61 protein-coding genes, 1 other RNA gene and 1 pseudogene are annotated in these 55160 nt (G+C 54.5%); 29 read left to right on the top strand and 34 right to left on the bottom strand.

Annotated features, from left to right (window positions below; all coding sequences use genetic code 11):
- The first annotated feature begins 126 nt into the window (after positions 1-126).
- Positions 127-597, top strand: a complete 471-nt coding sequence (locus Q0711_RS03625; RefSeq protein ID WP_298615750.1) for a hypothetical protein — start codon at positions 127-129, stop codon at positions 595-597.
- On the opposite strand, the gene ribD is transcribed toward Q0711_RS03625, so the two are convergent.
- Together ribD and Q0711_RS03615 are read right to left on the bottom strand one after the other, a co-directional pair.
- Complete coding sequence (gene ribD, locus Q0711_RS03620) at positions 569-1708, bottom strand: bifunctional diaminohydroxyphosphoribosylaminopyrimidine deaminase/5-amino-6-(5-phosphoribosylamino)uracil reductase RibD (RefSeq protein ID WP_299041611.1); 1140 nt, start codon at positions 1706-1708, stop codon at positions 569-571. The two genes, Q0711_RS03625 and ribD, sit on opposite strands and share 29 nt — an antisense overlap.
- Before the next feature lie 9 nt (positions 1709-1717).
- On the bottom strand, positions 1718-2032 hold the full coding sequence (locus tag Q0711_RS03615) for a DUF6679 family protein (RefSeq protein ID WP_298615754.1): 315 nt from the start codon (positions 2030-2032) through the stop codon (positions 1718-1720).
- A gap of 286 nt (positions 2033-2318) precedes the next feature.
- On the opposite strand from Q0711_RS03615, the gene dnaK reads away from it, so the two are divergent.
- Genes dnaK through Q0711_RS03595 form a run of 4 tightly spaced genes read left to right on the top strand, consistent with a single transcriptional unit; the run spans position 2319 to position 7027 of the window.
- Positions 2319-4343: a molecular chaperone DnaK gene (gene dnaK / locus Q0711_RS03610; RefSeq protein WP_298615757.1), complete on the top strand. Its 2025-nt coding sequence runs from the start codon at positions 2319-2321 to the stop codon at positions 4341-4343.
- A gap of 49 nt (positions 4344-4392) precedes the next feature.
- The gene (locus Q0711_RS03605) at positions 4393-5373 is read left to right on the top strand and encodes a J domain-containing protein (RefSeq protein ID WP_298615759.1); all 981 of its coding nucleotides are present in this window, start codon (positions 4393-4395) and stop codon (positions 5371-5373) included.
- A 9-nt stretch (positions 5374-5382) separates the two neighbouring features.
- Positions 5383-6468, top strand: coding sequence for an acyl-CoA dehydrogenase family protein (locus Q0711_RS03600; RefSeq protein ID WP_298617258.1), 1086 nt, complete (start codon positions 5383-5385; stop codon positions 6466-6468).
- Positions 6458-7027: a DNA-3-methyladenine glycosylase gene (locus Q0711_RS03595; protein WP_298615851.1), complete on the top strand. Its 570-nt coding sequence runs from the start codon at positions 6458-6460 to the stop codon at positions 7025-7027. Before Q0711_RS03600 ends, Q0711_RS03595 begins: the two co-directional genes overlap by 11 nt.
- On the opposite strand, the gene Q0711_RS03590 is transcribed toward Q0711_RS03595, so the two are convergent.
- Both Q0711_RS03590 and Q0711_RS03585 read right to left on the bottom strand, forming a co-directional pair.
- Positions 7018-8709 (bottom strand): SulP family inorganic anion transporter, encoded by a 1692-nt coding sequence (locus Q0711_RS03590; RefSeq protein WP_298615763.1) that lies wholly within the window; start codon positions 8707-8709, stop codon positions 7018-7020. The genes Q0711_RS03595 and Q0711_RS03590 overlap by 10 nt on opposite strands.
- A gap of 292 nt (positions 8710-9001) precedes the next feature.
- Entirely contained in the window at positions 9002-9604 is a 603-nt protein-coding gene (locus tag Q0711_RS03585) for a Uma2 family endonuclease (RefSeq protein ID WP_299041607.1), read from the bottom strand.
- 332 nt (positions 9605-9936) lie between these two features.
- Between Q0711_RS03585 and Q0711_RS03580 the strand changes: the two genes are divergently transcribed.
- Positions 9937-10236 (top strand): DUF6825 family protein, encoded by a 300-nt coding sequence (locus tag Q0711_RS03580; RefSeq protein WP_298615768.1) that lies wholly within the window; start codon positions 9937-9939, stop codon positions 10234-10236.
- Here Q0711_RS03580 and Q0711_RS03575 read toward each other — a convergent pair.
- Genes Q0711_RS03575 through Q0711_RS03565 form a run of 3 tightly spaced genes read right to left on the bottom strand, consistent with a single transcriptional unit; the run spans position 10233 to position 11949 of the window.
- Complete coding sequence (locus Q0711_RS03575; protein WP_298615770.1) at positions 10233-10988, bottom strand: DUF429 domain-containing protein; 756 nt, start codon at positions 10986-10988, stop codon at positions 10233-10235. The genes Q0711_RS03580 and Q0711_RS03575 overlap by 4 nt on opposite strands.
- Positions 10969-11733 (bottom strand): EI24 domain-containing protein, encoded by a 765-nt coding sequence (locus tag Q0711_RS03570; RefSeq protein WP_298615772.1) that lies wholly within the window; start codon positions 11731-11733, stop codon positions 10969-10971. The genes Q0711_RS03575 and Q0711_RS03570 overlap by 20 nt, the downstream gene beginning before the upstream one ends.
- A 39-nt stretch (positions 11734-11772) precedes the next feature.
- Entirely contained in the window at positions 11773-11949 is a 177-nt protein-coding gene (locus tag Q0711_RS03565) for a hypothetical protein (RefSeq protein ID WP_298615774.1), read from the bottom strand.
- Positions 11950-12141: 192 nt separating this feature from the next.
- Here Q0711_RS03565 and Q0711_RS03560 point away from each other — a divergent pair, with 192 nt between their 5' ends.
- The gene (locus tag Q0711_RS03560; protein ID WP_298615776.1) at positions 12142-12573 is read left to right on the top strand and encodes an NfeD family protein; all 432 of its coding nucleotides are present in this window, start codon (positions 12142-12144) and stop codon (positions 12571-12573) included.
- Here the strand turns inward: Q0711_RS03560 and Q0711_RS03555 are convergent.
- From Q0711_RS03555 to Q0711_RS03545, 3 genes are read right to left on the bottom strand one after another with little or no spacing between them, the layout of a single operon-like run.
- Positions 12560-12970 carry a ferredoxin gene (locus tag Q0711_RS03555; protein WP_298615779.1) on the bottom strand — a complete coding sequence of 137 codons (411 nt, stop codon included), beginning with the start codon at positions 12968-12970 and terminating at the stop codon, positions 12560-12562. The genes Q0711_RS03560 and Q0711_RS03555 overlap by 14 nt on opposite strands.
- A gap of 24 nt (positions 12971-12994) precedes the next feature.
- Positions 12995-13381 carry a DUF1257 domain-containing protein gene (locus tag Q0711_RS03550; protein ID WP_298615780.1) on the bottom strand — a complete coding sequence of 129 codons (387 nt, stop codon included), beginning with the start codon at positions 13379-13381 and terminating at the stop codon, positions 12995-12997.
- Between the two features lie 20 nt (positions 13382-13401).
- Positions 13402-13611 carry a DUF2997 domain-containing protein gene (locus Q0711_RS03545; RefSeq protein WP_298615783.1) on the bottom strand — a complete coding sequence of 70 codons (210 nt, stop codon included), beginning with the start codon at positions 13609-13611 and terminating at the stop codon, positions 13402-13404.
- A gap of 363 nt (positions 13612-13974) precedes the next feature.
- Here Q0711_RS03545 and Q0711_RS03540 point away from each other — a divergent pair, with 363 nt between their 5' ends.
- The gene (locus Q0711_RS03540; RefSeq protein WP_149818430.1) at positions 13975-14670 is read left to right on the top strand and encodes a Crp/Fnr family transcriptional regulator; all 696 of its coding nucleotides are present in this window, start codon (positions 13975-13977) and stop codon (positions 14668-14670) included.
- Here Q0711_RS03540 and Q0711_RS03535 read toward each other — a convergent pair.
- From Q0711_RS03535 to Q0711_RS03490, 10 genes are read right to left on the bottom strand one after another with little or no spacing between them, the layout of a single operon-like run.
- Positions 14659-15159, bottom strand: coding sequence for a hypothetical protein (locus tag Q0711_RS03535; RefSeq protein ID WP_298615785.1), 501 nt, complete (start codon positions 15157-15159; stop codon positions 14659-14661). The genes Q0711_RS03540 and Q0711_RS03535 overlap by 12 nt on opposite strands.
- 2 nt (positions 15160-15161) lie before the next feature.
- Positions 15162-15752, bottom strand: coding sequence for an HAD family hydrolase (locus Q0711_RS03530; RefSeq protein ID WP_298615787.1), 591 nt, complete (start codon positions 15750-15752; stop codon positions 15162-15164).
- Positions 15745-16707 (bottom strand): glycosyltransferase family 9 protein, encoded by a 963-nt coding sequence (locus tag Q0711_RS03525; RefSeq protein WP_298615789.1) that lies wholly within the window; start codon positions 16705-16707, stop codon positions 15745-15747. The genes Q0711_RS03530 and Q0711_RS03525 overlap by 8 nt, the downstream gene beginning before the upstream one ends.
- A 13-nt stretch (positions 16708-16720) precedes the next feature.
- Entirely contained in the window at positions 16721-17149 is a 429-nt protein-coding gene (locus tag Q0711_RS03520; protein ID WP_298615791.1) for a hypothetical protein, read from the bottom strand.
- The gene (locus tag Q0711_RS03515) at positions 17146-18396 is read right to left on the bottom strand and encodes a competence/damage-inducible protein A (protein ID WP_366142465.1); all 1251 of its coding nucleotides are present in this window, start codon (positions 18394-18396) and stop codon (positions 17146-17148) included. Before Q0711_RS03515 ends, Q0711_RS03520 begins: the two co-directional genes overlap by 4 nt.
- Positions 18397-18400: 4 nt before the next feature.
- Positions 18401-19447 (bottom strand): MraY family glycosyltransferase, encoded by a 1047-nt coding sequence (locus Q0711_RS03510; RefSeq protein WP_299041603.1) that lies wholly within the window; start codon positions 19445-19447, stop codon positions 18401-18403.
- Between the two features lie 28 nt (positions 19448-19475).
- A complete protein-coding gene (glyA, locus tag Q0711_RS03505) occupies positions 19476-20753 on the bottom strand; it encodes a serine hydroxymethyltransferase (RefSeq protein WP_298615797.1) in 1278 nt (425 codons plus the stop codon).
- Between the two features lie 59 nt (positions 20754-20812).
- Positions 20813-21958 (bottom strand): CO2 hydration protein, encoded by a 1146-nt coding sequence (locus tag Q0711_RS03500; RefSeq protein ID WP_298615799.1) that lies wholly within the window; start codon positions 21956-21958, stop codon positions 20813-20815.
- Entirely contained in the window at positions 21955-23451 is a 1497-nt protein-coding gene (locus tag Q0711_RS03495) for an NADH-quinone oxidoreductase subunit M (protein WP_298615801.1), read from the bottom strand. The genes Q0711_RS03500 and Q0711_RS03495 overlap by 4 nt, the downstream gene beginning before the upstream one ends.
- Positions 23436-25265 carry an NAD(P)H-quinone oxidoreductase subunit F gene (locus Q0711_RS03490; protein WP_298615803.1) on the bottom strand — a complete coding sequence of 610 codons (1830 nt, stop codon included), beginning with the start codon at positions 25263-25265 and terminating at the stop codon, positions 23436-23438. Before Q0711_RS03490 ends, Q0711_RS03495 begins: the two co-directional genes overlap by 16 nt.
- Positions 25266-25364: 99 nt before the next feature.
- Here Q0711_RS03490 and ggt point away from each other — a divergent pair, with 99 nt between their 5' ends.
- The gene (gene ggt / locus Q0711_RS03485; protein WP_298615807.1) at positions 25365-27092 is read left to right on the top strand and encodes a gamma-glutamyltransferase; all 1728 of its coding nucleotides are present in this window, start codon (positions 25365-25367) and stop codon (positions 27090-27092) included.
- Positions 27093-27101: 9 nt separating this feature from the next.
- On the top strand, positions 27102-27686 hold the full coding sequence (locus Q0711_RS03480) for an L-threonylcarbamoyladenylate synthase (RefSeq protein ID WP_298615809.1): 585 nt from the start codon (positions 27102-27104) through the stop codon (positions 27684-27686).
- On the opposite strand, the gene Q0711_RS03475 is transcribed toward Q0711_RS03480, so the two are convergent.
- The 3 genes and pseudogenes from Q0711_RS03475 to Q0711_RS03465 form a co-directional block, all read right to left on the bottom strand.
- Positions 27683-27868 (bottom strand): hypothetical protein, encoded by a 186-nt coding sequence (locus Q0711_RS03475; protein ID WP_298615812.1) that lies wholly within the window; start codon positions 27866-27868, stop codon positions 27683-27685. The two genes, Q0711_RS03480 and Q0711_RS03475, sit on opposite strands and share 4 nt — an antisense overlap.
- Before the next feature lie 366 nt (positions 27869-28234).
- Positions 28235-28683: pseudogene (locus Q0711_RS03470) on the bottom strand (DUF29 domain-containing protein).
- 34 nt (positions 28684-28717) lie between these two features.
- Positions 28718-29521 carry an inositol monophosphatase family protein gene (locus Q0711_RS03465; protein WP_298615822.1) on the bottom strand — a complete coding sequence of 268 codons (804 nt, stop codon included), beginning with the start codon at positions 29519-29521 and terminating at the stop codon, positions 28718-28720.
- 79 nt (positions 29522-29600) lie between these two features.
- On the opposite strand from Q0711_RS03465, the gene proB reads away from it, so the two are divergent.
- The 8 genes from proB to Q0711_RS03425 all read left to right on the top strand — a co-directional run bounded on the left by proB (position 29601) and on the right by Q0711_RS03425 (position 37221).
- Positions 29601-30710 carry a glutamate 5-kinase gene (gene proB / locus Q0711_RS03460; RefSeq protein ID WP_299041600.1) on the top strand — a complete coding sequence of 370 codons (1110 nt, stop codon included), beginning with the start codon at positions 29601-29603 and terminating at the stop codon, positions 30708-30710.
- Positions 30711-30876: 166 nt separating this feature from the next.
- Complete coding sequence (locus Q0711_RS03455) at positions 30877-31884, top strand: GntR family transcriptional regulator (protein ID WP_298615828.1); 1008 nt, start codon at positions 30877-30879, stop codon at positions 31882-31884.
- Positions 31885-32420: 536 nt separating this feature from the next.
- Positions 32421-33173, top strand: a complete 753-nt coding sequence (locus Q0711_RS03450; protein ID WP_298617849.1) for an RNA methyltransferase — start codon at positions 32421-32423, stop codon at positions 33171-33173.
- A gap of 5 nt (positions 33174-33178) precedes the next feature.
- On the top strand, positions 33179-34237 hold the full coding sequence (locus tag Q0711_RS03445) for a serine hydrolase (RefSeq protein WP_299041597.1): 1059 nt from the start codon (positions 33179-33181) through the stop codon (positions 34235-34237).
- Complete coding sequence (locus Q0711_RS03440) at positions 34238-35008, top strand: ABC transporter ATP-binding protein (RefSeq protein WP_298615834.1); 771 nt, start codon at positions 34238-34240, stop codon at positions 35006-35008.
- Complete coding sequence (locus tag Q0711_RS03435; protein ID WP_298615836.1) at positions 34998-35855, top strand: DUF6671 family protein; 858 nt, start codon at positions 34998-35000, stop codon at positions 35853-35855. The genes Q0711_RS03440 and Q0711_RS03435 overlap by 11 nt, the downstream gene beginning before the upstream one ends.
- Before the next feature lie 100 nt (positions 35856-35955).
- Positions 35956-36276 carry a hypothetical protein gene (locus tag Q0711_RS03430; RefSeq protein WP_298615838.1) on the top strand — a complete coding sequence of 107 codons (321 nt, stop codon included), beginning with the start codon at positions 35956-35958 and terminating at the stop codon, positions 36274-36276.
- Between the two features lie 12 nt (positions 36277-36288).
- Positions 36289-37221, top strand: a complete 933-nt coding sequence (locus Q0711_RS03425; protein ID WP_298615840.1) for an NAD(P)H-dependent glycerol-3-phosphate dehydrogenase — start codon at positions 36289-36291, stop codon at positions 37219-37221.
- On the opposite strand, the gene Q0711_RS03420 is transcribed toward Q0711_RS03425, so the two are convergent.
- Both Q0711_RS03420 and Q0711_RS03415 read right to left on the bottom strand, forming a co-directional pair.
- Positions 37199-37729, bottom strand: a complete 531-nt coding sequence (locus Q0711_RS03420) for a DUF4880 domain-containing protein (protein WP_298615843.1) — start codon at positions 37727-37729, stop codon at positions 37199-37201. The genes Q0711_RS03425 and Q0711_RS03420 overlap by 23 nt on opposite strands.
- Positions 37730-37770: 41 nt before the next feature.
- Positions 37771-38436 (bottom strand): sigma-70 family RNA polymerase sigma factor, encoded by a 666-nt coding sequence (locus Q0711_RS03415; protein WP_298615845.1) that lies wholly within the window; start codon positions 38434-38436, stop codon positions 37771-37773.
- A 251-nt stretch (positions 38437-38687) separates the two neighbouring features.
- Between Q0711_RS03415 and Q0711_RS03410 the strand changes: the two genes are divergently transcribed.
- On the top strand, positions 38688-39566 hold the full coding sequence (locus tag Q0711_RS03410) for a phosphatidate cytidylyltransferase (RefSeq protein ID WP_298615853.1): 879 nt from the start codon (positions 38688-38690) through the stop codon (positions 39564-39566).
- Between the two features lie 64 nt (positions 39567-39630).
- Here Q0711_RS03410 and ald read toward each other — a convergent pair whose 3' ends face one another.
- From ald to Q0711_RS03380, 6 genes are all read right to left on the bottom strand, one after another.
- Positions 39631-40722 carry an alanine dehydrogenase gene (gene ald / locus Q0711_RS03405; protein ID WP_298615847.1) on the bottom strand — a complete coding sequence of 364 codons (1092 nt, stop codon included), beginning with the start codon at positions 40720-40722 and terminating at the stop codon, positions 39631-39633.
- 7 nt (positions 40723-40729) lie between these two features.
- Positions 40730-41584, bottom strand: coding sequence for a prephenate dehydratase (gene pheA / locus Q0711_RS03400; RefSeq protein ID WP_298615849.1), 855 nt, complete (start codon positions 41582-41584; stop codon positions 40730-40732).
- Between the two features lie 61 nt (positions 41585-41645).
- Positions 41646-42010: RNase P RNA component class A (rnpB, locus tag Q0711_RS03395), an RNA gene on the bottom strand.
- A gap of 7 nt (positions 42011-42017) precedes the next feature.
- Positions 42018-42248, bottom strand: coding sequence for a hypothetical protein (locus Q0711_RS03390; protein WP_299041591.1), 231 nt, complete (start codon positions 42246-42248; stop codon positions 42018-42020).
- Between the two features lie 44 nt (positions 42249-42292).
- Complete coding sequence (locus Q0711_RS03385) at positions 42293-42766, bottom strand: peroxiredoxin (RefSeq protein WP_298616943.1); 474 nt, start codon at positions 42764-42766, stop codon at positions 42293-42295.
- Between the two features lie 6 nt (positions 42767-42772).
- The gene (locus tag Q0711_RS03380) at positions 42773-43150 is read right to left on the bottom strand and encodes a DUF2996 domain-containing protein (protein ID WP_298616944.1); all 378 of its coding nucleotides are present in this window, start codon (positions 43148-43150) and stop codon (positions 42773-42775) included.
- A gap of 61 nt (positions 43151-43211) precedes the next feature.
- Between Q0711_RS03380 and rimI the strand changes: the two genes are divergently transcribed.
- From rimI to aroC, 6 genes are all read left to right on the top strand, one after another.
- Positions 43212-43757 (top strand): ribosomal protein S18-alanine N-acetyltransferase, encoded by a 546-nt coding sequence (rimI, locus tag Q0711_RS03375; RefSeq protein ID WP_298616945.1) that lies wholly within the window; start codon positions 43212-43214, stop codon positions 43755-43757.
- Between the two features lie 114 nt (positions 43758-43871).
- Positions 43872-45047 carry a transaldolase gene (locus Q0711_RS03370; RefSeq protein WP_298612382.1) on the top strand — a complete coding sequence of 392 codons (1176 nt, stop codon included), beginning with the start codon at positions 43872-43874 and terminating at the stop codon, positions 45045-45047.
- Between the two features lie 90 nt (positions 45048-45137).
- Entirely contained in the window at positions 45138-45581 is a 444-nt protein-coding gene (locus Q0711_RS03365) for a ChuX/HutX family heme-like substrate-binding protein (RefSeq protein WP_298612385.1), read from the top strand.
- A gap of 6 nt (positions 45582-45587) precedes the next feature.
- The gene (locus Q0711_RS03360) at positions 45588-46526 is read left to right on the top strand and encodes a TIGR01777 family oxidoreductase (RefSeq protein ID WP_298612388.1); all 939 of its coding nucleotides are present in this window, start codon (positions 45588-45590) and stop codon (positions 46524-46526) included.
- An 11-nt stretch (positions 46527-46537) separates the two neighbouring features.
- Entirely contained in the window at positions 46538-46876 is a 339-nt protein-coding gene (locus tag Q0711_RS03355; protein ID WP_298612391.1) for an iron-sulfur cluster assembly accessory protein, read from the top strand.
- A 14-nt stretch (positions 46877-46890) separates the two neighbouring features.
- Positions 46891-47982, top strand: coding sequence for a chorismate synthase (gene aroC / locus Q0711_RS03350; protein ID WP_298612394.1), 1092 nt, complete (start codon positions 46891-46893; stop codon positions 47980-47982).
- Here aroC and Q0711_RS03345 read toward each other — a convergent pair.
- Together Q0711_RS03345 and murI are read right to left on the bottom strand one after the other, a co-directional pair.
- Entirely contained in the window at positions 47979-48701 is a 723-nt protein-coding gene (locus Q0711_RS03345; protein WP_298612397.1) for a Bax inhibitor-1 family protein, read from the bottom strand. The genes aroC and Q0711_RS03345 overlap by 4 nt on opposite strands.
- 77 nt (positions 48702-48778) lie before the next feature.
- Positions 48779-49618, bottom strand: a complete 840-nt coding sequence (murI, locus tag Q0711_RS03340; protein ID WP_298616946.1) for a glutamate racemase — start codon at positions 49616-49618, stop codon at positions 48779-48781.
- A gap of 371 nt (positions 49619-49989) precedes the next feature.
- Here murI and alr point away from each other — a divergent pair, with 371 nt between their 5' ends.
- The 4 genes from alr (at position 49990) to rfbC (ending at position 54027) form a co-directional block, all read left to right on the top strand.
- Positions 49990-51141 carry an alanine racemase gene (alr, locus tag Q0711_RS03335; RefSeq protein ID WP_298612403.1) on the top strand — a complete coding sequence of 384 codons (1152 nt, stop codon included), beginning with the start codon at positions 49990-49992 and terminating at the stop codon, positions 51139-51141.
- Between the two features lie 381 nt (positions 51142-51522).
- Positions 51523-52602 (top strand): dTDP-glucose 4,6-dehydratase, encoded by a 1080-nt coding sequence (rfbB, locus tag Q0711_RS03330; protein WP_298612406.1) that lies wholly within the window; start codon positions 51523-51525, stop codon positions 52600-52602.
- On the top strand, positions 52599-53510 hold the full coding sequence (gene rfbA / locus Q0711_RS03325; protein WP_299041587.1) for a glucose-1-phosphate thymidylyltransferase RfbA: 912 nt from the start codon (positions 52599-52601) through the stop codon (positions 53508-53510). The genes rfbB and rfbA overlap by 4 nt, the downstream gene beginning before the upstream one ends.
- Positions 53479-54027 (top strand): dTDP-4-dehydrorhamnose 3,5-epimerase, encoded by a 549-nt coding sequence (gene rfbC, locus Q0711_RS03320; protein WP_298976810.1) that lies wholly within the window; start codon positions 53479-53481, stop codon positions 54025-54027. The genes rfbA and rfbC overlap by 32 nt, the downstream gene beginning before the upstream one ends.
- A 74-nt stretch (positions 54028-54101) precedes the next feature.
- Here the strand turns inward: rfbC and psbD are convergent.
- Positions 54102-55160 (bottom strand): photosystem II D2 protein (photosystem q(a) protein) (psbD, locus tag Q0711_RS03315; RefSeq protein ID WP_298617504.1); only part of this gene is annotated, 1059 nt, incomplete at its 5' end.

Genomic DNA, 55160 nt, shown 5'->3' with positions numbered 1-55160 from the left:
CAAATTGCGTCAAAGTGTCACACACCAATCCCCCCTCTCAGAGACGATCAGCGCAAGCTTGCTTGGTAGAATAAACGAGTTTGTAACGATTTTTGGCGATCGCCATTCTGACGGAGCTTTGTCCCCATGACTTACCACAAGCTGTGGTTTCAACAAACAGCAAGCCACCTCAAAGTCTTGCGTCCTTTTCCTCCTTTTGAGGTTGTCCAAAAATTTATCCGTGAATATCTCCCCAACCTCATTAGCTACATGGATGGCCAAGGATTGGATCTCAGTGATCCACAGCACTGGTGGGAGAGTATTCACATTGACGGCATTTTGGAATTAGAAAATAGCGAGGGGGAAACCCTGCGGGTTGCGGCTGGAATTATTGAGCAGTGGCGCAATGCCGATGCCGCTCTCCGACTCATTACCACCCCCGCAATGGCCAAACTGCGGCGAGAGTCTCTCAATGTTAGCCAGCATTGGCTCTTTTATGTTTCTAGTCGCAAGCCCTATCCGGAGTCGCTGTGGATTGATTTGCTCTATGAGCAAGCGGATATGCCCCCCCCAGAAACGGGCTGCACCATCATTGAAGTGACGGCACCGGAGGCCTAGACGGGAGATAGCCCACCACGAGAACATCCTCGCCGACGGTTTGCCAACTCACGTTCTCTAGGCATAGAGCCTCATTCATTTGCGCTAAGCCTAGATCGGCGACTGGGGTGGGGGCATGGCAACCACCAATAATCTTTGGCGCAATAAACGCCCATACTTTTTGCACCATTCCTTCAGCGATCGCTGCTGCTGCCAAGGAACCGCCACACTCCCAGAGCACAGTGAGCATTCCCCATTGATAGAGCTGGGTCATCACCGTTGTCGGTGTTAACGGCTCCAACTGCAGTACCTCCACCCCCTGTGCCTGTAGTTGGGGAATTAAAGGATGGTGGAGCGAAGCGGAAGTGACCACCAGTGTCGGCGCCGTCGTTGTTTGCCACAAAGAGGCATTCGGCGGCAGATTCAGCGTGCGACTCATCACCACCCGCAGTGGATTACGCTCATGGCGCGAGGTCAACAGAGGATTATCCCGACGCACAGTATTGCCCCCCACAATGACGGCATCACATTCGGCGCGCAGTTGATGCACCATCGCTCGTGCTGCTTCGCCGCTCACCCAGAGACTGTGACCGGCACTAGAGGCAATTTTGCCATCCAAGGTCATGGCGTATTTGAGAATGCCAAAGGGACGCCGGTAGCGCACCCGATGCACAAAGGCCTCGTTCAGGCGCTGACATTCCGCTTCCCGTACGCCCACGGTAACTTCTATGCCCGCTGAGCGCAGGCGTTCTACCCCCGCCCCCGCCACTTGGGGATTGGGATCAATCATGCCCACCACTACCCTAGGGATGCCCGCCGCAATAATTGCTTCGGTACAGGGGGGCGTGCGGCCATAGTGGTTGCAGGGTTCAAGATTGACGTAGAGGGTGGCTTGACTGAGGAGAGGGCGATCGCTCTCGCTAACACTGCGCAGAGCAAAGACTTCTGCATGGGGTTCCCCCGCTTTGGGATGAAAACCCTCCCCAATGACCCGCCCCTCAGCCACAATCACACAACCCACGAGGGGATTGGGAGCTGTGCAGCCCTTAGCGCGGGCAGCTAACTCAAGGCAGCGCCCCATGTAGTGGGCATCAATCGCAGCTATTTCCTCCACAATGGGGGCTGAGCGCATGAGTAACTACTAACGCTCGTGTTCGGTTTCCGAAGAATGCTTCGGCAATTGCTCTGCCTCTGGGCACTCATCGGCAATGGGGAGTTCTGCACTGCCGCGGGGAACTGCCGCCAGCCGCCGCGAAATCGAGCCAATACTTTCGATGTTGACAATCTCCTCCCAAGCACACACTTCGTCGTCTTCCTCCGTTTCGTAGCGGATGGTTACAACGTTTCCTTCGATATCGACAATGCGTGCCCGGTCAATCAGGCGTTGTTGATCCCGCAAGTAAATCCAGACTTCTTGGCCGTCGGTATAGAGTTGATAAAGCTTGCGGTGTAACATAGAACAGTCTCCTTCTCGGAATTGGGCGTAGCAACAGTTATAAGCTGTGCTGCAACCTCTTGCCTGTCATCTTACCGCTAGAATTCACCTATGAGCAGCGGGAATTGTGAGGTGTGAGCACTGAGGTTGTGCATATCGTTGTCGCGATCGCGCAGCACAGAGAAAAGAGTGACTCTGACAGTCTGGGGCAGATCTCGTACAATCGAATAAGCGTAACAAAGGGTAAATAATCCGTTACTATAACGCTATTCATTCATTCTAACCAGTGCGGAGTCGTTCAAACGGCATGGGCAAAATTGTTGGCATTGATCTGGGGACAACCAATTCCGTCATTGCTGTGTTGGAAGGGGGAAAGCCCGTTGTGATTGCCAATGCAGAAGGCTCCCGCACCACCCCCTCTGTGGTGGCCTTTGGCAAAGATGGTGAGCGCTTAGTAGGTCAGTTGGCACGGCGGCAGGCGGTGCTTAACCCTCAAAACACCTTCTATGCGGTGAAGCGCTTTATTGGCCGCGAATATAGTGAACTTACGGCTGAGTCCAAGCGAGTACCCTATACCATCCGCCGCGATGAGTCAGGGAAAGTGCGCATTAAGTGTCCACGGCTACAACGGGAATTTGCCCCTGAGGAAATTTCCGCCATGGTCTTGCGCAAGCTGGTGGAGGATGCCAGCCGCTATCTTGGAGAACCCATCACCGATGCGGTGATTACTGTACCCGCCTACTTTAATGACTCCCAGCGGCAGGCGACACGTGATGCTGGGCGGATTGCAGGTCTAAATGTGCGCCGCATTATTAACGAACCGACGGCGGCGGCTCTGGCCTATGGTCTCGATCGCCAGAAGGAGCAGACAATTCTTGTCTTTGACTTGGGGGGTGGCACCTTTGATGTCTCGATTCTTGAGGTGGGCGATGGCGTATTTGAAGTGAAGGCCACCAGTGGCGATACCCAATTGGGGGGCAATGACTTCGATAAGTTAATTGTGGATTGGCTGGCAGAGGACTTCTTGGCTAAAGAAGGAATTGATCTGCGGCGCGATCGCCAGTCGCTGCAACGGCTCACCGATGCTGCCGAAAAAGCCAAAATTGAACTGTCTGGCCTACTGGAAACCCACATTGATCTGCCCTTTGTTACCGCCACAGCGGATGGGCCAAAACACATTGAAACCACCCTTAGCCGCCGCCAATTTGAAGACCTCAGCCAAGACCTGCTGCAACGGCTGCGCTACCCGGTCGAACAGGCACTGATGGACGCCCATTTAACCCCTAGTCAAATTGATGCCGTAGTGCTTGTGGGGGGAGCGACGCGGATGCCTATGGTGCAGAATCTAGTGCGGCAGATGATTGGCCGTGAACCCAACCAAAACGTCAACCCCGATGAGGTGGTGGCAATTGGGGCAGCAATTCAAGCGGGTATTCTGGCAGGGGAGATGAAGGACATTCTGCTGCTGGATGTAACTCCCCTCTCCTTAGGGGTGGAAACCGTTGGCGGTGTCACCAAGGTGTTGATTCCTCGCAATACCACCATTCCCGTGCGTCGCTCCGATATTTTCTCAACCTCAGAAAACAACCAAAGCCAAGTGGAAATCCACGTGGTTCAAGGGGAGCGGGAACTGGCAGAGCACAACAAGTCCTTGGGACGCTTTAAGCTCACGGGAATTCCCCCGGCGCCGCGCGGGGTACCGCAAATTCAAGTGTCCTTTGATTTGGATGCCAACGGTCTGCTCCAAGTGGTGGCTTTGGATCGCTTTAGTGGTCGGGAGCAAAGTGTGGTGATTCAGGGGGCATCAACCCTGAGCGAAGAGGAAATTCAGCAGATGCTTTTGGATGCCGAATCCAATGCCGCGGGCGATCGCCAGCGGCGGGCACGCATTGAAAAGCGCAACCGAGCGCAGGATTTAATTAACCGCGCCGAACGCCAACTGCGGGAGGCAGCCCAGGAATTTGGCTATCAATTTGCCGCCGATCAACGTCGTGGCATTGAGGCCTTGGTGCGGCAATTGCAGGAGGCCATTCGCAATGAGGACGATCGCCAGATTGACCTCACCTACGCTGCCCTTGAAGAGCGGCTCTACGACTTTGTCCGTCAACTGCGCCTAAGGGAAGAGGAAGCAGACGACAATGAGGATCTCTTTAAGCTCCCCAACCTCAGAGAAGCGGTAAATAAAGGTCTGAATACAGTGCGGGGTCGAGAGCGGCGGCGCGACGATTATGAAGATGAGTGGGATCAGCCCCCCCGCACACGGCGTTCCCGCAGCTACTCCCAGCGCAGTGATTCAGCCGCATGGGAGGATTGGGATGACGACGACTGGTAGAGCTTCTTTGCATTGTTTGCCGCAAATGGGAGTGTAGATAGGACTGTCAATGCGTAATTTTCGAGATTACTACCAGCTTTTGGGCGTGGATCGCAGTGCCAGCACGGAGGAGATTAAACGCGCCTATCGGCGGCTGGCGCGGCGGTATCATCCCGATATGAATCCGGGCGATCGCGCTGCCGAAGAGAAGTTCAAAGATATTAGTGAAGCCTACCAAGTGCTGAGTGATCCCGCTCGCCGTGAGCAGTACGATCGCTACGGTGAATATTGGTCACAACCCGGTTTTCGCAGTCGCTCTTCGCAGCGTACCACCGTGGCTCGCCGCAATGGCACCAGTCTTCGGGATGAACCCGATCTCAGCGAGGATAACTTTCAAGAGTTTTTGGATCAACTCTTGGGTCGGCGATCCTCCCGCACTTCTACGGTTTCGGCGGATCCCCCCCGTCGCCCGCCTACGATAGAGACAGACTACTTTCGCCCCGGCACCGTCAAAACCGCCTATACCGCTGTGAGTCGTCGCGATGCGGAAGCCACCCTCGAAATCCCCCTCGAAAAGGCCTACGCAGGGGGACGGGAGCGAATTCGCCTGGGGGATGGACGCTCTTTAGAGGTCACCCTACCGCCGGGAATGGTTACGGGTCAGCGCATTCGGCTACGCGGTCAAGGCACAGGCGGCGGCGATCTCTACCTCAAAATTCAGGTGACGCCCCATCCCCTCTTTCGCCTCGAGGATTACGACATTGTCTGTGAACTCCCCGTGACCCCCAGTGAGGCGGCCCTCGGCGGGCAAATTGAAGCCCCTACCCTCGATGGCTGGGTAAAAATGACGGTGCCCCCAGGGGTACGCACAGGTCAACGCTTGAGACTGGCGGGCAAAGGCTATCCTCGTCCCGATGGCGATCGCGGAGATCAACTGGTGGAGATTGTGATTACGCTGCCCCCCCAACTGAGCGAGGCAGAGCGGGAGCTGTATCGGCAGCTTCAAGCCATTGAATCCTACAATCCCCGTGCCCATTTGGCCTATTCCTGACCGTAGATTATGAATGCCTTGGCCTTTGCGGATTCAGCAGCGCAGTCCATTCTGACAGAGATTCAGACTTACCTCAACAACTGTGTTAGCCCCGTTGCCAACCGCATTGATCGGCAAAAGACCCTTTTAGCCGAGAGTCTGCAAACTTTAGGCAACTTGGGCATTTTTCGCCTAGGTGTCCCCAAGGCACAGGGGGGATTGGGGTGCGATCGCCGTACCCTGTGGCATTTGAATATGCAACTGGCGCAAACCTCTGGAGCCCTTGCCTTTTTAGTAGCACAACATCAGTCCGCCCTAGGAATCATTCTTGAGCATCCCGAAGGGAACGTTGCTCAAACCTACTTGGCGGACTTGGTGAAGGGGCAGGTGTTGATTGGGGTTAGCTTTTCCCACTTACGCCATAACCCAGTGGATTTGCAAGCTCAACCCACCGGTAAGGGCTATCGCCTGCAGGGGAGGTTACCTTGGCTCAGTGGCTTTCAGCACATGGCAATGTTTGTCGCCGTCGCTCCCCTACCGGATCAGCGCATTCTCTTTGCCCTCATGCCCTTCCTCAATGCTCAGCAGGCCGGTGGGGGAATTTTACACCTCTCTTTACCCTTGCCCTTGGCAGCCGTACCCTCCACCCAAACGGTGCAAGCAGAAGTGGTCAACTGGTTAGTCCCTCTGGAAGAGGTGGTGGGCATCAGTGAGGCAGATTGGATAGCCCTTCGCGATCGCCAGCAATTGTTGCGGAGCAGTGCCGCCCCCATGGGTTGTGCCCAGGCTAGTTTACAACTCCTAGCCGAGCGTGCCGACGCCAAAAACCTCTATCACCACTTTCGCGATCGCTGGCACCGTCTCTACGACCAGATTCAAGGGGAACTAGAGAACCTCAATCCCCCCTACCATGCACAACTGCGCGCCGCAGCCATTCGCCTGGCTATTCAAACGTCTCAAGCTGCCCTAATTGCCACTGGCGGCAGTGCCCTAGTGCTCAGTCACACCGTTCAGCGTCTTTATCGGGAAGCCATGCTCTACGCCGTCTCTGGCCTGAATGCCCCCCTGCGTCATGCTTTGATGGAGGGATTGCTGCTTGAAGGACATTGGCATTGAGCAAGAGAACTGTCTGCCCCTTGAATGGCTAGCGCGCCCTGCCCCGGTGGTGGCTCAAGAATTATTGGGGTGTCTTCTTGTACGGCAACAGCCCAATGGTCAACTCTACCGAGGCCGCATTGTGGAAACTGAAGCCTACATGGCCGGTGACCCCGCCTGCCATGGCTACCGTCGCCAAACGCCTCGCAATGCCCCCATGTTTGCAGCACCGGGCACGATTTATGTCTATCAAATCTATGGCATTTACCACTGCTTGAATATCGCCAGCGATCGCCCCAATTTTGCCAGTGCCGTTCTCATTCGTGCCCTAGAGATGCTCAGCCCGCCCTTGCCGCCCCGCAGTGCCGCTGGCCCAGGGAAACTCTGCCAAGTCCTGGGGATTGATCGCCAGCTTTCCGGCTTAATGTTAGGGGAAGAAAGCGGTCTCTGGCTGGAAAAGCCGCCCCACCCCCTGACAGAGCCGGTGGTACAAACCACGCGCATTGGTATTTCCCAAGGGCAAGAAATCCCTTGGCGGTGGTATGTGCAGGGCAACCCTGCCGTCTCCCGTTATTCGTAGCTGCCCGTTGTTGCTTCTTGTAACTCCGCCCCTTGGTGGAGAAACTGGATGGCTTTTTCAAGGGCTTGCCGGCGATCGCTCACCACGTGATCGGCGGGCAACCGATCCAAAATACGGAAGCGTTGGAGTCGCTGTTGCACCCTATTTGCTGAGCCATTCACAAGAAAAACGGCTAAATGGTGCTTTTGGGCTTCTTGGATCAAGGACTCAATAGCCAACGTCGCTGTTACTCCCAGCAGGGGCACACTGCTCACATCGAGGATCAGCACCTTGTAGTCTGACATGATGGCCTGCCGTTGAGAAATTGCCCAAGCGGCGCCAAAGCTCATAGGACCACCGAGGTGCAGCAGCAAGAGTTGCCCCTTGGCCTGCCGAAAGAGGTCTTTTTCCTCTGGAGTGAGCGGCGTTTGATCGTCAGCGTGCGTAATGGCCTTGACATCCTCCGATTGCAGATCTGCCAAGCGTTTGATGGTCAGCATATTGGCAATAAAGACGCCGACCCCCACCGCCACAATGAGATCTACAAACACGGTGAGCAGCATTACCCCATACATGATGAAGGCAGCTCGCAAAGAGAGCACATGGGCACGTTTGAGAAAATTCCAGTCAATGATGTCTATCCCCACCTTGATGAGAATCCCCGCCAGCACTGCCGTGGGAATTGGTTCCGTCAAAGGGGCAGCCCACAGCACCACCATCAGGAGAATAACCGCATGGATCATGCCGGATAAGCAGGTACGCCCCCCCGCTTGGATATTCACCACCGTCCCCATCGTTGCCCCCGCACCGGGTAACCCGCCAAAGAGACCCGATAGTAAGTTCCCAATCCCTTGACCAATTAGTTCCTTATCCGAATCGTGTTGAGTGCGGGTAATACTATCGGCAATGACCGAAGTCAAGAGGGAATCAATACAGCCGAGCATTCCCAACATTGCCCCATCCACAATCATTGTTTTTAGAGCAGGCAGCGTAAAGGTGGGGGGCACAAACTCTGGCAGTCCCGTGGGAATCGTGCCAATGCGGGTCAAACCGGCATCCGCAAAAAACACCATTGATAGAATCGTGCCCAAAACCAAGGCTAGGAGTTGTGGCGGTACAATCCGCCGAATTTTCTGGGGAGTGAAGTAGATTAGACCGAGCGTGAATAGCCCCAAGGCAAGGGCAGCAAAGTTCACTGTTTGAATCCACTCCGGCAAGTTTTGCACTGCCCCCAGCACACCCCCCTTACTGCTGTGACCCAACAGCGGGCCAATTTGCAACAAGATCATGATCAGGCCAATTCCCGACATGAAGCCGGAAATTACGGTGTAGGGCATGAGGGTGATGTACTTGCCCAACCGCCACAGGCCAAACAGGATCTGAAAACAGCCCGCCAGCATCACCACTGTAAAGGCCATGTATAGCCCCTGCTCGGGATATTCACCGGTGAGGCGGGTGATCACTGCCGTCATCACGACCGTCATTGGCCCTGTGGGATTGGAAATGAGCGTTGGTGTGCCCCCAAAAAGGGCGGCAAAAAAGCCCAGAAAGACCACGCAGTACAGTCCCGCCGTTGCACCCGCACCAGAAGTGACCCCAAAGGCCAAAGCCATTGGCAAGGCAACAATGGCGGCAGTTAGCCCACCAAAAAGGTCGCCGCGCCAGTACTTAAAGTGCACTCGGTTGATCAAGTTTGTTTGCATTTCTGCCTCTTTTAAGCACTCTAGAAGTTATTTCAAAATCTGGTCAATATTCAAGACAAGAGAGGGACAAGACAGAGGGCACATGCTCCCACATCCTATTGAGCAACCATTGACTCAGAGCGGAGCAAGTCTTCTCAGCACCTACAGAATGCTGTTTAATCCGACAAAACCTTGCCGATCCGATTTCTTGGGGATTAGAGGGGATAGCACCGCCTATTGTGCTTGATCTTCTCAATGCAGATTTCAGTTAGTTCCTTAATTTTGCTAAATAATACCAACTCCTTTAGGCGTGTTAAACATCTGGAAAAATTGAGGAAAGCTCAAGTGTCTGTTCCGGAAACGGTGGCAGGGCAACGGTGCCAGTTTTGGGAATGATTTTTCTGTTCAAATAACCAAATTTACCTAGCGTGATTTGATCAGGCTCACTATAGGATTCTAAATAAGAATCACGGAGGTTAAACAGCCAGTAGTGACTAATTTTTGCCTCGGCATAAAGCGGCAGTTTCACTTCGCGATCGTAGTCAAGAGACCAGTCGGCTACTTCAATAATCAGTAATACGTCCGCAGGTGTCGGATGTTGAGTCGCATAGTCATCCGGACGATTCTGCACAATGGCAAAATCTGGTTCTGGCTCACCATCAAAAGCTAGAGAAAGCGGGGCTTGACACTGTAGAGTTGCCCGATTCTGGAGGAGCAGGGGAAGTTGACGAAGTAATCGTCTGACACAGGCTTCATGGGCGGTTCCCTTGGCTGCCATTTGAATAAGCTCCCCTCGAATTAGCTCAATATGGTCATCTTCGCCCAGAAACCCTAATTCTCTTAAGCGATGATAGTCTTGCACTGTAAATCGCAGGGGATGAGGGGGGTGATTTAGTTTGGGGGTAGTCGTCGTCATTAGTCCTCCTGAATGGCATCTCAAGTCCTAGCAAATGTGCCAGTTTTAGCCTCTGGATGACAGGCAAGGCAGCCTAGCACTTTTGGCTTAGGAAATGGCTCCAGTAGTTCATCTCCATAGCTTATAGCTATGACAGAAAATTTTTGGATTGGGATAATTCTATACTTTGCAATGGATCACCTGTCTAGGGAAAAGATGAAAGAATTTCTTATCTCCTCTATAGGAAACCAAGGTGGAGAAGTGGAGAATAGGAAGAGAGCAAGGTCTGTTCCCTGTAAAACTTTGTTACACTCAAGGATTGAAAAACACTACTTATGAGGAATAACACTCCTATGAGTCAATCGCCGCTGGATGCCTTTTTCCTTGGTCGAGCGACAGCAACGCTCCTGCGTGATCAGGCGCAACATCTCTTTGTGGAATTCCTAAGTCAGCTGGGGCGATTTGATGCCGAACAGCAGCAACGGCTTCGTCAATTCATGGAAGAGGTGCAAGCACGCGCTCGTCAAGAGTCAGAAATGGTGGTTCCTCGCGGCGAGCAGCGGGTGGATTGGCAAGCCCTGATTGATGATTTGCGTGCCGAAATTGCGGCCCTGCGCACGGAGCTGCAACGCTACCGCAATCGCGAAAGCTAGGCACGCGGAACAACAATATAGCCAGTTTTCAAGTAGGCAGCGGTGGGGGCTGGCTCTAAGGAAAAAGACTCACTCCCCAACACCCAGTGGCGATCGCGCCCCCAGTACCACCAATAGGCTGCCGTATAGGCACAGAGCACAGCATCCAGTTGATCCTCTAGGGCTTTGAGATCTCGCCCGGTGGCGGGGAGTTCGGTGGGGAGTTGCAGTGCTAAAGGTGGCTCACAGTGGGGAAGACGGGTAGCCATCAACTCCCTCAGCCGCGCTAACCCTTTGGCTCGCTCTGCAAGGCGGCCTTTTTTGTATTTAATGATTTGATCCAACCGGAAGAGGGCGATCGCCGTCCCATGGGGAAAGACTTCAATTTGAAAGCGCCCTAGTTCTTGGGGCGTGAGGGTAGGGGCATGGCGAAACCCCCGTTGACTTAGGGCTTCACTAAAACCCGTGGTGTGGCCTGCAAAGGGGGATTGCTGATTTGCCGGATAACAGCCGGCGTGATAACGGCCAAGGACTTGATGGGACTGGCGATCGCAGGTACGCATTCCCTTTGGATTGGGAATGATCAGGGGTGCATCCACCGCCACCATTGCCCCTTGCGCAGAGGGTGCATCGCGATCAATCCACGCTAGGAGTTCATCCGTATCACGGGAGCGATCAAGGGCGACCACCCCTAAATTTTGCCCCTGCCACTGCAAACAGCAGTACCCTGACGCTCCTCCCTTCCACGCCAAATCAACGCCGAGAAACCGCATTGACTGCCATCAACTGGTCTTGCGGTGGATAATCTTGAATCAGCAAAGCCGCGGCCACCACCCCCACCGGCGGTACCAACACTAACCCCACCAAGGGGATCAACAGCCCCAAAAACTGCGCCAAACCAAGGCCATAGATTTGGGGTCTATAGGCACGGGTTAAGAGTTTGCGCTCCCGCAAAGAGGTGCTGTGTTTTTCAAGGAGGTAATCAAAACTTCCTCGCCCCAAGAAATAGCTACTGGCGATCGCCATAACAACAGGTTGCAAGGGACCTGCAAGAAACGAGAGCAGTAGGAAGATCACTTGCAAAATGGCATCCCGCAGTGCAAGCCATCCGCCCATCATAGCGTTCAAGAGATCTCGCCGCCACCCCACTTCAATGGTTTGTCCCATCGTAATTTTTTCAACCCGATTGAGCAACGCCCCCAGAAAAGGAATCACCACAAGGGGAATCAGCGTTTGGTAGCTAATCAAGGCCAAAAAGATGGCCATCAGGGTTGCCAACACATCAATGAACCCTTGGTAGAGCCACTGCCATTCCCCACCGACAGACCAATCACTACCGACGACTTGAACAGCCCAGAAAGCAGCAATGATGAGTGCAATCCCCAGCACCAGACTCAAAAAGGCCGGTAGCAGCAGGTAACCCCAAAGGTGATAGCGGGCAATAAAGAAAAGGCCACGACCAAAGGCAAAGAAACCCGCTTGAAATAGTTGCCCTGCTAACCAAAGCTGCTCAATCACTAAAGCATTGTTTCTAGAAGTCCCTAGGAAAATCCTAGCCTATCCCCGACGGGGTGGCGTACCCTCATCATCCGGGGGAGGTGCATCGGCAACAAAATCGGGTGTATTGGCCTGTTCGGCACGAGAAACAGGGGTTGTTGTTGGTCGCCATAGCCAACTAGTCAACAGGCCAAGGGTGAGGAGTCCCACCAGCAGGGAGATGAATAGATCCGTCATTGTTGTTTGCCTCATTGAATTCATCATCATACAGAACTAGAGGAGTCTAGCTCCCCTGACGCAGGGTAGCTTTATAAGTTCCAGTCCCACTTTTTTCACAGGCATTAAACACATTCAAAACAGTTAAATCCACTCACCGTAGAAAGGGAGTTTAAGCTATCGTTGAAGTAGCCGTCTTCAGTGATCAGAGCAATGCCACTGTCTCCCTTTTGGATTTGGTTAATTGTTGCTGCCATTCTTTTTGTAATGGAGCTTGTCCTGCCCACAGCTTTTATGGAAGCTACGGTTGGACTCAGTGCCCTGATCGTGGCTTTTCTCTCCCCTCTGATTCCCAGCTTTTCAGTGCAAATTGTCCTTTGGATAGTGTTATCGGTAGCCGTGGTCTTCCTCTTGCGGCGGTACCAACCAAAACGAGTCCCGCCAGTTCTTAAGGAAACCGCCGAGGCAGAAACACTCACGAAAATTCCCGCCGGCGGAACTGGACGAGTGCTCTACGAGGGGATTTCCTGGCAAGCGCGCTGTGGTGACCCCCGTTTGGCTATTCCAGAGCATCAGCACGTAATTATCATCGGTCGTCAGGGAACAACGCTGATTGTCATGCCGGAGGATGCTATTCAGTCCTAGGGAGTGACCCTCGTTTTTTGCGGCGAGTGGTCGCCAGATCAATGGGAAAACCGGCAGGAGGAACGACTTGCTCGAGACGTTCTTTTTCAAGCCGTTTTAGTTCCGTGTAATCCACCCAGTGGATGCAATCAACGGGACAGGTATCAATGGCTTCTTGAATGAGTTCAATCGGATCGCCATCTTGGCGCACTACCCGCGATCGCCCGTAACTCGGCTCGATGTAAAATGTATTTCGCGCCACATGGGCACAGTGTTTGCAGCCAATACAGGTAATCTCATCTACATAGACACCCTGTTGGCGATGGGTTCCCCCCAGTTCCGGTTCATAGCCACTGCGAGGTGCACTTTGGCGTAGTTGACCGCCAAGCTCTGGCTCTAAACCAAGGGGCTGACCCATGGGTCTATCCATTCTCTCAAGCGGCTAGGAACGCCAGCGTTGCAGCACCACCTTGACACTACCATCCGCCTGCTGCTCTGTGGTCTGGACTTGAAAGCCCTGTTCCGTGGCAGATTGCAGCACTGCATGGTAGGCATAGCGCTGAGTGACTTTATTCAAAAAGCGATCCACTGACCACGCCTGTTGCCAAAACTCAAGATCGGCCACTAGTTCATACTCCGTGCCATTCCAGCGAAAGCCAATGTCGTAGCCATTTTGTTGAGGAATCACGACTTGAGCCGTTTGGGTTTGACCGCGAAACCCCCGCACTTCTTGACGGCCAGAGCGCCAGGGTAAGCCCAAGTCCGTTAGGGCAGCTTGGAGGGCGGGTAAACTCCGAATTTGGGTTTTGATTTGGCTGAAGTGCGACATGGAGCAACAATCCTCAACGATTACCACTGGGAGGGGACAGATTGAACAACCAATTGGTTTTCTTCCTCTTGGGAAGCGTAGTATTCTGCAGTGGGCTGTTGGCTAATGACACACCCAAGTTGCGTTTCAATGGCAGCAGTCACCTCAGCACAAGACATCCCAGAAATGCCTGTCACCGTTTCAACGACGCGGCCATCGGGATAAATCACAAATTCAAGGGTTTCTAGCATTGGCACAACCTACTCACCCGCAGTTATTACAAATCAGCCCTGAGGATAAAATTTAAGTCTTAACCTATGGAACTCATTGTGACGAAGGCTAACCAAAGGAGTCAAGGTCTTTAATAAACTTTACACTCCGCAGCCGTTTTCCCCGAAAGCTTGGGGAACTGAAGGAACAGTCATCAATAGAGTCAAGTCTGCGTCAAGAATTGATAAGAGAAATGTCAAGGTAGCGCTTGCTAAGTGTAAGGTTACCGATACATTGATTGTGATTATGGATAGCAATGGTAAGATCACAGGTATTGATTTTCCTGCAACGCCTGACCACCTATTCGCTTAGCCTCTGCTCTCGCGCTCTCGGTCTTGACCTCTATGCAAGAACGGCGTAGTTCTCCTGCACCCGAACTATCTTTACAAAATACGCCCTTTTTTCGCGATTTACCGCAGGCAGTGGTGGAAAAGGCACTCGCCCATGTGGTGACGCGGCAACATCCTGCCAACCGAGTGATCTTGCTGGAAAACGACTGGGGAACATCGGTTTACTTCATCCTCAGCGGCTGGGTGAAAATTCGCACCTACAACATTGATGGCAAAGAAGTTACCTTGAATATTCTTGGCCCAGGGGAACTGTTTGGGGAAATGGCACCCTTGGAGGAAGTGCCCCGTTCAACGGATGTAATTACTCTAACGCCAACGGTGGTGGCCAATATGCCCGCCACGGATTTTGTCAATCTGGTCAATACCGAACCCCAAGCCGGCATCCGCCTTGCTAAGTTGATGGCTCGGCGGCTACGACAACTGAATCGGCGGCTACGGTTACGGGAATCCGACAGTACGTCACGGGTGGCGGATATTCTGCTGTTTTTAGCGGATGGTCAGGGGCGACAGGGAGCCGATGGCCTGGAAATTCCCAATTTACCTCACCGTGAGTTAAGCAGTCTCAGTGGCATGGCGCGGGAAACGGTGACACGGGTGCTAGGGAAACTGGAGCGGAAGGGCATTATTCGCCGCAATCAAGAGAGCCTGTGCATTACGAATCTACGCGCCTTGGAAAGTTTATTGCTTTAGCCCCAAGAGCAATGATGCCCCCTCTAGGGAAGAAGGTAAGTAGTGCCCAATACTCCAGCCAATAAACACCCCTAAAGTCGCCGTTGGAATCAGTACTAGCACAATTTGCCAATTCTGGTAGCCGGCGGCTTTCATTTCAATGCGCACGAGTATCTCGGTGCCAATGAGAATGGCAATCACACTAAAGATCCGGAAGGCAATAATTGCAAGGGTAACGGCAGTACTCAGCACCAAGACGGTAAAAAGACTGGGGGTACCCATCCGCAGGATTAAGGTGGTGAAAATACCCTTGGGATTGTTCTGTTTGGAGCGCAACAGACTAGAGGTACCACCTACGATAAATACTGTCAGAATAGCTGCAAAAAAACAGGCATAGGCTGACCACATCCAAGGATAGGCAGACAGATACCACCCTACGAGTACGTAGCCCAACACCACAAGTAAGAGCAAGGCGAGGGGAGGCTTGGTATAGTCTGGCGATGAAGTCATCCCTAACGGGGCGCAAGGTGAGTACAAATCCACTCTACGGCAGCGGCTAAATCCTCTGCAATGTAATCGGGTTGACTGGTGTGTTGGTAGCTCCCCTCAAGCACGCGATCGCCGAAGCCCGTCTGTACCAAAATGCCATAGCAGCCGGCATTTCGCGCCAGATCAATATCGGTGGCCTTATCTCCCACCATGACACTGCGTCTTAAATCCAAGTCGTGATCCCAAGCCGCTGCTACCAGCATACCGGTATTGGGTTTGCGCCATGTCGTCCAGCCTGCGTAGTCGGCTACAACTCCCCCTTCCGGGCGGCTGAGATCGGGACAGAAGTAAACCGCATCCAACACGGCACTGGCACTTGCAGCCAGTAATTCCTGGAGTCTTTGGTGGAGGGCATGGACATGATCAATGCTGTAATAATCCCGCGCCGGACCCGATTGATTGGAGGCTAAGCAGCAAAACCAGCCGGCCTCATTGAGTCGTCGTACTGCTTGAGCCACACCGGGGATGAGCTGCAAGTCCTCAAGGCGGTGAATATAGCCCACCTCTTGGTTTAGCACGCCGTCGCGATCCAGGAAAACAGCCGGTCTAGCCATGGCGCGCCGCCTCAATCACGGCTGCAACTGGAATGTCGGCCATGTTGCCTGTGGGGGACTTGACGGCACGAAAACGCGGATCCGCAGGCAAGAGTTTCGCGGGATCTGTAGGGCCAAAGAGCGCCACTAGGGGAGTCCCCACTGCCACGCCAATGTGCATTGGACCACTATCGGTACAGAGGATTTGTTGTGCCTGTTGCATGAGGGCAGCTAGCTTGCGCAGATCGGGTGGGCGGCTAATCTGAATGTTGGGCAGGGCTTGGGATAGTGCTTCCACCCATGCTTGATCCTCAGGCCCACAGACCACGATACAGGGCAGATGCGGCTCCTGCTGTTGTAGGGTCTGGATGACCTCAGCCCATGCAGCAGGGGGGTAAATTTTCTGAATCCCTTTGGTGAGTGCCATCTGACTTGAGCCACCGTGCAAGAGGCGATACCTCTCAGTCATCCCCAAGCGGTGCCGCTCTGCCGTTGCCCACTCTTGATCCGCCTCAGTAATAACGACCTTGGGCAGAGGACAGGGGGCGGTGATGCCAAAGGCTTTGAGTAAGTCGTGGTAGGTGGCAGCGGCGTACTGATTGAGGTTGAGCGGCACAGCATCGGTAAGAAACCCCAAAGGATTGAATTGAGCAAAGCCAACCCGCTTGGGAATCCCCGTCAGCCAGAGCAAGAAGCGCACGGCTTTACTCCGCCCCAAGGAAAGAATGGCGTCGTACTCGCCCTCGCGGAGTGTACCAATGAAGTTTGCCCAGTCGGCAAGGGCATTGCGGTTTTTGAAGTCAAAGGGAATGACCTGGTGGACACTGCTGCTGAGTTGGTAGGCCGCAACGGCACGGGGTTCAGCGACTACATCTAACCGCGCTTGGGGAAAATGGGCTTTGAGATCGTCAAGGGTGGGAAAAAAAAGAATTTGATCACCGATACCACCGGGCACCAGCGCCACGATATGTTTCATACAGGTTGAGAACCTATGCAAACTCGCTCTCAATTTTACCCGCAAGTTTTGATTGCAGGCGATCGCGCCACGCCAAGGCAAGGGAGAGTTCTGTAAAGGGAATGCGATGGCACTCTCCTGTGGGGGTTTGCAACACCAGATAAATGGTTCCCCTAAAACGATCACTCTCTGTCTCAAGCCGCCGGCCCCCACCCTCGACCCAGACGCTCTGGATGGCCGAGAATTCACAGGTTTGCAAATTGACAATACCCTGTCGCGTCGGTTGTCCCCAGATCAGGCGATCGCCCTGCTGACCAAGGACAGCGGCAATATCGTACTTGCTTGCCTCAAACTGTTGCGCCCAGTGGCGATAGTGTTCTAGCTTGCGGGACTCGACCCAGCCCAGCCATACCAGAACCACAAAAACCGCCAATAGGGGTAACCAAAGCAGAGCGTGACTCATGGGTTCATCAAGAGTTGCCGCCGCAATACATCCAAGGCATTCATTACACTCAACTGCCGCACCCAATCCCGGCCGCGTTGACCACTGAGGCGAAATTCATGGGTAATCACTTCGCCATTGGGCAATGCCACGCCAATATAGACCAGCCCCACAGGTTTAGTGGGCGTTGCTCCCCCCGGCCCTGCAATCCCCGTAATACTAATGCCCCAATCACTGGCCAAGCGGGCCTTAACCCCCAGCGCCATTTGGGCGGCCACCTCCGCACTCACAGCCCCCAGCTGGTGTAAGACCTGAGCATCAACGCCCAGTAGATTCACCTTCACTTCATTTGCATAGGCGATGACGCCCCCCTTGAAGTAGAGGGAACTCCCCGCTAGGCGGGTCAGCATTTCCCCAAGGCCGCCGCCCGTACAGGACTCCGCCACGGCCACGGTTTGGTGTCGCTCTTGGAGAAGGCGAGCAACCACAGATGCGAGCGTATCTTCATCAACGCCGTAGCAATCCATGCCGGTAATTTGGCGAATTTCTGCTTCGACCGGCTGAATCAGTTGTTGAGCCGTTGCTTCATCCTTGGCACGTACGGTAATGCGGAGGCGGGTTTCACCGTCGCTTGCATAGGGAGCCACCGTGGGGTGCTCTCGGGCAATTTGAGCCGCCACTTTTTCGGCCAGCAGGGCTTCGGGAATACCCCAAAACCGCAGCACACGGCTGTAAATGACCTCTTTTCCCCAGCCTTGGGAGCGTAAAAAAGGCACTGCCGTTTCTTGCCACATCCGTTTCATTTCCGCAGGCACGCCGGGAAAGGTGAGAATGATGAGACCTGTGCGCGGCTGCCAGATCATGCCGGGGGCTGTTCCCAGGGGATTGGGGAGAATCTGTGCCCCTACCGGCAAGAGGGCTTGCTTGCGATTACTGGGGCTGAAGCCGCCGCGATGGGCATACTTGCGTTCTAGGTCAGCAATAATTTCCGGGCGCTCTTCCAGGGGGGCTTGAAAAAAATCCGCTAGGGTTTCGGTGGTGAGATCATCGGGAGTGGGGCCAAGGCCGCCGGTGAAAATCAACAGACGGGCGCGATCGCAGGCAATGGCCACGACTTTTTTAATCCGCGTGGGATTGTCGCCAACCACAGTTTGGTAATAGTGGGGAATGCCTAAGCTCGCCAGTTGTTGCGCTAAAAACTGGGCATTACTGTTGAGAATCTCCCCGAGGAGCAATTCCGTGCCCACGCAAATAATTTCTGCACTCATTGTTTCAGTCATTTTCGCTGCTGCGCACTCGCTGCCAGACATACCATGAAGCAAAGCCCATTAAAAGGGACGCCGCCACCGCATAGCCCCATCCCCCCGGTAAACCCGCCAAAGCCAAAGCAAGACTACCCACCCACAGCGTCAAGCAGTAGATAAACAGTACCGTTACCCGCTGCGAAAGACCGGCCTTAAGAAGGCGATGGTGTAAGTGTCTCTTGTCAGGAGCAAAGGGAGATTGCCCCTTCAGGAGGCGGTTAAAAACAACGGTTGATGTATCCACAATCGGCACTGCCAGAATCAACAGAGGCACTAGAATAGCCACCGCTGTATAGGCTTTAACCAGACCAATGACCCCCAATCCTGCAAGGGTAAACCCCATGAAGTAGGCACCCCCATCCCCCATGAAAATTTGGGCAGGATTAAAGTTATAGCGCAAAAAGCCCAGTGCACCCCCTGCTAGAGCCGCAGCCAAAAGTCCTGCCTCTGGCTCGCCCATAAGCATACAGACGAAAAACATTGCAGACGCGGCAATACCGGACACCCCCGCTGCTAGACCATCCACACCGTCAATGAAGTTAATGGCATTGGCAATCCCCACCAGCCAGACCGTGGTCAGGGGTAAACTGAGCCAGCCGAGGTCAACCATGCCCACAAAGGGCACAGTAATAATGCGAATTTTCACGCCCACCGCCCAGACAATCCCCGCCACCAGAAATTGCAGGACAAGGCGTAGAAGCGCCGGTAAAGTGAGAAGATCATCCGCTAAGCCAATGAGGAAAAAGGCCACTCCCCCTAGGGTAACGCCCCAAATTTGATACTCCGCTGGCTGGGGGAGGACACCGAACCCACCCGCATTCCAGACAATGAGTAGTGCCACCAGATTACCGAGAAAGATAGAGACGCCTCCGAGGCGCACCATCGGGCGAGTGTGAATCTTGCGCTCATTGGGTTGATCGACAAACCCAGCTTTATGTCCAAGGTCATTGACAATGGGGGTGACCAAGAGGACAACGGCAATGGCAGCAAGAAAGGCAATCAGGTGGTACAGCATCTGCTCAAGAAAGGGGCAGGATTCCCCTTCAGGCTAGCACCGGTTGCGGCAATGGCAAGTGAGGATAAAGGGGAAATTTGGTGCAGAGAGCTGCCACCCGCTCACGGCAGCGGTGCTTGACGGCTTCATCGGTGGGAGCATGTAGGCGATCGCTAATAATTTCGGCGATTTCCCTAAACTCAGCTTCAGTGAAGCCGCGGGTTGTCAACGCAGGTGTTCCTAACCGCAGACCACTGGTAACAAAGGGAGAGGCCGGATCAAAGGGGATTGTATTTTTGTTAGTGGTGATATTAATTTCCCCCATCAGGCGATCGGCTTCTTTGCCCGTCAGGTTCACCGATCGCAGGTCAATGAGCATCAAGTGGTTATCGGTTCCGCCAGAAACAAGACGCAGTTGGCGTGCCTGCAGTCCGGCAGCGAGGGCTTGGGCATTGCGGATGACTTGACCAGAGTAGGCTTTGAATTCTGGCTTGAGGGCTTCACCAAAGGCCACAGCTTTAGCAGCAATCACGTGTTCCAATGGCCCGCCTTGGCTACCGGGAAAGACAGCCTTATCCAGTTTTTTGCCCAACTCTTCATCACGGGTAAGAATGAGGCCGCCGCGAGGGCCGCGCAGAGTTTTGTGGGTGGTGGTGGTGACTACATCACAAATGGGCACGGGGTTAGGATGGTGACCCGTGGCAACCAAACCGGCAATGTGGGCAATATCAGCCATTAAGTAAGCCCCCACCTCATCGGCAATTTGGCGAAACTCGGCAAAGGGAATCTGCCGAGGATAGGCGGAATAGCCGCAGATAATGAGCTTGGGACGATGCCGCTGCGCTAAATCCCGCACCTGATCCATATCGAGGCGTTCCGTTTCAGGGTGGACACCGTAGTGGATCACGTTAAACCATTTGCCGGAAACGTTGACGGGCGAACCGTGGGTGAGATGGCCGCCGTGGGACAAGTCCATGCCCATGATCGTATCGCCCGGATTGAGCAGTGCCAAAAAGACGGCAAAATTGGCTTGGGCACCGGAGTGGGGCTGAACGTTGGCGTGGGCAGCACCAAAGAGTTCCTTGGCGCGATCAATGGCCAATTGCTCTACTTCATCCACAAATTCACAGCCACCGTAGTAGCGTTTGCCGGGCAAGCCCTCGGCATATTTGTTGGTGAGAACTGTGCCTTGAGCGGCCATCACCGCAGGAGAAGTAAAGTTCTCGCTGGCAATCAGTTCAAGGTGTTGCCGCTGCCGTTGGAGTTCCCGCTGTACCATTTCAGCAACCAAGGGATCCGTTTGCGCAAGCCAATCAATGTGGGTCATTTTATTGTCAATGGAGGGAGATGAACTGCCATACTATCTTATCGCGGCCTGAGCCTTGCTTAATTGCCCATTTGAACACTCCAGAGGCGGGAGGTTTCGAGGCGATCCAGCCATGTTTCGTAGAAGGCACGATTGGCAGCTTGCTCTTGGGGGTCAGTGGTCGTCCAGGGATAGGGGGCAAGGGCAGTGATTGCTGCTGTGGTGACGCAAAACATTGACTTTTGGAAGGTCTGGCAGATTTTCACCCGCAAATCGCCTTCTCCCCGACCGTGGCGGCGATAGAACTCCAGTAGATAGGGGGGGAGATAGTGCCGCATATCCTGCATTAGCAGGGTGGGGGGAATGCCGGCAGCACCCGTGGGAATGGGATCGGCAAAGAGAGCACCATAGCTAAACTCCGCTTGCTCGCGGGAAATTTGCTGGGCTTGGGCGTTGAAGGAAACCAAGCCAAAGAAGGGGGTGCCCCGCAGGAAGACCGCTTCGATGTAGGGAATGGCCGTGTCGGCTAGAAAGGTAAGGTTGGCACTGGGGGGGAGGATGTCGTAGGTTTGACCGTGGATTTTGACGCTGTAGGTAATGGGGCGATGCGCCTCCGCAATTAGACCGGCGCGAATGTGATCCACCACATCGGGAATACTGCGAATCTCACCCGCATCGTAGCGATCGCTCAAGGTCAAGAAAATGGGATACATCACCGTCCAAAACTGCCCCAAGCCACTGTAGTAGCAAAGCATCCGCACCGTTTCCAGCAAAAATTCTGGAAAGAGCTGATTTAGCAGTTGCATGAGGGGATTGCCCCGCAGCTTAGCCGCAATTGCCTTGCCGGCTAATTGGCGAAATTCTGCCGAATCCAAGAAGGCATCAAGACCCCCACCCCCATGCCACATCATGGCGCGCATGCAGTATTCGGCATACTCATAGTTAATGCGGTCGTGCCACCAGTGGCGCAGTAGCTTGGGAATGGTAATTTCGCCATTAAAGTACTTAAAAAAGGGAAAGAGCACCAGGAACTGCCGCTCACTAATGTCACAGAGGTTTTCGGCGTAGGCTTTGAGCACTACCCCATAGCTTTTGAGAATGCCCACCACTTCCATGACATGGGTTGGTGTATCCGGCAACAGGGCTTGACCCCGCAGCAGTCGCTCTAAAATCACAGTCCGCAACTCAGGAGAGTGGGAGGTAAGCGTCGGACGAAGTAATGTCATAGGGTGGGCAGTGTCACAACAGTGGGGGTTAGCAAATCAACGGTGGTTTTGCTCCAGTGAATCAACCAGTTGGGAGCAATTCCTAACATTAAGATTAGCGTGGCCAAGATTAGGCTGGGTAGGCGATCGCCCCAAGCAACTGGGGGTAAATCCGTTAGCTCATTGGGTAGCCGACCAAAAAAGACGCGGTTCACCAGCAACAGAAAATACACGGCCGTCAAGCCTGTTCCCACCATACACAGGAGCGTCTGCACCGGAAAGGTGAGAAAACTGCTGCGAAAGATCAAGAACTCGGCAACAAAGCCAACCATACCGGGGATCCCGCCACTGGCCATGACACCGACAATCATCAAGCTGCCAATGAGGGGTAAACCCCGCTCTGGGTTCAGCAATCCCCGTAGCACCTCAATGTTGCGACTGCCGGTTTTTTCATAGACAACCCCCACCAGCAGAAAAAGGAGAGCGGAAATTAGCCCGTGGCTCATCATTTGGGCAATGGCTGCCAGAATACTCAAGGGTGTGGCCGTTGCAGTGGCCAAAAGGACAAACCCCATATGCCCAATGGAGCTGTAGGCCACCATTTTTTTCATATCCGTTTGGGCGATCGCCATCAGGGAACCGTAGAGGACGCTGACCACCGCCCACGTGGCCAATAGGGGCGCTAACACCTGCCATGCTTGGGGGAATAACTGCACGCCAAAGCGCACCAACCCATAGGTACCCAGTTTGAGGAGTACCCCTGCGAGTAGAACTGAAATGGGAGTGGAGGCTTCAACGTGGGCATCCGGTAGCCAAGTATGGAAGGGCACGAGGGGAATCTTAATACCAAACCCCACTAAAATCAGCCCCAGTAGGATCACTTGCGAACTCAAGGGCAGTAGGGTTGACAACTGGGGATCAAAATCAAAGGAGGGAGCATCGGCTAACCACACCAATCCCAGAAAGCCCGCTAGAAGCAGCACCCCAGAAAGAGCCGTATAAATCAAAAACTTCGTGGCTGCATAACTACGCCGTGCCCCACCCCAAATCGCAATCAAAAGATACAGGGGAATCAACTCCAATTCATAAAAGAGGAAAAAGAGCAGCAAATTGTCGGCCAAAAAGGCACCACTGACGCCAGCATTCAACAGCAGTACCAGGGGGTAATACAACCGAGGACGGGGCAGATGGACAGAGGTGGCCAACAGGGCAATCAATGTTAGGAAGTTATTCAAAACCAATAGCGGCAGCGACAGACCATCCACACTCAGGCGATAGCTCAACCCCAGTGGCTCTAACCAGGGAATCACCTCTATTAATTGCGGCGCCGCATTACTCGGATCAAACAGGCGAGCGATCGCGAGACTCACCCCAAGGGCGATCGCGATCACTATGGCTGCCAAAGTGCGATAGGTTTGTCCCCTTGTTTCAGAGGGTAATAGAGTGAGAGCCACTGCACCGAGCAAGGGCACCCAGAGGAGGAGACTCAACAGCGGCATTACAGGAGTAGCCATGCGATCGCCCCCCCAAGAATCGCCACACCAATAAATACCAGCAGTAAATAGGCTTGGGATTGACCACTGGCACTGTACTTCAGCAACTCCCCTCCGACAAGGGAGGCCACACCCGTGGTATTCACAATTCGATCCACAATCTGGCGATCCACCCAGGCGCTCAACTGCGAGAGGGATCGCACTGCCCAAACCACGGTATAACGGTAGAGTTCCTCAATGTAAAAGTCGTAGGCCAGCAGATCCTGCACAAAGCGTAAGGGCACCTTAATGGAGCGCGTCCAACTGCGCTTGAGGGTCACAAAGCCGCCCAAAAGAATCCCCGCTCCGCCGGACACCACCAAGAGAGCCACAATTCTCCAGTCAATTGTCTCCGGCAACAACTGCACTCGCTGCAAGATAAAGGGCACCAGCAAATTCAAAACACTCAACGTTACCATCGGCACAGCTAAAGGCCAAGGCACTTCAGGGGCACGGCGGGTTTTGGGTTGCGTAGGACCTAAAAAGACTAAGCGAAAGACACGGGTGAGGTTTACCGCCGTCAACAGATTCACCAGCAAAATCAAGCCCACTAGCCAAGGGAGGTCGGGCCAATAGTAGTCTATACCCCGATAGAAAGCCCAAAAACCCCCAAGGGGCAGACAGCCAATGAGGGACAAACCGCCAACAACAAAAGCCGAACTGGTGGCCGGCATCCGTCCCCCTAGGCCGCCCAATTCCGTTAAATCCTGACAGTTAGTGGTCATAATCACGCTGCCAATACTCATAAAGAGCAATGCCTTGGCGATCGCGTGGGTCAGCAATACAAACAGGGCAAAGTCTGTCCAGTTCGTGCCGACACCGATGAAGACCAGTCCCAGATACGCACTTGTCGAGTGAGACAGTGCGCGTTTAATGTCAATTTGAGCAATGGAGACAAGCGACTCACTAATGGCCGTCACCGCACCGATGAGAATCAACAGTGCATTTGCCCCTGGGCAAGCTACAAGAATCGGCTGTAGCTTAATCAGGATATAGGCACCCGCAGCCACCACCACCGAATTCCGCATGATTGAGGCAGGGTTAGGGGCTTCCATTGCTTCATCCAGCCAGAGGTGTAAAGGCACTTGGGCGCATTTCCCCGTAGGACCGGCAATGAGAGCCAAGCCCAGTAAAAAGCCCCAACCCTGCGGTAAGTTAACCTGTTCTGCCCATTCATAGAGATCGGGAAAATCATAGCTGCCCGCAAGGCTCCCCACAGCAACGACCCCCATCAGCAGGAGAATATCCCCTACCCGTTTCGTGAGAAAGGCATCCCGTGCAGCTTTGACCACGAGCGGCTGAGCATACCAAAAGCCAACGAGCAAATACGTCGAGAGGGTCAGCATCTCCAATAGGCCATAGCTAAGTAGAAGGGAGTTACTGATGGCAATGCCACTGAGGGCTGCTTCAAAAAAGCCCATGAGGGCAAAGAACCGCGCCATGCCCCAGTCCTTTTCCAGGTAGCCAAGGGCAAAAATTTGTGCCAAGATACTCAGACCCGTCACCAGTTCCATTGCCGCGGTGGTGACACTATTGACCAGAATCGAAAAGGAGAGGTCTAGACCGGGCGCTTGCAGCCAATGCCAAACAATTGTTGTGGTGGCGCCACTGCGAGTTTGTTGCAACAGAAAAAAGCCATGGACAAAGGCAGCGAAGGTCATGAGCAGGTTAAAGTAGGCAGCAGGTCGAGGGCCGGTGCGCCGCACATAACCGGTGGCCCAGGGCAGTGTTAGGGCTGCACCCACCAAACCATAACAGGGCACCCACCAACTGGTTTCTAAAAGTGAATTTGGCATGACAAAAATGAATCTTGGCGGTTGATAGATTTTGCAATAATCCTCTTTTCGTGTATTTTACAGGCTGGCGTTCCGCAGCAGTTTTGAGCCAAATCAATTATGGGACAAGGGTTTAGTCTAGGGAAGCTTGGGCAGTGGGGGCGATCGCCCCTCCTAGGCATTGTCCTAGCGGTAACCTTTTTTCCCGCCCCACCCACCCCAGCCCAAACCATTAGCCAACGGGGAATGGTTACAGCGGCACAACCCGCAGCAGCAAGAGTAGGGATAGAGATTCTCAAAAAAGGGGGCAATGCTGTGGATGCCGCCGTGGCAACGGCATTTATGATCTCAGTGGTTGAACCCTATGCTGCTGGGATTGGCGGGGGTGGCTTTGCCCTTGTGTATCACGCTCCCTCTCAAACCATCCATGCCCTTGATTTTCGGGAACGGGCCCCCCTGCAAGCAACACCAACCATGTATCTGAATGAGAAAGGAGAGGTAGTTCCCCGTGCCAGTTTAGATGGCGTCTTGGCCGCAGGCACCCCCGGCACCGTTGCCGGCTTAGCCACTTTGCACCAACACTATGGTCAACTGCCTTGGTCTCAGGTGGTGGCGCCTGCCATTCAGGCCGCCCAACAGGGATTTGCCGTTACCTCCCGCTATCGGCAGTGGGCGACGATGCGCCAATCTGTTCTTCAGCAAGATGCCACCGCTGCGCGCATTTTCCTCAGGTATGGTCAAGTTCCCCCCTTGGGCACCCTCATTCGGCAGCCAGAGTTGGCAAAAACTTTGGGGGCGATCGCCCGCGACCCAAAAAGCTTTTATGAGGGTTGGATTGCTGGCGCGATCGCGGACTTTATGGCAAAGCAAGGGGGCAAAATCAGACAAGAGGATTTGCGAACTTATACTCCCCTTTGGCGATCGCCAATCTGTGGCACCTACCGTGTATTTCAAGTTTGTTCGATGCCACCCCCCTCTTCTGGGGGTGTTGCTCTTGTGCAAATGCTCAACCTCTGGCAACTCCTTCCCCCTACTTCCACCCCCTACGATCGCGGTCACTACCTTGCCGCTGTGATGCAAATTGCCTATGCTGATCGCGCCCGTTATCTTGGGGATAGTGACTTTGTGCCTGTTCCCGTAACGACCCTCACCAGTCGTCGCTATGCCCAACAGCGGGTGACAGAAATTCTCCCTCGGCGTGCCCGTGCTCAAGAAGCCGTTGCTCCCGCAACCCCGATCCAACTTGCAGAGTCGGATAATACCAGTCACCTGAATGTGGTGGATGCCCAAGGGAATGCGGTTAGCCTGACGTTTACAATTAATGGTCCTTTTGGTGCAGGTGTGGTTGTGCCCCAAACAGGCATTCTCCTCAACAACGAAATGGACGATTTTGCCATTGCCCCCAATCAACCCAACCTCTTTGGGGTTGTCGGTATTCAAGCGAACAATAGCTCCCTTGCCAATGGTATTGCCCCCGGCAAGCGTCCCCTCTCCAGCATGAGTCCGACAATTGTGCTACGGGATAATCGCCTCCATATGGTTCTAGGCTCAGCGGGGGGCAGTCGAATCATCACCACGGTGCTGCAACTGTTTCTGAACGTGGTTGATTTAGGCCAGGATGCCGCTACTGCTGTCAGTCATCCCCGCATTCATCACCAATGGGCACCGGATACCCTCTTTGTCGAGCCAACCATCCCCCGTCCTTGGCTCAAAACATGGCAGCAGTGGGGCTATCGGGTCGAACAAACCCGCCCGTGGGGCAATGCCAGCTTAATTCGTGTTTTAGATCAGGGACAATTGGAAGGGGCAGCCGATCCGCGGGGAGAAGGGGTTGCCGTTGGTTGGTAGGAAGGAGGCATGGCACAGGTAAGTCTAGCTGCTTTAGTGGCCGCAGTGCGCACAGGCAATTGGTTAATTAGTTTTCCCACCGATACGGTGCCCGCTTTGGCCAGTCGTTGCGATCGCGGGGAATTAATCTATATCGCCAAGGAGCGCCAACCAGATAAACCCTTGATCCTCATGGGCGCCAACCCTGAGCAACTCTGGCCGTTTGTACGTGGCACTGCCGCTGAATGGGAACAGTGGTCTGCAATGGCGGCGCGTTATTGGCCAGGTGCTGTAACCTTGGTATTGCCTGCCGCTGAACTCCCCCGCGGATTGAACCCCCTAGGTACAGGCACGATTGGCTTACGGGTTCCCGATTGGCCGCCTGCTCAAGCCCTCTTGGAGCAAACAGGCCCCTTGGCCACTACCAGCGTTAACCGCTCAGGTCAACCCCCACTTATTGAATTGGGGGCGATCGCTCGCGAGTTTCCCCAAGTGCTGACGCTCTACCCTTGGCAGTTACCCCCTACGCCTCCAGAACCCTCAACCGTGGTGCAGTGGCAAGCGGGGGAATGGCACGTCCTACGCCAAGGGCGAGTGCAGATTCAAACATCCTAGTACTGGGAATCAATTTCCCCAGAGGCGACCCGTTCGAGGAGTTCCTGTAAAATTTTTTTCTCTTCTTCGGAAATTTGGCCATCGGAGAGCACCGCATCAATAATCTGGCCATGCTCCTCAAGGGTAAGAATTTTATCTTCTAGGGCTTTTTCCACCAAGGCTTTAATCTGTGCTGTATCCATCCTGCGACTCCACGTCGTCACTGCCAGTATAGCCTCACACTTGACCCGGTGCGCAGCAAGCCCCGCCGTACCGCTGCGCAGGAGCAAGCTAGCAGGGCAGGGAAGGATAGCGTCAAGGGGGGAGCCGTTCTATCATCTTGCTGTCGGCCGCAACCACGCCGACCTACGGTAGGGCATGCCGGAAATGACGCCTGGGGAGATACGAGCAGCGGATCCGCACTCGGTGTAAGAACCCACCGTTCGCGCCAGCGGGACGGAGTCCCTAGCGACTTAAGATCATCGGCTTGAGCGCCCTAGGAATCTTTGGCCTATTGCTACGCGGGCGCAAGCTAACAAGCCGGGGAGGATGTCAACTTTGATGCTGACCTATTTCGTGGAATGCAAGTCTCCGGGAAAGTCTGAATCCAGCAATTGTTCTGGACTGTAGGGACAGGTTTCAGGTAAGTCCTGATAGTCTAGAGGTGTTTCCAAGCACACTAAATCTAGTCCTGCCAAATAGGCCTTGGCGATCGCCTGCGTGAGATAAGACTGAAGGCTAGGATTCTCTTCCAATAAATCCTTAATCTCCCGTCGCTGAATCTGAATCATGACTCGCCAGCTTTTACTCCGTTTTTGCGGCTGATAGTCCCACTTCAGGAGATGCCCAATCAAGACTCCTAGGCATTCTCTAGCTCCCGACGCTCCTGCCTGCCCAAGGCTTCAATTTCCTCCACGAGGTGGGCAATATCAAGGTGGCTAAAGTCTCTTGCCTTCAGCAACTTTACCTGCTCTAGAGTCCAGGCGTAAAAATCGCTTTCATAAAGATTGCTTTGCATGAGTTTTTATGAGCTGGTCTCCTCAAGCTGCATTTTAGAGAATGTACGCGGCAAAAAATTGCCCCAAGCTGGCACTGGCACTCACTAGGGTATGGAAACTGCGACTCCCGGCTTCATGACCCGGTTGAAGGGGAAACAGTCTTTGCCCAGATTGCGGCGCATCTAACCATTGCCAGTGGGCACCAGCGGCATGGACAATCGGCCAAGCGGGGGCGACATCCCAAAGGCGAGGTGTGCGCTCTACAGCACCGAGGGTATAACCAGCGGCAACGGTCAGCAAATTATAACTGGCAGAACCCAGCATGCGAATTTTGCAGGGGAAGGGACGCTTGAGCACATCGGTACTGCGGGCACAGAGACTAAAAAACGTCTGGGAATTTGGCTCACTGACCTTGACGTGAATGGGCTTTTCATTCAAATAGGCACCATTGGCATGATCCGGGGCTTGATGGAAGCCATGAAATGTTTGCCGAAGGCCGGGAACGTGCACATAGCTAAATACGGGTGTGCCTTGGTAGAGCAAACTCAGGGCAATACACCAAATGGGCAGACCATGACTATAGTTGGTCGTGCCATCAATCGGATCAATGATCCAACACCACTGTTCACCGCCATAGGTATGGTTGCCCTCTTCACTCAGACAGCCGTGGTGGGGAAAGCGCTCTTGCAGTATCTCAGTGATTTTCCGATCGGCCCAAAGGTCGGCGCGGGTAACAAGGCTGCCATCGGCTTTGCGATCGCTGGGGGACTGCCCTGACCACGCCAGCAACTGGGGGGCAACCACCTGTTGAATCTGTTGACAGGTTTCCAGCACCTGGAACCAAAACCCTGAGTTCATCCGCCGTCTCCCACTGCGATACAATGAGCACGTTGCTCCTCATCCTATACCCACAAGACAACCTGCGTTCCCACTCCCCATGGCACAAACACTGGTCGTCAAAATTGGCACATCGAGCTTAACGGGGGGCAAAGAAGGGAATCTGGCCTTGGCTACCATTGCCCAATTAGTGGAGGTCTTGTGTCATTGTCAACGGCGGGGCGATCGCGTGGTGCTCGTCTCCTCCGGGGCCGTAGGTGTGGGTGCCGTGCGCTTGGGCCTGAGCGAGCGTCCCCAACAATTAGCCCAAAAGCAGGCGGTAGCAGCCGTAGGTCAAGGACACTTGATGCGCATGTATGACGACCTCTTTTCAGTGCTCCACCAGCCCATTGCCCAGATCCTCGTCACACGGCAAAACTTTGTGGATCGCCAAAGTTACTTGAATATCTACAACACCTTTCAAGCGCTTTTTGAGCTAGGGGTGATCCCCATCGTCAATGAAAACGATACCGTGGCGGTGGATGAACTCAAGTTTGGCGACAACGATACCCTCTCAGCCCTTGTGGCTAGCCTTGTGGAGGCTGACTGGCTCTTTTTGCTTACAGATGTCGATCGCCTGTACTCAGCAGATCCGCGCATTGATAAGACAGCCGTTCCCATTGAGCGGGTGGTCTCCTTAGCCGAGTTAACCCAAACGATTCAAATTGGGGCTGCCGGCTCCCCTTGGGGCACCGGGGGCATGACGACAAAAATTCGAGCCGCGGAGATTGCCACAGAAGCCGGGGTGCGCACTGTCATTACCGATGGGCGATCGCCCACTAACCTTCTCAAAATCCTTGCGGGTGAACCCATAGGCACCCACTTTGAACCCCGTCCCAAAACCCTCAATGCCCGCAAACGCTGGATTGCCCGTGCCCTCGTTCCCAAAGGCGAGTTGTGGCTGGATGACGGCGCTGTAAAAGCCATTACCATTGGCGGTAAATCTCTTTTGGCCGCCGGCATTACCCGGGTTGAAGGGGAGTTTCAAGCCCAAGATGCCGTCAAGCTCTGTGATCCCACAGGAACCGAAATTGCCCGTGGCCTCGTCAACTACAGCAGTGAAGAGATTCGCCGCGTGCAGGGGCAACAGTCCACAGAATTAGCCAACATCCTTGGCTATGCGGGTGCCGATACAATTGTCCATCGCGACAACTTGGTGGTGACCCTGTGACAGCGCCCTATTATCAAGCACAGGACAATAGGGAACCGGTGCGGTAAAATTACTCACTAACCGTGACGATTTATGCAGCGATTGGGGGTAGGTTTTGCATCTGGCATAGCCACACCAAGGAGAGCGTATCCCCCAAGGACAGTCTCTGATTGGCAAAAGAAAAGCTATGGTTCAATTCCACATCCAACCGGATAGCGAAATTCCTGCTTCGACTCAGCTCTTTAATCAAATTAGTTTTGCGATCGCTGCACGGCAGTTTCCCCCCGGCTATCGCTTGCCCAGTACGCGGCAGCTTGCCATGCAAACCGGTCTGCACCGCAACACCATCAGCAAAGTTTACGAACGCCTTGAAGCCGCTGGTTTAGTCGTGCCCCAAGTGGGGTCTGGTATCTATGTGCGCGCCCTCGGCCAAGAGGAAACCCGTCCCCGCCAACGCCGACCCGCCGTTGTCCCTGTCCACCGCATTGTCCAAGAAAGTGTGGATACCCTTCTGGAAATGGGCTATTCCCTCAGTCAAATTCGGGAGTTATTCCTCGCTGAACTCGATGCCCGCCAGAAAGCCGGGGTGAGAATCTTGGTAACCGTGCCCCGCCACGATCAAGGGGCTGGCGAACTAATTGTTCAAGAACTGCAACAACTGCTGCCGATTCCTGTAGAATTGGTCTTTCTTGAAGACTTGGAAACCGTCCTTGAGGGGGATACCTCTGCAACCGTCGTTACCGTGCGCTATTTTGCCAGCATGACGGAAGCAATCACGCGCGATAAGGACGTGCGGGTATTTTTCATCGACATCTACAACTACCAGCGGGAACTGGAAGTGGTACAGCAATTGCCGAAAGGCTCCTGCTTGGGGTTGGTCAGCCTGAGTTCCGGTACCCTTGGTGTTGCTGAAGTCATGATCCACAGTTTGCGGGGCGATGAACTCCTCGTGGTCACAGCCCAAGCCAACGATAGCTATAAGCTCAATGCTCTTGTCCACCGTGCCCACACAATCATTAGCGATCGCGCCAGTGGGGAACGGGTTAAAGCAGCCATTGCGGCAGCTCGCCATGAATTGATTCGCATTCCCCGTCTCATTTGCTGCGAAAGCTACATTGATCCCCAGTCAGTGGAACTCCTGAAGCGGGAAATTGGCCTGACGGAGGATTCTCCCCTCGAAGCCAAGGCCTCTTGACTCAGGGAGTGAGATCATTCAGGCTATAGTACGAGTGCAGGGGTATTGCCTGATGTCTTGCTTGATTGTGCATTTCATCCAGTTGTAGGTTCGTAAGATAACCTACGCCGGCAGCTAAAGCGCAGTACAGCAGACCGACAGCACTTAGCTTAGGCCAATGCAAGCTTATAAGACGCCACATGGGTTAACTCCTTCAAGACCACACCATCAAACCAGACCCCCTACCCTTTTTCATCAAGAGGGAACACGATTAAATTCGTCGAAGTCTCCAAGAGAATCGTGGAAATTTATCCCTAGGAAATCCGCCCTGAACTTCCTAGGCTAAGGCAGTAGGGGTTACTTCTCAAAAATTAGCTTTAATTTTAATGATGGCGCTAAGAATTGCGCTGCCAATGTTGCATTTTCTAAACCATTGTTAAAAATTTTAGAAGTGCGGCAAAGGCTCTAATTCTCAAGGCTTGAGAAGAAGCCAGAAAGTCTTCTAAAATTATCTAGAAAAGGTTAATTATTTTTTTGTTTTGACTCAGCAGACAAGCGTGGATACTCTGCCGTCGGTGCGCATTGTCCTCGTTGAACCCCAAGGGGAAATCAATGTCGGCAGCATTGCCCGTGTGATGAAAAATATGGGACTACAGCAGTTGTGGATTGTCCGTCCCCGCTGTGATCCCAAGGGAGAGTTAGCCCAGCGCTGGGCGGTTCATGGAGAGGATGTGCTTCAGCAAGCTGAGATTACGGATTCCCTCACGACAGCTCTGGCCGATTGTCAGCGGGTTTTTGCCACAGTAGGACGAGAGGTGGCAGATTTAGCGTTACCCCTTTGGCCTCCCCGTCAGGCAGCGCCTCAACTCTTGGCCGTGCCTCAGTCGGCACTGGTATTTGGGCGTGAGGATCGGGGACTGACGAATGCGGAATTAGAGTGCACCCAGGGTTTAGTGCAAATCCCTACGGCCAATGCCTATCCATCTTTGAATCTGGCGCAAGCTGTGGCCGTATGCTGCTATGAGTTGTGGTTAACGGCCTGCGACAGGGGAGGAACTTTTCCCCAAGGGTCTGCCGTCCCCTTTGAGCGCCTGGAGGGGTTTTATGAGCATTTAGAGCGGGTGTTGCTCCGCATTGGTTTTTTGCATCCCCATACGGCTGCCAGTCGCATGGCCAAGGTGCGTGCACTCCTGGGGCGCGCCTACCCCACGGATGCCGAAGTGGCGCTGTTGCGGGGCATGGTTCATCAGGTGGAGTGGGCGATTCAGCACGCAGCCACGATCTCTTCGGACACCTTTCCTTTAGGGTAAATGGCATGGTTGCTCAGTCTCGTTCAATGGTTCGGTCTTCCGGTCTTTCCTCCCTGCCGCATCCAGCAACGCCCCCCACTTCTAGCACGACACCGCCCCGTCCCAATCTGTTTTTAATGACTTTGCGCTTCGGGGTCAGTGTGGTGGCTCTTGCTGCAACGGTAGGAACGCTGCTGTCTGTATTGCAGCCTCAGGCATTATCCCCACAGACAACTGCCGGTCAGGCGATCGCTCCCGAAACGCCAACGCCCAACCTACCTCCGGAACGTCCCCTCACAACCCTACAACGGCAAATTCAGCAACTGGTGACCCGTCAACCCAATCTGACAGCGGGGCTGTACTTTTTTAACCTAGATTCCGGCGCCTCCCTCAATGTAAGTGGGGATCAGGTCTTTCCGGCGGCATCTACGATTAAATTTCCCATCCTTGTGGCGTTTTTCAAGGCGGTGGACGAGGGACGAGTCACGCTCCATGAACGCCTGACGATGCGCCCCGATCTCATTGCCCCTGAGGCCGGTACATTGCAATACCAAAAGCCAAATTCCCAGTATCCCGTCCTTGAGGTGGCAGAGTTAATGGTTACCATTAGCGATAACACAGCCACGAATATGATCATTGATCGCCTGGGAGGCGCAGCTGTGCTCAACCAGCAGTTTCGGGAATGGGGGTTGGAAAACACGGTGATCCACAATCCGCTACCGGATATGCAGGGCACGAACACCACCAGCCCCCGCGATTTGGCCACCCTGATGCTAAAAATTGCTCAAGGGGAGATTGTCTCGCCCCGTAGTCGCGATCGCCTGCTGGATATGATGCGGCGCACGGTCACCAAGACCCTCTTGCCTGCGGGTTTGGGTAAAGGGGCCACCATTGCCCACAAAACCGGAGATATTGGTATTGTGGTGGGGGATGCAGGGATGGTGGATATGCCCAATGGTCAGCGCTATGTGGCGGCAATGATGGTGAAACGCCCCTACAATGATCCCCGAGGCAGTGAACTCATTCGCCAAGTCTCCCGCATGGTCTACCAAGCCTTTGAGAAACTGCCGCCAACCCACCCCTAGATGTCACAGCCACTCCTGACTCTAGAGAATGTGTGCCGCTACTTCGGCGGCCTCAAGGCCGTTGAGCGGGTCTCCTTTAGCGTCGAAAGGGGCGAAATTTTCGGCATTATTGGCCCCAATGGTGCCGGTAAAACGACGCTGTTTAACCTGCTGACGGGGTTAATTCCTCTCACCGCAGGGCAAATTCAGTTTCAGCAGCAGCCCCTCCACCAGCTCAAACCCCACCAGATTGCCGCATTGGGCATTGCCCGCACTTTTCAAAATATCCGCCTCTTTCCAGAGCTAAGTGTTTGGGAGAATGTGCGCCTAGGCCAGCATCTCCATGCCCCTGCCAGTTTCTGGGCAAACCTCTGGGGAGCACCGCCTGTACGTCGTGCGCAGGAGCGCTTGGAGAACCGCGCCAAGGAACTTCTCCACTGGGTAAATCTCTATGAACGTCGCCACGAGCGAGCGGGCAATTTGCCCTATGGTGAACAACGCCGCCTTGAACTGGCCCGTGCCTTGGCACTGCAACCCCGACTGCTGTTGTTAGATGAACCGGCAGCGGGTATGAATCCCAAGGAAAAGCAAGACCTCTGTGAGTTAATTCGCCGCCTCAAGGAGACCTTTGAACTGACGGTGATTCTCATTGAGCACCATGTGCCTTTAGTAATGAGTTTGTGCGATCGCCTAGCGGTTCTAGATTTTGGTCAACTGATTGCCCTGGGGGATCCCCTCAGTGTTAAAAACGATCCTAGGGTGATTGAGGCCTACTTGGGCGGTGAAGTTTAGACCCACCGATGCCTATTTTCAAGGACGCACGGCAATTCTTGCCACCAAGCACGGCAAAGAACAGGTAATTGCTCCTGCTCTGGCTTCCTTAGGGGTAAGCGTGATTGTGGCGCCAGACTTTGATAGCGATCGCTTTGGCACCTTTAGCCGTGAAATTCCCCGGACGGGTACCCAAGAGGAGGCGGCGCTTGCCAAGGCAGAAGCGGTGCTCGCGCAAATGGATGCAGACTTAGTCCTTGCCAGTGAAGGGAGCTTTGGCCCCCATCCGCAATTTCCGCTGCTGCCGAGCGATCGCGAACTGATTCTCCTTGTGGATCGCCGCCATGACCTTGTCTTGCGGGGGGAGGTGCTCTCCCTGGAAACGAACTTTAACCATGCCACCGTGAGTGATCTTGAAGAGGCCTTGGCCTTTGGGGCACGGGTGGGCTTTCCAGAGCATGGTTTGATTGCCATGGCGCAGGCTAATCCGCCCCCCAATACGCCAATTTTCAAAGGGATGCAAAGCGAGGAACAGTTGCAAAGGGCGATCGCCACCCTGCAAGCCTACAGCCCCAGAATCCACCTAGAAACTGACATGCGTGCCCACATGAACCCCACACGGATGCAGGTGATTGCTCAAGCTGCTGCTCAGCTCGTTCAAGCCATGGCTCAGGGCTGTCCGCAGTGTGGTTGGCCGGGGTTTGTGGCCTGCGAGAAACTGCCGGGGCTACCCTGTGGGCTATGTGGGGCACCCACCGGCGCCATCAAAGCCAACCGCTATCGCTGTCAACGCTGTTTGTATGAACAAGTAGTCCCTGTGACGGCAACTGTCGCCGATCCCAGTCAGTGCTACTTCTGCAATCCTTAGGCAAAGACTTGGTATAATTTCCTGTACAGCCCTTTTCACTGCGGCACCGATTGGGCCATCCTATCGTCTGCATTCCTAGCGCAATTTTGAGGAGTGACCCATGACACCTCGCCACCTGAGCGGTCTTGCCCTTGCTGCACTAACTCTCAATTTGGGAAGTATAGCCCTTGCCCAGCCTGCAAGCCCCAATAACCCCCTGGAGGGCTGGCAACAAAACGGCAATGCCAATGATCTAGGCACCATTCTCAATCCCCAGAATGGCAATTTTTCTCTGCCGGGATTGATGAATCGGCTGCGTTTGATGGATGGTCGCGATCCCAACGAAGTGGTCGCAGATCAAATGGAAAATCTCAATGCGCAAGCAGAGGCCTTTCGCAAACGGCAGCAGCAACAATTCCAAAATTTAACGGTTACCCCCTAGGATGGGGATGGTATGTCCCCAAGGGTATTGATTTTGGGCCTGGGTCATTGGGGACAGACACTGGCATACCTATTCGAGCAACAGGGCTGCACGGTTTCCTGTTGGGGGCGATCGCAAGGCCCACTTTCGGCTGCGCTTTTCCAAGATATTCAGTTAATGGTTTCGGCTCTCCCCATCAAAGCGGTGCGGGAAGTTGCTACTCAAGTTGCCGCTCTTCACCCCCCCTTGGGCATCATCTTTGTCAGTGCCACCAAGGGTCTAGAAGCTGAAACCTTTGCCACGGCGGCGGATATTTGGCAAACTTACTGTCCGCATCACGATCTGGTTGTGCTTTCGGGACCCAACTTGGCGGCTGAAATTCAGCAGGGACTCCCGGCAGCAGCAGTAGTGGGGGGGCATTCAGTAGCTACCAAGCAAGTGCAGGACTGGTTAGGTAGTACCACGTTTCGCCTCTACAGCAATGAGGATCGGCGGGGCGTTGAAATGGGGGGCATCTTCAAAAATGTGATTGCGATCGCCTGTGGCGTCAATGATGGTCTCGGTCTTGGCGTCAATGCCCGCTCTGCCCTGATTACCCGAGGACTCGTAGAAATGGTGCGGGTGGGGACTCACTGGGGCGGACAAGTGGAAACCTTCTACGGTCTTTCTGGGTTAGGGGATCTCCTTGCCACCTGCACCAGTGCCCTCAGTCGCAATTATCAAGTGGGGTGGCACCTTGCCCAGGGGAAATCTCTCTCCCAGGCTCTAGCCTTGACAAAAGGCACTGCCGAAGGGGTAAACACTGCATGGGTTCTGTGCACCTATGCCCAACAACACCGGTTAGAGGTTCCCATTACTACCATGGTGAACGCGGTTCTTGCTGGCAATCTCACGCCCCAAGCAGCTCTCAATTGTCTTTTAGAGCGTCCCTTCAAGCCGGAGATTATTCCTGGCTTGGGGGGTTAGTCGTTGATTCTGCCTGGGGTTCTGGCAGCACCGCAGGAGCCGTTTCACTCACCGGAATAGCTACGGGGGGACGGTCGAGACTGAGCATCAAACCCACTGCTGTTGGCTCAATCGGTAAAGGAGATGGTGCCGGCTCAAGACGGGCAGGGCTAGTAACAGCCACAGGCAGACTAGGGAAGGGATTGGGAATGAGACCTGTAAGCATTGCCACAAGGGATGCAGCTAGTGTTGCCCCAGCACTCCCTAAGACCCAAATACGACGGGGGCGATTGGCCTTAGCAATTACTTGGGCCGCCAACTGATCCGCCGGACAGGGGGTCAGGGGTACGGGCAGCTCTTGCATCTGCTGTTTGAGAGTCAGGAGTCGCTGGTAGAGGCGTTGTCCTGCGGGGTCGGTGGCGAGCCATGCTTCCACCTGCTGCCGTTCTGCCGCCGTCACTTCACCATCAAGGTAGGCGCTCAAGAGTTCAAAGGTATCGTGTTTGCAGGGATCAAGTTCGTCCATCATAGGGGGTTGTCCGTGGAGGAAAAGGGTAGGCGTGATTCGCATTAGGCTGAGGGGAGATCGAGGTGAGGTTGTAGTTCTAGTTGGAGTCGCTGGCGGGCGCGGGCAATTCGCGATTTCACGGTGCCGAGGGAAACTCCGGTGATTTGGGCAATTTCTTCGTAGGAGAGGCCTTCAATCTCCCGAAGTACAATGGTTGTCCGAAAGGCTTCTGGTAAGTTGGCGATCGCCCGCCGTAATTGATCATAGAATTCATCCGTGCGCAGCCGGTCGTCGGGACTGGTATCACTGGTGGCAAGTTCCCAATTCATTTCACCCTCTTGGGTTTTCAAGGGCGCATCCAGGGAAAGGGGCGGTTGATGGCGTTTGCGTTTGCGCAACTCATCGTAAAACAAGTTGGTGGCAATGCGACTGAGCCAACCTCGAAATTTGCTGGCATCTTGCAATTTGTGAATATTGCGATAGACCCGAATCCAGACTTCTTGGACAAGATCGGCGCGATCCTCCCAGTCGGGAGCAAGATGATAGATAATTCGCTCCACATGGGATTGGTATCGTCGCAGCAGTTCAGTAAAAGCAGCACGATCTGGGGTTCTGCCGGCTTGACAGCGAATAACCAACTCTTGGGGTGTAAGTTTTGTCAGCGGCAGCGTCACCCGAGCACTGATCTCCTCAACACGCGTCCAAGGAAGGGGAAGACTGGATGTCATGGATACAATTGACCTCAGACCAATCGCTTTTCATGACGCCTTTGCCCCTCCGATGTTCCCTAATCCGTTATAGCTTGCCAAGGACAGGGCCATGCCTCCTGTTTTAGGGCAGACCTGTTAATATTCCCTTAACGTTGGTGAATTTAGATTAAGCTTTTTAATGTAGCGGCGATCGTTCCTTGGACGCTCTACGCAGACACTGAACGCGCAGCCCAATGTACCCCCCTTTCCTCATCACCGCCCCTACCACCATGCTCTGGATCCGCATTGCCAGTGGACTTGTCGCGATCGCCCTCGCGCTACTGATGACCGTGCTAGGGGGTTGGTATTTTTGTCTGGGCATTGGGGCACTGATTTATCTCGGTCAACTGGAATACTTTGAACTGGCTCGCGCTAAGGGGAGTGCGCCAGCGGCCAAAACCACCCTCGTAGTCAGTCAAGTACTTCTCATCACCTGTTTGTTGCGGCCAGATCTTGCGGATGCTGTATTTCCCGTGGCAGGTACTTTCATTTGCTTCTACTTGCTATTTCAACCCAAGCTGGCCTCGATTGCCGATATTTCCACCTCAATCATGGGGCTGTTTTACGGCGGCTATTTGCCAAGCTATTGGGTGCGTCTGCGGGGGCTAGAGCAACAGGCAACACTACCTTTGGGGGGATTTTGGCCAGAGCAGTTTCGGCTCACCGCTTTGCCCTTGGGGTTACAGATGACCCTCTTGGCCTTTGTTTGTATTTGGGCAGCGGACATTGGTGCCTATGCAGTTGGCAAGCTCTTTGGCCGCACCCGCCTTTCCCACATCAGTCCCAAGAAAACTGTGGAAGGGGCAGTGTTTGGCGTTCTAGGGAGTTTAGGGGTTGCCCTTTGGGGAGCACATTCCCTTGGCTGGCCACTGCCTTGGCTGTTGGGCGCCATCTTCGGCCTCATGATTGGCATTGCCAGCCTCCTGGGGGATTTAACAGAGTCAATGATGAAACGGGATGCCGGCGTCAAGGACTCTGGTCAACTGATTCCCGGCCATGGCGGCATTTTGGATCGCGCCGATAGCTACGTCTTTACAGCCCCCCTTGTGTTTTACTTTGTAACGTTGCTATTGCCGTTCTGTCATTCTTTTTGCAATTGTTTCCATTGAATCAGCTGAACACGAGATTCAGCACTTTTATTTTATTTTTCTGCGAAGGTGTTTGCAAAATTCCCTAGAGGTCTGGAAAGACAGCCCGCACGTCGGGATGAACCAGTTGGTAATCCTTGATAACGAGGCCTTTTGCTAGGGCAGGAATTGCTTCAAGGGCGCGATCGCCGGCATCGGCAAGGGCAAGGATATAGGGCAAGGTGCTATTCGTGAGGGCTTGGGTGGCCGTGCGCGGCACCGCCGCTGGCAGATTGGGTACACCGCAGTGAATCACCCCACAGGCGCTGTAAACCGGTCGTGAGTGGGTGGTGGGGCGAATCGTCTCTACACAGCCCCCCTGATCCACGGTGACATCCACAATCACCGCCCCCAGGGGCATGTCTGATACTGCCGACTCCGGAACTAAGCAGGGGGGTCGCTGCCCCGGCACCAAAACAGCGCCGATCACCAGATCGCTGAGGGGTACTAAATAAGCAATGAGTTCCGGCGTGCTATACAGGTACTCGACGCGGTCACCAAAGAGGGTTTCCAAATAGTAAAGCCGCTCCACATTGATATCCACGACAGTGACACGGGCGCCCAGTCCCACTGCCATGCGCACCGCTTCAGTGCCCACTACCCCTGCCCCTAACACCAAAACTCGCCCTGGTGCCACGCCCGGAATTCCTGCCAACAGCACACCCCGACCGCCCTGGGGACTCTCTAGAAAGCGAGCGCCAAACTGTACTGCCAGACGTCCGGCAATTTTGCTCATGGGCGTCAACAAGGGAAAATGGCGTTGGCCGTTTTGGGTTTCCTCTACGGCTTCGTAGGCAATGGCAGTCACGCCCGACTGCATGAGGGTCACCGTCAACTCGCGATTGGCGGCAAGGTGGAGGTAGGTAAACAACAGTTGACCGGGGCGCAGATAGCCATATTCAGGGGGCAGGGGTTCCTTGACCTTGATGACCAAATCAGCATCCCATGCAGCTTCTGCCGTTACCACCACTTTCGCTCCCGCCGCTTTGTAGTCTAGATCCTTAAAACCGGCACCTTCCCCAGCTCCCGCCTGAATTAGAATTTCATGGCCGCGCTCTCGTAACCTGTGCACTGCATCGGGGGTCAAGCCCACCCGCAATTCCTGATCTTTGATTTCCTTGGGGACACCGATACGCATGGTTAAGCTATTCTCCCAGGTCTAGAAACTGATAACTCCCAAAGACTTTCAATACATCCGTGGCTTCCTTGAGAGCCAAAAGGCAATCAACCACTACCTCAGGGCGACCATTCACCTCGAGGTCAACAAAAAACAGATAATCCCCCAAGGCTCGCTTGCTGGGGCGCGATTCAATGCGGCTGAGGTTTATCTGGCGATCGCTAAACAGTTGCAGCACCTTCAGCAAGGCTCCCGGCACATTGGCCTTGAGGCTAAAGGCAATGGAGGTGTGGGTATCCCCCTCCTTGGGCCAGCCTTCCCCCTGTTGGCGACTGACAACCCAAAAACGGGTGCAGTTGTCGGCAATATCCTGAATTTCTGTCGCCACAATGGGCAGTTGATGCAGTTGCGCCGCCCGCACGGAAGCAATTGCGCCCACCCGCGATGACTGGGCAACATAGTGCAGCCCTTCGGCAGTAGAGGTAACGGGGCACTGGCAGGCATGGGGGAGATGCGCCTGCAACCAGCGCTGACACTGACCGAGGGCTTGGGGATGGGAATAGACCGCTTCAATGTGGCCTAGCTCTTGAGTCTGGGCAACGAAGGCGTGGACTATGGGGCGGATAAAGGCGTGCTGAATGTGCAATGTATTCAGTCGCCACAGGGAATCGAGGGTAATGTTGACACTGCCCTCAACGGAATTTTCACTGGGCACTAGAGCCAAATCCAATTCTCCGGTCGCTAACGCCTCCAAGCAGCCGGCGATCGTCGTCAAGGGAATCAGGGTCACGGGTTTGCCCTGCCGGTGCTGCCATTGGGCGTAGCTTTGAGCGGCTTCTTCGCTGTAGGTGCCCACTGGGCCAAGATAACCCAGCTTCACCATAGAGGATCCAAACAGGGGGGGCAAAGACTCAAGGGCACATCCTCACAAGGGATTTTGAAAATGAATGAGTTAGACGTAAGCCGGGTTCTGTTCAAAGGGTGGTTATCTATCTGGGACACTTGTTACCAAGTGCCTCTAGCGGCTCTGGCTAGCAAAGAACTGGGAAAAAGACCAACCCTGGTTCCTTGGCGCTAGCACACCTTGCTTCCAGCCGGGGTTTACCGAGCCAACACCTCACGGTGTTGCTGGTGCGCTCTTACCGCACCGTTGCACCCTTGCCTGTGAGGTTTCCCTCCATCGGCGGTATATTTCTGTGGCACTATCCTCGCGGTCACCCGCACTGGGCGTTACCCAGCAAGCTTGGTCTTTCGGAAGCCCGGACTTTCCTCAGGAGGTGTTACCTCCCGCAACCACCGCGCTAACTCATTCTTTTTTATTGTACTAGGGGTGCTTGGGCAATGCTCCCTAGAAGTTGATGAAGCAAATCCGTCGCCCCCTGCAGCCGCGAAATCACGCCACTAACAGAGATAAAGGCACAGCGATCATCGGTATCGGCACCCCCCGGCAGTGGCAATGTCCGGCGGTAGTTTTGGCTCGGTTGGAGTTGCCCATCGGGCTTCAGGGCCTGCGCAAGGAGATGTGCCCCGCCTGGGGGAGGAGTCACGACTGCAATGTAATGCAGCTCTAGTTGCGATCGCTCCTCTTGTTTTAGGCAGTGGCACTGGCCAACTGGCGCAAAATCTTGAGAGCCTCATCCACATGGGCTTTGAAATTGAGCATGGAGTCAAACACGTAGCGCACCACCCCCTCTTTGTCAATGACATAGGTAATCCGTCCGGGAAGAAGGCCAAAGAGGGTAGAGGCGCCATACTGCTGGCGAACCTTATTGCCCGGATCACTGAGGATCAGAAAGGGCAATTGGTGGTTTTTCTGGAAGCCCTGCTGTCGCTCCACGGGGTCACCACTAATGCCAATGATTTCAGCCCCCAGTTCTTGGAAAACACTGTAGGCATCGCGGAAGGCACAGGCTTGAATCGTGCAGCCGGGGGTTTCTGAAGCGGGGTAAAAGTAGAGGACGACGTTCTTTTGACCCCGAAAATCGGAGAGCTTGACCTTGCGGCCGTCGCTAGCGGTCAGTTCAAAGTCCGGGGCGCGATCGCCCACTTGAATTGCTGTTCCCATCTTGGTCTAATTGCCTCCTAACCATTTTTGGCCGTTCAGGCGCTGCATCACGCCAAAGACCAGTAAATCCAGTGTTACCTTGCGTTCATCCCCCAAAAATGGCTCAATGGTGCTGGGGGCAATACCGCCACTGCTACAGACAAAGGCCTTTGGCCCTTGGATATCCCCCTCTAGGAAGTAGAGGCGAAATTGGTACATTCCCTTGCCCCACTCACCAATCACGGTATTCCCCTCTAGGCGTAGGGTGACCTCCCCTACTTTGCTGCTGAGGGCTTTCTCAAGAGCAGGTAAAAAGGCTTCGTTGATGAATTCAGCAAAAGGTTTCTCTTCAACGGCAGGGGGCTTTTCCTTTTTCGCGGGTTTGGTGGGGGTTTCTTCTGCCATGGTGCTGCGACACGGTACTATTTCCTTTGCATGATAGCACTCTCCCTTCCAGGCAATGGCAATGGGGCAATTAGAATTACGACGCCCAACGATGATGGATCTGAATGGCATCGTTCACCTAGATCAGGTGTGTTTGGGGGGCTTTTGGTCTGACCAAGAATACACCCGCGAATTAGAAAATCCACAGCACACGCTGTTGGTGGTGGCCAGCCCTGCGCAGGTGTGGGGGTGTGGCGTGAGCTGGGGCATTGCCGATGAATTGCACCTTGTGCTGTTAATGGTGCATCCGCAGTACCGACGGCGGGGGTTAGGGGGGTTACTGCTGTGTCGGCTGTTGCAACTGGGACATCGGGGGGGCGATCGCCGGTGGGCAACTTTGGAAGTGCGGGCCAGCAATGAAGCTGCGCAACGGCTCTATCAGCACTTTGGCTTTGAAGTGGTGGGGCGGCGTCCCCGTTACTACCAGAATCCCGAAGAGGATGCCCTAATTCTTTGGCGCAATCACCTCAATACGCCGCAAACGGCACAAGAACTGCAGCAGCAGTGGCAGTCCTGGCGATCGCGGGTAGAGACCCAAGGCTGGTCACTCATTGATCGCAGCTATTGATTACACCTAAATAGCCCACAGAGGAGATATGATATTGCGCTTTGTTACGCTGCTTTCCCCGACCCTTGGGCTGGCGAACGATAATGAAAGGGACATGTTTGGGAGACTTGTCCCATGAACTTGCTGGAACAGTTGCGACAAATGACCGTTGTGGTGGCAGACACCGGTGACATCCTCGCCATTGAAAAATTTACCCCCCGCGATGCCACCACGAATCCCTCGTTGATTACGGCCGCGGCCCAAATGAAGGAATACCAGCCCATTGTGAATGAAACCTTGCTCAAAGCCAAGGCGGATTTGGGGTCGGGTGCCACTCCCCGTGAGATTGTCTCCCTGGCGGCGGATCGCTTGGCGGTAGCCTTTGGCTTGAAAATTTTGCAGATTATTCCCGGCCGGGTCTCAACGGAAGTGGATGCGCGGCTCTCCTACGATACGGCGGGCACGGTGGAAAAGGCGCGGGACTTAATTGGCCAATACGAGGCGGCAGGGGTAGGGCGCGATCGCGTTCTGATTAAAATTGCCTCGACTTGGGAAGGTATTCGCGCTGCCGAAATTCTCGAAAAAGAGGGCATTCACTGCAATTTAACGCTGCTGTTTGGCTTTCACCAGGCGATCGCCTGCGCCGAGGCGGGCGTGACCCTCATCTCCCCCTTTGTCGGTCGCATCCTCGACTGGTACAAGAAAAAAACCGGTCGCGCCGAGTACCCTGCCCCTGAGGATCCGGGGGTGAGGTCTGTGACCAAAATCTACAATTACTACAAGAAATTCGGCTATCCCACGGAAGTCATGGGGGCCAGCTTCCGCAACATTGGCGAAATTATCGAACTGGCGGGCTGTGATCTGCTGACAATTTCACCCGCGCTCCTCCAAGAGTTGCAAAACACCGAGGGCGAACTCCAGCGCAAACTTGATCCAGCCATTGCCGCTACCCTTGACATTGAAAGGGTCTCTATGGATGAAACCACCTTCCGCCGGATGCATGCCGCCGACGAGATGGCCAGTGAAAAACTAGAGGAGGGTATTAAGGGCTTTACTAAGGCGCTGGAAACCCTTGAAGACTTGTTGGCACGGCGACTAGCCCGCCTTGAAGGCGCCGAAATCCTCACCCATGCGGCAGAAGAACTCTTCCATGTCTATGACCTCGATGGCGACGGCATCATTACCCGCGAAGAATGGCTGGGAAGCGATGCAGTGTTTGATGCCCTCGATGCCAATCACGATGGCAAAGTCACTCCAGAGGATATGGGTGCGGGTCTGGGGGTGGTGCTGCACTTGGCCAAGGCGAAATAGAGAGCGAACTCCCCAAGCTTGCATCGGCATCCGCTGTGCGCCACAGTGGAAGAAGCACGCATGGCTAATCCCCTAGCAACTCCACCAACTATGTCCGATACTTCTCTTTCCTTTCAGCAATTCCTCAGTGACTGTGAGCAACTGGGGCTACTGCGCCTTGTGGTCACCAATGAGGTGGCGGTTTTGGAGGTGCGATCGCCCCTCAGCAAGGTCTTTTATGCTGAACTGCCCAAGGGGCGCTATGCCAACATGCACACAGAGGACTTTGAGTTTCACCTGAATATGGATCAGGTGGCCAAAATCCGCTTTGAGGAGGGTCAGGCGAAGCGGGGCAATTTTCCCACCTATGCCATCCGCTTTCTCGATAGCAATGAAAAGTCCGTTCTCAGTGCCTTTTTGCAGTGGGGCAAACCCGGTGAATACGCCGCCGGTCAAGTGGCCGCTTGGCAGGCTCTGCGGGAACGCTACGGCACCGAGTGGCAACCGCTGGTGGCGGCTCTTGATTCAAAGACGTCCAGCGTAACCCATGGCTAGGAATCTATGAAGGTTGTTGTTACCGGTGCCACCGGCTTTGTTGGCCAGCAGGTGGTCAAAGCGTTGAGCGATCGCGGCGATCGAGTCGTTGCTTTAGTGCGCTCCCCTGCAAGGGCGGCTAAACAATTGGCAAGCGTTCCCCGTGTGGAGTGCATTGGCTATACCCCAAAAGCAGCGGGTGACTGGTTTGCTGCCCTAGAGGGCGCAGATGCCGTGATCAACCTCGCGGGCGAACCCCTAGCCAATGGTCGCTGGACACCTCAGCGCAAACAGGAGATCTACGAGAGTCGCGTGGTGGGGACGCGCCAACTGGTACAGGCGATCGCCCAATGTCAACAGCGGCCACAGGTATTGGTATCCACCTCGGCCATTGGCTACTACGGCACCAGTGAGACCGAAACATTTGTCGAAACCCATGCCGCGGGGACGGATTTTCTGGCCAAGGTCTGTGTGGACTGGGAAGCAGCGGCCCAAGGGGTGACAGACTTGGGGGTGCGCTTAGTGATCCTCCGTTTTGGCATTGTCTTGGGGGAGCAGGGGGCGCTGGCCAAGCTTCTGTTGCCCTTTCAGTTGTACCTCGGAGGGCCTCTGGGATCGGGTCAGCAGTGGTTTTCCTGGATTCATCAGCAGGACTTGGTGCGCCTCATTCTCACAGCCGTGGATGAATCGAAAATGCAGGGCGTTTACAATGCCACCGCCCCAGAGCCTCTGACGATGGCCGACTTTTGCCGTGTTTTAGGAGAGGTGATGCAACGCCCCTCGTGGTTACCGGTGCCCGCCCCCGCCCTTCAACTGCTGCTGGGGGAAGGTGCCGATGTGGTGCTCAAGGGGCAACGGGTCTTGCCGGAGCGGACACTGGCAATGGGATTTCAATTTGAGTACCCCAACGCCAAAGCAGCGCTCACCAACCTCCTCAAACCACGATATACTGGTGATTCCCGCTAGTTTTGTGCAAAATGGTGGAATTGACCCCCGCAGCCATTCAAGAGTTGGAACGTCTCCAGACCCACGGCATTAGTGGCGGCCGGGCAGCAATTCTGCGGATTCAGGTGCAACCCAGTGAGTGCGGTGACTGGCGCTATGATCTGGCCCTTGTGGCCGAGGCCGAGCCAACGGATTTACTCACCGAGTCCCAAGGCTGGAGGATCGCGATTGCTGCTAACGCTGCTGAGCTTTTACGGGGTTTGCGCGTAGATTACATTGAAGACTTAATGGGAGGGGCTTTTCGCTTCCACAATCCCAATGCCAGTCAAACCTGTGGCTGTGGTATGGCCTTTCGCGTGAGCGCATCGTAGATTCTAGGATCACTATGGGGAATACGTTTGGGCATCTATTTCGGGTCACCACGTTTGGTGAATCCCACGGGGGCGGTGTGGGGGTAGTGGTGGATGGCTGCCCTCCCCGCTTGGAACTGTCGGAGGCGGATATTCAAAAGGAACTGGATCGCCGCCGTCCTGGCCAAAGTCGCCTGACTACGCCTCGCCAAGAGAGCGATCGCTGTGAAATTCTCTCGGGGGTTTTTGAGGGCAAAACCCTCGGTACCCCCATTGCCGTTTTGGTGCGCAATAAGGATACCCGTCCCGAAGATTATGCCGAAATGGCCCAGGTCTATCGTCCTTCCCACGCCGATGCCACCTATGACGGCAAGTACGGGATTCGCAATTGGCAAGGGGGTGGGCGTGCCTCAGCGCGGGAAACCATTGGGCGGGTAGCTGCGGGGGCGATCGCCCGCAAAATTCTTGCTCAAGTCGCTGGCACCGAAATCATTGCCTACGTCAAGCGGGTCAAAGACATTGAAGCCGTCGTTGATCCCGATACCGTAGAAGCCGCTGCCGTTGAGGCCAATATCATGCGCTGTCCCGATGCCGTCACTGCCGAAAAGATGATTGCCCTGGTGGATGAAATTCGGCGGCAGGCAAACTCCATTGGCGGCGTTATTGAGTGTGTGGTGCGCAACGTGCCTGTCGGTCTAGGCTCCCCCGTCTTTGACAAGCTAGAAGCAGATCTGGCCAAGGGGGTCATGTCCCTGCCCGCCAGTAAGGGCTTTGAAATTGGCTCTGGCTTTGCGGGTACCCTGCTCACCGGTCAAGAGCACAACGACGAATTTTACACCGATGAACAGGGGCGAATTCGCACCCGCACCAATCGCTCCGGAGGAGTTCAGGGGGGGATTTCCAACGGTGAAAACATCATTTTGCGGGTGGCCTTTAAGCCCACGGCCACCATTGGTCAGGCTCAAAAAACGGTGAACCAGGCGGGCGAAGAAACAGTCTTAGCGGCAAAGGGGCGGCATGATCCCTGTGTTTTACCGCGAGCGGTGCCCATGGTGGAGGCAATGGTGGCTTTGGTTCTCTGTGACCATCTGCTTCGGGATCATGCCCAGTGTCACCTGCTGCTTTAGCGCTCCCGATTGAGGGCAATCAGTAACCGCAGGATAAAAATAAACAGGTTGATATAGGTCAGGTACATCGAAAGAGCAGCAGAGAGATACTGATCATCGCGGTACGTGCGGGGTAGGACAAAAAAGTCCACCACCGCAGCTCCTACAAAGAGCACCACGCCGATGCCAGAAATCGCGATTTCTAGAAACGTGGGCGTAAAGACGCCAAAGAAGCTAAAAACCAACTGGAGAACCAAGACCACCAAAAGCGCAATAATGCCCAGCTGTACCGTCTTGGCCAGGGCAAAGCCATCGCGCTCTGAGAGATTGGAGCCAATGGGACTGGCAGCCATAAACGTGATGCCACAGCCTGCGGCGGCAAGGACAATGCCCATAATGCCCACGGTACTGAGGGCAACATAAATCAATCCAGAGAGGGTATAGCCCGACAGCAAGCTGTAGGTGGCCAGTAGAGGCAGGGCTAACCCATTGTTCCCTTTGCGCGCGGCTCCCTGCGCCACAAAAAAGAGCACAAGTTCAGCAATAATGGCCACCACAAACGTGGGCATAAAAAGCTGGGGCGCAGCAGCCAGCACACCTAGACCGCCCCAACTACCCACCGCCGTCAGCAGAAGGCCGCCCCCCAAAAAGGGCAGGGCATTGCGAATGACATTGGGACCGATGATCGCGTGACTGCGCGCCTCACGAATCGCCTCTTGAAAGTTACTGGTACTACTCACGGGAATCCTCCAAGGGTGGTGAATAGAGAACAAGGCCCCAGGGCATAGTTCTATTGTGCCAAAATTCCCTAGGGTGCCTAACTGGCCGCAACCACGGAGATCTCTGGCTCAAGGGCGGTTTTCTCCAATGGCAGAGGGAGCTGAGTTAACAGACTCAAGGGCAAGTGTTCCACCGTGGGCAAGTATCCCAGCCATTGGCTGGCCAAGTGGGCAAAGTGTTCGGGTTTCCCACTGACATAGAATTGCACCTGGCCTTGGGGGCAGGGAGTGGCCAAATTCATAGCCTCTAATTTGTGCAATGCGGCACGGGCCACAGCATGGGCAGGATCAAGGTGATGTACCGTGGGCGGCAAGTACTGCTCGATCACATGGCGCAGGTGGGGGTAGTGGGTGCAACCGTAGATGAGAGTATCGGGGGCAAAGTCAGCTAAGGGAGCTAGGGTCTGCTGCACAATGCGATGGACGCGATCGCCCTCTAGGCAATTACTCTCCACAAGAGGGACAAACTCAGGGCAAGCCACTTGGGCGATCGCCACTGTTGGCGAGAGTTCCCGAAGCGCCCGCCCATAGGCACCGCTTTTGACGGTTGCGGGGGTGGCAATAACCCCAATGCGCTCTCCTAGGGTAACCGCCATCCTCGCCGCGGGGAGAATGAGACCAAGAATGGGAAAGGGAAATTCCCTGCGTACCTGACTCAAGGCCAGGGCTGAACTGGTGTTGCAGGCCATCACCGCCATCTTGATTCCGCGGCCGTACATCCACGTTAGAATTTCTCGCACATACTGGAGAATTTCACTGCGGCGGCGGGTGCCATAGGGTAGCCGTGCAGTATCCCCAAAGTAGAGAAATGCCTCTTGGGGTAAGAGCCTTTGCAGTGCCTGCAAAACCGTTAAGCCACCCACCCCACTGTCAAACACACCAATTGCTCCCAGAGGATTTAGCCCTAGGGATGTCTTGTGCCAGTTGTCCACTCGAACCTCGACCTCACACCAACAAAAATGACATTGCCCTATTAGAAAGAGGGCAACCACAGCCAATCTAGCGCTTTTTACAGGGATGGAACACGCTCAAAACCGTGAGAGCCACTGTGGGGAAGCAAGGCATCCCTTTGATGGACTCTAATGTCTTAGAAAAGGGCTGTAGTGACACTCTAGCAGGTTTTGCTAAGAACCGAATATTGACGCCAACGCTGAACATAGAGTGCTATACATTGAATCACAGAACACCCGTGGCTGTAGGGTTGGCTACCCCCTACTGGGGAGTTGATGGTGTGAGGACAGGAAAGACAATGCTCAGTCAGGAACAGCTCACCCGCTCCCATGAGTGTGAGCGCGCATGGATTGAAATTGATTTAGCGGCCTTGGCCGCCAACACCCAACATCTTCGCCAGTGGCTGGCACCGACCACGGAACTTTTAGCTGTAGTAAAAGCAGATGCCTATGGTCATGGCGCTGTAACCGTGGCTCAGACCGTTTTAGCCCACGGTGCGACTTGGCTCGGGGTGGCAACCATTCCCGAAGGGATTGCTCTACGGCAGGCGGGAATTACAGCGCCAATTTTGGTCTTGGGATCCGTCAATTTGCCCGTGCAGGTGCAGATGATGGCCGAGTGGCAACTCCAGCCCACCCTTTCTACACCCAAGCAAGCCCTGATTTTCTCTGATTACGCCGATCATCTACGGGAACCCCTCGATGTCCATTTGATGATTGACACGGGCATGTCTCGTTTGGGCTGTCCGTGGCAGGACGCAGTGAATTTTGTCCAATTTGTGCAGCGGTTACCCCACCTGCGGATCCAAGGCATTTACTCCCACTTTGCTAGTGCCGATGATCCTGACCCCAGTTTAATGTGGCAGCAGCAGGCCTATTTTGAGCAGGTGTGCCAAGACCTTGCCCGCCTTGGGTTGGGGTCGGTACGGCGTCACATGGCCAATTCGGCAGCCACTTTGGCCAACCGCAGTAGTCACTACGATATGGTGCGCATTGGTTTGAGCCTCTACGGCGTGTATCCTGCTCCCCATTTACGGGAGGTCGTGCCCCTGCGACCGGTGATGCAGGTGCGATCGCGCATTACCCTGTTGAAAGACATTCCCGCCCATACGGGCATTAGCTATGGTCACCAATTCATTGCCCCTAAACCGATGAAAATTGCCGTTGTTGGTATTGGCTACGCCGATGGGGTACCGCGCCTGCTTTCCAATAAGCTCGAAGTCCTCGTCCGGGGAAAACGGGTGCGCCAAGTGGGGGCAATTACGATGGATCAACTGATGATCGATGTTAGTGACCTTGATGGCTTGCAAGAAGGTGATGTCGTCACGCTCCTAGGTGAAGATGGCGAAGACTGCCTGACTGTGGAGACGTGGGCGAACACCCTCGGCACAATTACTTGGGAAATTCTCTGTGGTTTTAAGAACCGTCTGCCGCGTATTCCTGTCTCCTAGGACATTTTTTCCTCCTGAGAACCCAGCTTGCCACTGTCCTTAAACCAGCGGTGAGGGTGCTGAGCAAGAAAGTCCCGCATTAACTGCTGGCATTCCTTCAAGTTCAGTTGGCCTCCTCCCCAGCCCAAAGACCGGAGATTCCTGCGGTGGGTTTTGCTCCTCGTCTCTCCCTAGGCGCTACTTGCGGCATGTCCTGCCCTAGGCCGACTTGGCTATTATTGACAACGAGACCATCGTACGGCTGCACCGTCTGCGCTATGCGGCGAGGCTTGTCGCCCCCTTGGTCAATCTCGGCAGGCAAAACCTGAGTAAACGTCTTTTTTTTGAATCGTTGTCTAGTCTTGATATGATGCAAGCGAGAATCTGGGGGTGTCAATGCCCATGAGCAAGTTTTTGGTAACGGGTGGGGGTGGTTTTATCGGCGCCAACTTTGTGCGCTTAGCCCTCACGGAGGGTTGGGGGGCAGTACTCAACCTGGATAAAGTGACCTATGCCTGTCACCCCGGCACCTTGGCTATGTTGGAGCAACTGCCTAACTATCAATTTGTGAAGGGGGATGTGGGCGATCGCCCTCTTGTCCAAGAGCTATTGCAGGCCTTTCAGCCCGATGCCGTAATTCACTTTGCTGCCGAAAGTCATGTGGATCGCTCAATCAATAGTCCCCAAGACTTTATCCAAACAAATGTGGTCGGGACGGCAAATCTCCTAGAGGAAGTCAAAGCCTACTGGCAACGGTTACCTACAAGAACACAGGAGCAGTTTCGCTTCATTCATATTTCCACCGATGAAGTCTATGGCAGCCTTGGCCCTGAAGATCCCCCCTTTCGAGAAGACACCCCCTATGCTCCTAATAGTCCCTATGCCGCCTCAAAGGCGGCTTCGGATCACCTTGTGCGTGCCTACCACCACACCTACGGCCTGCCGACACTCACAACGAATTGCTCCAACAACTATGGCCCCTACCAGTTTCCCGAAAAACTGATTCCCCTGACGATCTGCCAAGCCCTGGCAGGGCAACCGCTACCCATTTATGGGGATGGTCAAAATGTGCGGGATTGGCTTTACGTTGAAGATCACTGCCGCGCTGTCTATACCGTCTGGCAAAGGGGTCAGGTGGGCGAAACCTACAATATTGGTGGCAATTGCGAAAAGCCTAACCTTGAGGTCGTGCAAACCCTCTGTGATCTCCTGCAAACCCTTGTGCCCCGGTCTGATCTGAATTACCGCAGCTTGATTACCTTTGTGAGCGATCGCCCTGGCCACGATCGCCGCTACGCCATTGATGCCCGCAAAATCCAGCGGGAACTGGGGTGGCAGCCCCAAGAAACCTTCAACACCGGCCTAGAAAAAACGGTGCGGTGGTATCTCGCTCACCCAGAGTGGGTTGAGGCGGCTCGCACTGCCGACTACAGTGCTTGGCTGGCAACTCACTATGGTCGTGTTCTCGCCCGTTGCCTATGAAGGGAATTATTCTAGCCGGCGGATCCGGCACGCGCCTCTATCCCCTGACACAGGTGGTTAGCAAACAGCTCATGCCCATCTACGACAAGCCAATGATTTACTATCCCCTCTCAATTCTGATGTTGGCGGGGATTCGGGAAATTCTCATTATTTCCACCCCAGAGCACCTCTATCTCTTTGAAAAGCTTCTAGGGGATGGTCACCAGTGGGGGCTTTCCCTTAGCTATTGCGTGCAACCCCAACCCAATGGCTTGGCGGAAGCATTTATCTTGGGGCGCGATTTTTTACAGGGGGAACCTGTGTGCCTTACCCTTGGGGATAATCTTCTCTACGGCCATGATCTCTCAGAGAAGTTGCAACGGGCAGCTCAACTTACGGAAGGGGCAATGATCTTCGGCTATCGGGTGGCCAATCCGCAGCAGTACGGCGTGATTGAGTTTGATGCCAGCGGTCGCGTTCTCGGTATTGAGGAAAAGCCAGCCGTCCCCAAATCCAACTATGCTGTGCCGGGAATTTATTTTTATGACCATCAAGTGTGCGATCTGGCGGCTCAGCTTCAACCGTCAGCACGGGGGGAACTGGAAATCACTGACCTCAATTGCCTCTACCTCGAAAAGGGGCAACTGCGGGTGGAATTGCTCGGACGTGGCTATGCGTGGCTGGATACGGGTACCCCTGATCTGCTGCAACAGGCCAGTAGCTTCATTCGCACTCTAGAGGAACGGCAAGGGGTCAAAATTGCCTGCCTAGAAGAAATTGCCCTGCATCAGGGCTACATTACCCCAGAGCAACTCTATGAACTAGCGCAACCCCTGCGCAAAAGTAGCTATGGCCAATATCTCTTGCAGGTATGGGCAGAAGTCACAGGAGGTATGCATGCTCAAAGTCCAACCGCTGGCCATTCCTGACCTCCTCCTTTTGGAACCCCCTGTCTTTCGCGATCAGCGGGGCTTTTTTTTAGAAAGCTTTAACCAACGGGTCTTTAGGGAGGCCACAGGTTTAGAAATTACCTTTGTCCAAGACAATCACTCCGCCTCTCGGCGAGGGGTTCTGCGGGGATTACACTATCAGCGCCAGCAGCCCCAAGGCAAACTCGTGCGGGTTTTGGAAGGGGAAGTTTTCGACGTAGTGGTTGATTTACGCCGCTCTTCCCCCACCTGTGGGCAATGGCTGGGGATTTGGCTGCGGGCTGAGACCTTCCAGCAACTGTGGATTCCTGCTGGCTTTGCCCACGGGTTTTGGGTGAAATCGCCAACCGCACAGGTACTCTACAAAACAACGGATTACTATAATCCGCAGGACGAATATACACTGCTGTGGAATGATCCGACCGTTGGCATTCGATGGCCAATTGAGGGTGAACCCCTCCTTTCTGTTAAAGATGCCCACGGTAAATCTTTTAAGGAGCTTCCCCTGTTTCCCTGAGCTGGCAGCACCCCATCAAAAATCCCTCCCCAATCGGAGAGGGATCTGCGGGGAAGAATAATTCCCTCTATCCCCTAGAGAGCGTTACCACGGGGGAGTACCTCTTCTGGGAAGACAAAGTTTTCATGGGGTTGGTCTTGGGGCGCCATCCAAGCACGGATGCCCTCGTTCAACAGCAGGTTCTTCGTGTAGAACGTCTCAAACTCAGGGTCCTCCGCTGCCCGAATCTCCTGCGAAATAAAGTCATAGGAGCGCAGGTTCAAGGCCAGACCCACCACACCGATGGAACTCATCCACAGCCCCGTCACGGGCACAAACAACATGAAAAAGTGCAGCCAGCGCTTGTTCGAGAAGGCAATCCCAAAAATTTGGCTCCAGAATCGGTTTGCCGTCACCATCGAGTAGGTCTCTTCCGCTTGGGTCGGTGTAAAGGCGCGGAAGGTGCTGGCTGAATCCCCGTCCTGAAAGAGGGTGTTCTCCACTGTGGCACCGTGGATGGCACACAGCAGCGCACCTCCGAGCACCCCCGCCACTCCCATCATGTGGAAGGGGTTCAACGTCCAGTTGTGGAACCCTTGGAAAAACAGCAGGAAGCGGAAGATGGCGGCCACCCCAAAGCTGGGGGCAAAAAACCAACTGGATTGCCCCAAGGGGTAGATGAGGAAGACGCTGACAAAGACGGCAATGGGGGCACTGAAGGCAATGGCGTTGTAGGGACGGACGCCCACCAAGCGGGCAATTTCAAACTGCCGCAGCATGAAGCCAATGAGACCAAAGGCGCCGTGGAAGGCAACAAAGGTCCACAGACCCCCCAGTTGGCACCAGCGGGTAAAGTCCCCTTGGGCTTCGGGCCCCCACAGCAGAAGCAAGGAGTGCCCCATGCTGTTGGCGGGGGTGGACACGGCAACGGTGAGGAAGTTGCAGCCTTCCAGGTAGCTGGAGGCCAGACCGTGGGTGTACCAGGAGGTCACAAAGGTGGTGCCGGTCAACCAGCCGCCGAGGGCAAGGTAGGCGCAGGGAAACAGGAGAATGCCTGACCAGCCGACAAAGACAAATCTGTCACGTTTGAGCCAGTCGTCGAGGATGTCGAACCATCCCCGCTCCGCTGGCGCTCGTCCAATCGCGATCGTCAT

Source organism: uncultured Thermosynechococcus sp. (assembly GCF_937958135.1).
Taxonomy (GTDB): domain Bacteria; phylum Cyanobacteriota; class Cyanobacteriia; order Thermosynechococcales; family Thermosynechococcaceae; genus Thermosynechococcus.
Note: the sequence above shows the minus strand (reverse complement) of the source record. Positions and strands in the feature narration are given on the sequence as shown.

Excerpts from the sequence above, each read along its gene's own strand:
- Q0711_RS03615 (WP_298615754.1), bottom strand. The coding sequence starts at position 2,032 with ATGTTACACCGCAAGCTTTATCAACTCTATACCGACGGCCAAGAAGTC.
- Q0711_RS03355 (WP_298612391.1), top strand. The coding sequence starts at position 46,538 with ATGGTGGAATTGACCCCCGCAGCCATTCAAGAGTTGGAACGTCTCCAG.
- rfbC (WP_298976810.1), top strand. The coding sequence starts at position 53,479 with ATGCTCAAAGTCCAACCGCTGGCCATTCCTGACCTCCTCCTTTTGGAA.
- Q0711_RS03580 (WP_298615768.1), top strand. The coding sequence starts at position 9,937 with ATGAGTCAATCGCCGCTGGATGCCTTTTTCCTTGGTCGAGCGACAGCA.
- Q0711_RS03360 (WP_298612388.1), top strand. The coding sequence starts at position 45,588 with ATGAAGGTTGTTGTTACCGGTGCCACCGGCTTTGTTGGCCAGCAGGTG.
- Q0711_RS03500 (WP_298615799.1), bottom strand. The coding sequence starts at position 21,958 with ATGACATTACTTCGTCCGACGCTTACCTCCCACTCTCCTGAGTTGCGG.
- ald (WP_298615847.1), bottom strand. The coding sequence starts at position 40,722 with ATGCGTATCGGTGTCCCCAAGGAAATCAAAGATCAGGAATTGCGGGTG.
- Q0711_RS03430 (WP_298615838.1), top strand. The coding sequence starts at position 35,956 with ATGACACCTCGCCACCTGAGCGGTCTTGCCCTTGCTGCACTAACTCTC.
- Q0711_RS03590 (WP_298615763.1), bottom strand. The coding sequence starts at position 8,709 with ATGCAAACAAACTTGATCAACCGAGTGCACTTTAAGTACTGGCGCGGC.
- Q0711_RS03420 (WP_298615843.1), bottom strand. The coding sequence starts at position 37,729 with ATGATGGACGAACTTGATCCCTGCAAACACGATACCTTTGAACTCTTG.
- Q0711_RS03480 (WP_298615809.1), top strand. The coding sequence starts at position 27,102 with ATGGCACAGGTAAGTCTAGCTGCTTTAGTGGCCGCAGTGCGCACAGGC.
- Q0711_RS03410 (WP_298615853.1), top strand. The coding sequence starts at position 38,688 with ATGCTCTGGATCCGCATTGCCAGTGGACTTGTCGCGATCGCCCTCGCG.
- Q0711_RS03455 (WP_298615828.1), top strand. The coding sequence starts at position 30,877 with ATGGTTCAATTCCACATCCAACCGGATAGCGAAATTCCTGCTTCGACT.
- ggt (WP_298615807.1), top strand. The coding sequence starts at position 25,365 with ATGGGACAAGGGTTTAGTCTAGGGAAGCTTGGGCAGTGGGGGCGATCG.
- rfbA (WP_299041587.1), top strand. The coding sequence starts at position 52,599 with ATGAAGGGAATTATTCTAGCCGGCGGATCCGGCACGCGCCTCTATCCC.
- proB (WP_299041600.1), top strand. The coding sequence starts at position 29,601 with ATGGCACAAACACTGGTCGTCAAAATTGGCACATCGAGCTTAACGGGG.
- rfbB (WP_298612406.1), top strand. The coding sequence starts at position 51,523 with ATGAGCAAGTTTTTGGTAACGGGTGGGGGTGGTTTTATCGGCGCCAAC.
- Q0711_RS03575 (WP_298615770.1), bottom strand. The coding sequence starts at position 10,988 with ATGCGGTTTCTCGGCGTTGATTTGGCGTGGAAGGGAGGAGCGTCAGGG.
- Q0711_RS03530 (WP_298615787.1), bottom strand. The coding sequence starts at position 15,752 with ATGGCTAGACCGGCTGTTTTCCTGGATCGCGACGGCGTGCTAAACCAA.
- dnaK (WP_298615757.1), top strand. The coding sequence starts at position 2,319 with ATGGGCAAAATTGTTGGCATTGATCTGGGGACAACCAATTCCGTCATT.
- Q0711_RS03415 (WP_298615845.1), bottom strand. The coding sequence starts at position 38,436 with ATGACATCCAGTCTTCCCCTTCCTTGGACGCGTGTTGAGGAGATCAGT.
- Q0711_RS03490 (WP_298615803.1), bottom strand. The coding sequence starts at position 25,265 with ATGCCAAATTCACTTTTAGAAACCAGTTGGTGGGTGCCCTGTTATGGT.
- Q0711_RS03600 (WP_298617258.1), top strand. The coding sequence starts at position 5,383 with ATGAATGCCTTGGCCTTTGCGGATTCAGCAGCGCAGTCCATTCTGACA.
- Q0711_RS03585 (WP_299041607.1), bottom strand. The coding sequence starts at position 9,604 with ATGACGACGACTACCCCCAAACTAAATCACCCCCCTCATCCCCTGCGA.
- Q0711_RS03535 (WP_298615785.1), bottom strand. The coding sequence starts at position 15,159 with ATGACTTCATCGCCAGACTATACCAAGCCTCCCCTCGCCTTGCTCTTA.
- Q0711_RS03380 (WP_298616944.1), bottom strand. The coding sequence starts at position 43,150 with ATGGCAGAAGAAACCCCCACCAAACCCGCGAAAAAGGAAAAGCCCCCT.
- Q0711_RS03370 (WP_298612382.1), top strand. The coding sequence starts at position 43,872 with ATGAACTTGCTGGAACAGTTGCGACAAATGACCGTTGTGGTGGCAGAC.
- Q0711_RS03445 (WP_299041597.1), top strand. The coding sequence starts at position 33,179 with ATGGTTGCTCAGTCTCGTTCAATGGTTCGGTCTTCCGGTCTTTCCTCC.
- Q0711_RS03525 (WP_298615789.1), bottom strand. The coding sequence starts at position 16,707 with ATGAAACATATCGTGGCGCTGGTGCCCGGTGGTATCGGTGATCAAATT.
- Q0711_RS03385 (WP_298616943.1), bottom strand. The coding sequence starts at position 42,766 with ATGGGAACAGCAATTCAAGTGGGCGATCGCGCCCCGGACTTTGAACTG.
- Q0711_RS03540 (WP_149818430.1), top strand. The coding sequence starts at position 13,975 with ATGCAAGAACGGCGTAGTTCTCCTGCACCCGAACTATCTTTACAAAAT.
- Q0711_RS03440 (WP_298615834.1), top strand. The coding sequence starts at position 34,238 with ATGTCACAGCCACTCCTGACTCTAGAGAATGTGTGCCGCTACTTCGGC.
- Q0711_RS03520 (WP_298615791.1), bottom strand. The coding sequence starts at position 17,149 with ATGAGTCACGCTCTGCTTTGGTTACCCCTATTGGCGGTTTTTGTGGTT.
- Q0711_RS03565 (WP_298615774.1), bottom strand. The coding sequence starts at position 11,949 with ATGACGGATCTATTCATCTCCCTGCTGGTGGGACTCCTCACCCTTGGC.
- Q0711_RS03625 (WP_298615750.1), top strand. The coding sequence starts at position 127 with ATGACTTACCACAAGCTGTGGTTTCAACAAACAGCAAGCCACCTCAAA.
- Q0711_RS03555 (WP_298615779.1), bottom strand. The coding sequence starts at position 12,970 with ATGGGTCAGCCCCTTGGTTTAGAGCCAGAGCTTGGCGGTCAACTACGC.
- Q0711_RS03475 (WP_298615812.1), bottom strand. The coding sequence starts at position 27,868 with ATGGATACAGCACAGATTAAAGCCTTGGTGGAAAAAGCCCTAGAAGAT.
- alr (WP_298612403.1), top strand. The coding sequence starts at position 49,990 with ATGCTCAGTCAGGAACAGCTCACCCGCTCCCATGAGTGTGAGCGCGCA.
- pheA (WP_298615849.1), bottom strand. The coding sequence starts at position 41,584 with ATGGTGAAGCTGGGTTATCTTGGCCCAGTGGGCACCTACAGCGAAGAA.
- Q0711_RS03605 (WP_298615759.1), top strand. The coding sequence starts at position 4,393 with ATGCGTAATTTTCGAGATTACTACCAGCTTTTGGGCGTGGATCGCAGT.
- Q0711_RS03365 (WP_298612385.1), top strand. The coding sequence starts at position 45,138 with ATGTCCGATACTTCTCTTTCCTTTCAGCAATTCCTCAGTGACTGTGAG.
- Q0711_RS03560 (WP_298615776.1), top strand. The coding sequence starts at position 12,142 with ATGCCACTGTCTCCCTTTTGGATTTGGTTAATTGTTGCTGCCATTCTT.
- Q0711_RS03545 (WP_298615783.1), bottom strand. The coding sequence starts at position 13,611 with ATGCTAGAAACCCTTGAATTTGTGATTTATCCCGATGGCCGCGTCGTT.
- Q0711_RS03465 (WP_298615822.1), bottom strand. The coding sequence starts at position 29,521 with ATGAACTCAGGGTTTTGGTTCCAGGTGCTGGAAACCTGTCAACAGATT.
- Q0711_RS03510 (WP_299041603.1), bottom strand. The coding sequence starts at position 19,447 with ATGCTGTACCACCTGATTGCCTTTCTTGCTGCCATTGCCGTTGTCCTC.
- Q0711_RS03495 (WP_298615801.1), bottom strand. The coding sequence starts at position 23,451 with ATGGCTACTCCTGTAATGCCGCTGTTGAGTCTCCTCCTCTGGGTGCCC.
- aroC (WP_298612394.1), top strand. The coding sequence starts at position 46,891 with ATGGGGAATACGTTTGGGCATCTATTTCGGGTCACCACGTTTGGTGAA.
- Q0711_RS03515 (WP_366142465.1), bottom strand. The coding sequence starts at position 18,396 with ATGAGTGCAGAAATTATTTGCGTGGGCACGGAATTGCTCCTCGGGGAG.
- Q0711_RS03425 (WP_298615840.1), top strand. The coding sequence starts at position 36,289 with ATGTCCCCAAGGGTATTGATTTTGGGCCTGGGTCATTGGGGACAGACA.
- Q0711_RS03550 (WP_298615780.1), bottom strand. The coding sequence starts at position 13,381 with ATGTCGCACTTCAGCCAAATCAAAACCCAAATTCGGAGTTTACCCGCC.
- ribD (WP_299041611.1), bottom strand. The coding sequence starts at position 1,708 with ATGCGCTCAGCCCCCATTGTGGAGGAAATAGCTGCGATTGATGCCCAC.
- rimI (WP_298616945.1), top strand. The coding sequence starts at position 43,212 with ATGGGGCAATTAGAATTACGACGCCCAACGATGATGGATCTGAATGGC.
- glyA (WP_298615797.1), bottom strand. The coding sequence starts at position 20,753 with ATGACCCACATTGATTGGCTTGCGCAAACGGATCCCTTGGTTGCTGAA.